At 74.7% G+C, this 56888-nt stretch carries 50 protein-coding genes (2 of these 50 only partly in view); 19 read left to right on the forward strand and 31 right to left on the reverse strand.

The genetic code is table 11. The features are described 5' to 3' along the window. From CLV34_RS00850 to mraZ, 6 genes are all read right to left on the reverse strand, one after another. Nucleotides 1-1218, reverse strand: partial view of a UDP-N-acetylmuramoyl-tripeptide--D-alanyl-D-alanine ligase gene (locus tag CLV34_RS00850; RefSeq protein ID WP_100348400.1) — the 5' portion only. The gene continues 189 nt to the left of window position 1, outside the view; only the first 1218 of its 1407 coding nucleotides appear in the window; its start codon is at nt 1216-1218; its stop codon lies off the left edge, out of view. After that, nucleotides 1215-2900 carry a UDP-N-acetylmuramoyl-L-alanyl-D-glutamate--2,6-diaminopimelate ligase gene (locus CLV34_RS00855; protein ID WP_100348401.1) on the reverse strand — a complete coding sequence of 562 codons (1686 nt, stop codon included), beginning with the start codon at nt 2898-2900 and terminating at the stop codon, nt 1215-1217. Before CLV34_RS00855 ends, CLV34_RS00850 begins: the two co-directional genes overlap by 4 nt. Before the next feature lie 8 nt (nt 2901-2908). Then, nucleotides 2909-4648, reverse strand: coding sequence for a peptidoglycan D,D-transpeptidase FtsI family protein (locus CLV34_RS00860; protein WP_245858858.1), 1740 nt, complete (start codon nt 4646-4648; stop codon nt 2909-2911). Nucleotides 4649-4920: 272 nt separating this feature from the next. Continuing rightward, entirely contained in the window at nt 4921-5361 is a 441-nt protein-coding gene (ftsL, locus tag CLV34_RS00865) for a cell division protein FtsL (protein WP_100348403.1), read from the reverse strand. Beyond that, nucleotides 5358-6434, reverse strand: a complete 1077-nt coding sequence (gene rsmH, locus CLV34_RS00870) for a 16S rRNA (cytosine(1402)-N(4))-methyltransferase RsmH (RefSeq protein WP_100348404.1) — start codon at nt 6432-6434, stop codon at nt 5358-5360. The genes ftsL and rsmH overlap by 4 nt, the downstream gene beginning before the upstream one ends. A 177-nt stretch (nt 6435-6611) precedes the next feature. Then, on the reverse strand, nt 6612-7046 hold the full coding sequence (gene mraZ, locus CLV34_RS00875; RefSeq protein ID WP_100349105.1) for a division/cell wall cluster transcriptional repressor MraZ: 435 nt from the start codon (nt 7044-7046) through the stop codon (nt 6612-6614). A gap of 286 nt (nt 7047-7332) precedes the next feature. On the opposite strand from mraZ, the gene CLV34_RS00880 reads away from it, so the two are divergent. Genes CLV34_RS00880 through CLV34_RS00890 form a run of 3 tightly spaced genes read left to right on the forward strand, consistent with a single transcriptional unit; the run spans nt 7333 to nt 11941 of the window. Beyond that, the gene (locus CLV34_RS00880) at nt 7333-8346 is read left to right on the forward strand and encodes an AAA family ATPase (protein WP_425436155.1); all 1014 of its coding nucleotides are present in this window, start codon (nt 7333-7335) and stop codon (nt 8344-8346) included. A gap of 11 nt (nt 8347-8357) precedes the next feature. After that, the gene (locus tag CLV34_RS00885) at nt 8358-9662 is read left to right on the forward strand and encodes a DUF58 domain-containing protein (protein WP_157803644.1); all 1305 of its coding nucleotides are present in this window, start codon (nt 8358-8360) and stop codon (nt 9660-9662) included. Continuing rightward, on the forward strand, nt 9659-11941 hold the full coding sequence (locus CLV34_RS00890) for a transglutaminase TgpA family protein (RefSeq protein ID WP_100348406.1): 2283 nt from the start codon (nt 9659-9661) through the stop codon (nt 11939-11941). Before CLV34_RS00885 ends, CLV34_RS00890 begins: the two co-directional genes overlap by 4 nt. On the opposite strand, the gene CLV34_RS00895 is transcribed toward CLV34_RS00890, so the two are convergent. The 3 genes from CLV34_RS00895 to CLV34_RS00905 are packed head-to-tail and all read right to left on the reverse strand — an operon-like array spanning nt 11886 to nt 14026. Then, complete coding sequence (locus CLV34_RS00895) at nt 11886-12284, reverse strand: DUF3040 domain-containing protein (RefSeq protein ID WP_100348407.1); 399 nt, start codon at nt 12282-12284, stop codon at nt 11886-11888. The two genes, CLV34_RS00890 and CLV34_RS00895, sit on opposite strands and share 56 nt — an antisense overlap. A 37-nt stretch (nt 12285-12321) precedes the next feature. Next, nucleotides 12322-13581, reverse strand: a complete 1260-nt coding sequence (gene dinB, locus CLV34_RS00900) for a DNA polymerase IV (protein ID WP_100348408.1) — start codon at nt 13579-13581, stop codon at nt 12322-12324. A 7-nt stretch (nt 13582-13588) separates the two neighbouring features. Beyond that, entirely contained in the window at nt 13589-14026 is a 438-nt protein-coding gene (locus CLV34_RS00905) for an SAV_6107 family HEPN domain-containing protein (RefSeq protein WP_170044541.1), read from the reverse strand. A gap of 77 nt (nt 14027-14103) precedes the next feature. On the opposite strand from CLV34_RS00905, the gene CLV34_RS00910 reads away from it, so the two are divergent. Continuing rightward, nucleotides 14104-15075, forward strand: a complete 972-nt coding sequence (locus CLV34_RS00910) for a spermidine synthase (protein ID WP_157803645.1) — start codon at nt 14104-14106, stop codon at nt 15073-15075. A gap of 122 nt (nt 15076-15197) precedes the next feature. Here CLV34_RS00910 and CLV34_RS00915 read toward each other — a convergent pair whose 3' ends face one another. Further along, nucleotides 15198-15401 carry a cold-shock protein gene (locus CLV34_RS00915; protein ID WP_100348411.1) on the reverse strand — a complete coding sequence of 68 codons (204 nt, stop codon included), beginning with the start codon at nt 15399-15401 and terminating at the stop codon, nt 15198-15200. A 253-nt stretch (nt 15402-15654) separates the two neighbouring features. Next, entirely contained in the window at nt 15655-16578 is a 924-nt protein-coding gene (locus CLV34_RS00920) for a proteasome assembly chaperone family protein (protein ID WP_100348412.1), read from the reverse strand. On the opposite strand from CLV34_RS00920, the gene CLV34_RS00925 reads away from it, so the two are divergent. From CLV34_RS00925 to CLV34_RS00935, 3 genes are all read left to right on the forward strand, one after another. Next, complete coding sequence (locus CLV34_RS00925) at nt 16577-18985, forward strand: HelD family protein (RefSeq protein ID WP_245858860.1); 2409 nt, start codon at nt 16577-16579, stop codon at nt 18983-18985. The genes CLV34_RS00920 and CLV34_RS00925 overlap by 2 nt on opposite strands. Nucleotides 18986-19056: 71 nt before the next feature. Next, the gene (gene serA / locus CLV34_RS00930) at nt 19057-20256 is read left to right on the forward strand and encodes a phosphoglycerate dehydrogenase (RefSeq protein ID WP_100348413.1); all 1200 of its coding nucleotides are present in this window, start codon (nt 19057-19059) and stop codon (nt 20254-20256) included. A gap of 106 nt (nt 20257-20362) precedes the next feature. Continuing rightward, nucleotides 20363-20773: a pyridoxamine 5'-phosphate oxidase family protein gene (locus CLV34_RS00935; RefSeq protein WP_100348414.1), complete on the forward strand. Its 411-nt coding sequence runs from the start codon at nt 20363-20365 to the stop codon at nt 20771-20773. Between the two features lie 73 nt (nt 20774-20846). Here CLV34_RS00935 and CLV34_RS00940 read toward each other — a convergent pair whose 3' ends face one another. From CLV34_RS00940 to CLV34_RS00950, 3 genes are all read right to left on the reverse strand, one after another. Continuing rightward, entirely contained in the window at nt 20847-21062 is a 216-nt protein-coding gene (locus tag CLV34_RS00940; protein WP_100348415.1) for a DUF5302 domain-containing protein, read from the reverse strand. A gap of 154 nt (nt 21063-21216) precedes the next feature. Beyond that, nucleotides 21217-21702, reverse strand: coding sequence for a transcriptional regulator NrdR (gene nrdR / locus CLV34_RS00945; RefSeq protein WP_100348416.1), 486 nt, complete (start codon nt 21700-21702; stop codon nt 21217-21219). Between the two features lie 112 nt (nt 21703-21814). Next, nucleotides 21815-22219, reverse strand: coding sequence for a LysM peptidoglycan-binding domain-containing protein (locus CLV34_RS00950; protein WP_100348417.1), 405 nt, complete (start codon nt 22217-22219; stop codon nt 21815-21817). 186 nt (nt 22220-22405) lie between these two features. On the opposite strand from CLV34_RS00950, the gene lexA reads away from it, so the two are divergent. After that, nucleotides 22406-23149 (forward strand): transcriptional repressor LexA, encoded by a 744-nt coding sequence (lexA, locus tag CLV34_RS00955; RefSeq protein WP_100348418.1) that lies wholly within the window; start codon nt 22406-22408, stop codon nt 23147-23149. Nucleotides 23150-23173: 24 nt separating this feature from the next. Here the strand turns inward: lexA and CLV34_RS00960 are convergent, their stop codons facing one another. From CLV34_RS00960 to hflX, 3 genes are read right to left on the reverse strand one after another with little or no spacing between them, the layout of a single operon-like run. Next, nucleotides 23174-24190: an L-lactate dehydrogenase gene (locus tag CLV34_RS00960; RefSeq protein WP_100348419.1), complete on the reverse strand. Its 1017-nt coding sequence runs from the start codon at nt 24188-24190 to the stop codon at nt 23174-23176. Nucleotides 24191-24244: 54 nt separating this feature from the next. Then, nucleotides 24245-26341, reverse strand: a complete 2097-nt coding sequence (locus CLV34_RS00965) for an ATP-dependent DNA helicase (protein WP_245858862.1) — start codon at nt 26339-26341, stop codon at nt 24245-24247. A gap of 9 nt (nt 26342-26350) precedes the next feature. Beyond that, entirely contained in the window at nt 26351-27970 is a 1620-nt protein-coding gene (hflX, locus tag CLV34_RS00970) for a GTPase HflX (RefSeq protein ID WP_100348420.1), read from the reverse strand. Between the two features lie 75 nt (nt 27971-28045). On the opposite strand from hflX, the gene CLV34_RS00975 reads away from it, so the two are divergent. Continuing rightward, nucleotides 28046-28669, forward strand: a complete 624-nt coding sequence (locus tag CLV34_RS00975) for a class I SAM-dependent methyltransferase (protein WP_100348421.1) — start codon at nt 28046-28048, stop codon at nt 28667-28669. Here CLV34_RS00975 and dapF read toward each other — a convergent pair. The 3 genes from dapF to CLV34_RS00990 are packed head-to-tail and all read right to left on the reverse strand — an operon-like array spanning nt 28632 to nt 31080. Continuing rightward, a complete protein-coding gene (dapF, locus tag CLV34_RS00980; RefSeq protein ID WP_100348422.1) occupies nt 28632-29600 on the reverse strand; it encodes a diaminopimelate epimerase in 969 nt (322 codons plus the stop codon). The genes CLV34_RS00975 and dapF overlap by 38 nt on opposite strands. Next, entirely contained in the window at nt 29597-30640 is a 1044-nt protein-coding gene (gene miaA / locus CLV34_RS00985) for a tRNA (adenosine(37)-N6)-dimethylallyltransferase MiaA (RefSeq protein ID WP_100348423.1), read from the reverse strand. Before miaA ends, dapF begins: the two co-directional genes overlap by 4 nt. Beyond that, nucleotides 30637-31080, reverse strand: coding sequence for a hypothetical protein (locus tag CLV34_RS00990; RefSeq protein ID WP_157803646.1), 444 nt, complete (start codon nt 31078-31080; stop codon nt 30637-30639). The genes miaA and CLV34_RS00990 overlap by 4 nt, the downstream gene beginning before the upstream one ends. A gap of 79 nt (nt 31081-31159) precedes the next feature. Here CLV34_RS00990 and CLV34_RS00995 point away from each other — a divergent pair, with 79 nt between their 5' ends. Together CLV34_RS00995 and CLV34_RS01000 are read left to right on the forward strand one after the other, a co-directional pair. After that, nucleotides 31160-31774 carry a type III secretion system chaperone family protein gene (locus CLV34_RS00995; protein ID WP_245858863.1) on the forward strand — a complete coding sequence of 205 codons (615 nt, stop codon included), beginning with the start codon at nt 31160-31162 and terminating at the stop codon, nt 31772-31774. Continuing rightward, a complete protein-coding gene (locus tag CLV34_RS01000) occupies nt 31771-32283 on the forward strand; it encodes a type III secretion system chaperone family protein (protein ID WP_100348425.1) in 513 nt (170 codons plus the stop codon). The genes CLV34_RS00995 and CLV34_RS01000 overlap by 4 nt, the downstream gene beginning before the upstream one ends. 21 nt (nt 32284-32304) lie before the next feature. Here the strand turns inward: CLV34_RS01000 and miaB are convergent, their stop codons facing one another. After that, nucleotides 32305-33912, reverse strand: coding sequence for a tRNA (N6-isopentenyl adenosine(37)-C2)-methylthiotransferase MiaB (gene miaB / locus CLV34_RS01005; RefSeq protein ID WP_245858866.1), 1608 nt, complete (start codon nt 33910-33912; stop codon nt 32305-32307). A 154-nt stretch (nt 33913-34066) separates the two neighbouring features. Between miaB and CLV34_RS01010 the strand changes: the two genes are divergently transcribed. The 4 genes from CLV34_RS01010 to CLV34_RS01025 all read left to right on the forward strand — a co-directional run bounded on the left by CLV34_RS01010 (nt 34067) and on the right by CLV34_RS01025 (nt 37439). Continuing rightward, complete coding sequence (locus tag CLV34_RS01010; RefSeq protein ID WP_100348427.1) at nt 34067-34828, forward strand: amino acid ABC transporter ATP-binding protein; 762 nt, start codon at nt 34067-34069, stop codon at nt 34826-34828. Nucleotides 34829-34919: 91 nt separating this feature from the next. Further along, nucleotides 34920-35750, forward strand: a complete 831-nt coding sequence (locus CLV34_RS01015) for a glutamate ABC transporter substrate-binding protein (protein WP_100348428.1) — start codon at nt 34920-34922, stop codon at nt 35748-35750. A gap of 106 nt (nt 35751-35856) precedes the next feature. Next, on the forward strand, nt 35857-36552 hold the full coding sequence (locus CLV34_RS01020) for an amino acid ABC transporter permease (protein WP_281255154.1): 696 nt from the start codon (nt 35857-35859) through the stop codon (nt 36550-36552). After that, on the forward strand, nt 36549-37439 hold the full coding sequence (locus CLV34_RS01025; RefSeq protein WP_100348429.1) for an amino acid ABC transporter permease: 891 nt from the start codon (nt 36549-36551) through the stop codon (nt 37437-37439). Before CLV34_RS01020 ends, CLV34_RS01025 begins: the two co-directional genes overlap by 4 nt. A gap of 34 nt (nt 37440-37473) precedes the next feature. Here CLV34_RS01025 and CLV34_RS01030 read toward each other — a convergent pair whose 3' ends face one another. The 5 genes from CLV34_RS01030 to CLV34_RS01050 form a co-directional block, all read right to left on the reverse strand. After that, nucleotides 37474-37995 (reverse strand): regulatory protein RecX, encoded by a 522-nt coding sequence (locus CLV34_RS01030; protein ID WP_157803647.1) that lies wholly within the window; start codon nt 37993-37995, stop codon nt 37474-37476. A gap of 80 nt (nt 37996-38075) precedes the next feature. Further along, nucleotides 38076-39152 (reverse strand): recombinase RecA, encoded by a 1077-nt coding sequence (recA, locus tag CLV34_RS01035; RefSeq protein ID WP_100348431.1) that lies wholly within the window; start codon nt 39150-39152, stop codon nt 38076-38078. Nucleotides 39153-39346: 194 nt separating this feature from the next. Further along, nucleotides 39347-40138 carry an MBL fold metallo-hydrolase gene (locus tag CLV34_RS01040; RefSeq protein WP_245858867.1) on the reverse strand — a complete coding sequence of 264 codons (792 nt, stop codon included), beginning with the start codon at nt 40136-40138 and terminating at the stop codon, nt 39347-39349. Then, entirely contained in the window at nt 40135-42357 is a 2223-nt protein-coding gene (locus CLV34_RS01045) for an alkaline phosphatase family protein (RefSeq protein ID WP_100349112.1), read from the reverse strand. The genes CLV34_RS01040 and CLV34_RS01045 overlap by 4 nt, the downstream gene beginning before the upstream one ends. A gap of 102 nt (nt 42358-42459) precedes the next feature. Then, complete coding sequence (locus CLV34_RS01050; protein ID WP_100348432.1) at nt 42460-42690, reverse strand: DUF3046 domain-containing protein; 231 nt, start codon at nt 42688-42690, stop codon at nt 42460-42462. A gap of 77 nt (nt 42691-42767) precedes the next feature. Here CLV34_RS01050 and CLV34_RS01055 point away from each other — a divergent pair, with 77 nt between their 5' ends. Continuing rightward, nucleotides 42768-47882, forward strand: coding sequence for an Lhr family helicase (locus CLV34_RS01055; RefSeq protein ID WP_100348433.1), 5115 nt, complete (start codon nt 42768-42770; stop codon nt 47880-47882). 4 nt (nt 47883-47886) lie between these two features. Further along, nucleotides 47887-48768, forward strand: coding sequence for a DNA-formamidopyrimidine glycosylase family protein (locus CLV34_RS01060; protein ID WP_100348434.1), 882 nt, complete (start codon nt 47887-47889; stop codon nt 48766-48768). Here the strand turns inward: CLV34_RS01060 and CLV34_RS01065 are convergent. The 3 genes from CLV34_RS01065 to pgsA all read right to left on the reverse strand — a co-directional run bounded on the left by CLV34_RS01065 (nt 48732) and on the right by pgsA (nt 50498). After that, nucleotides 48732-49121, reverse strand: coding sequence for a helix-turn-helix domain-containing protein (locus CLV34_RS01065; RefSeq protein ID WP_100349113.1), 390 nt, complete (start codon nt 49119-49121; stop codon nt 48732-48734). The two genes, CLV34_RS01060 and CLV34_RS01065, sit on opposite strands and share 37 nt — an antisense overlap. 245 nt (nt 49122-49366) lie before the next feature. Next, nucleotides 49367-49891 (reverse strand): CinA family protein, encoded by a 525-nt coding sequence (locus CLV34_RS01070; RefSeq protein ID WP_100348435.1) that lies wholly within the window; start codon nt 49889-49891, stop codon nt 49367-49369. A gap of 16 nt (nt 49892-49907) precedes the next feature. After that, nucleotides 49908-50498 carry a CDP-diacylglycerol--glycerol-3-phosphate 3-phosphatidyltransferase gene (gene pgsA / locus CLV34_RS01075; RefSeq protein WP_100348436.1) on the reverse strand — a complete coding sequence of 197 codons (591 nt, stop codon included), beginning with the start codon at nt 50496-50498 and terminating at the stop codon, nt 49908-49910. 87 nt (nt 50499-50585) lie between these two features. On the opposite strand from pgsA, the gene CLV34_RS01080 reads away from it, so the two are divergent. Continuing rightward, on the forward strand, nt 50586-51938 hold the full coding sequence (locus CLV34_RS01080; protein WP_245858869.1) for a CapA family protein: 1353 nt from the start codon (nt 50586-50588) through the stop codon (nt 51936-51938). 73 nt (nt 51939-52011) lie between these two features. On the opposite strand, the gene CLV34_RS01085 is transcribed toward CLV34_RS01080, so the two are convergent. Then, nucleotides 52012-54666 carry an FtsK/SpoIIIE family DNA translocase gene (locus CLV34_RS01085; protein WP_245858982.1) on the reverse strand — a complete coding sequence of 885 codons (2655 nt, stop codon included), beginning with the start codon at nt 54664-54666 and terminating at the stop codon, nt 52012-52014. 549 nt (nt 54667-55215) lie between these two features. On the opposite strand from CLV34_RS01085, the gene CLV34_RS16215 reads away from it, so the two are divergent. Next, the gene (locus CLV34_RS16215) at nt 55216-56025 is read left to right on the forward strand and encodes a 4'-phosphopantetheinyl transferase family protein (protein WP_157803648.1); all 810 of its coding nucleotides are present in this window, start codon (nt 55216-55218) and stop codon (nt 56023-56025) included. Here the strand turns inward: CLV34_RS16215 and CLV34_RS01095 are convergent. Continuing rightward, on the reverse strand, nt 55943-56888 hold the 3' portion of the coding sequence (locus tag CLV34_RS01095; RefSeq protein WP_100348439.1) for a ribonuclease J. Its footprint extends 740 nt past the window's final position; the window shows 946 of its 1686 coding nt (coding positions 741-1686); the start codon falls outside the window, past its right edge; it ends in the stop codon at nt 55943-55945. The genes CLV34_RS16215 and CLV34_RS01095 overlap by 83 nt on opposite strands.

Below are 56888 nucleotides of genomic sequence, written 5' to 3' on the forward strand. Positions count from 1 at the left end.
GCCGCCCGCTCCCGCTCCGACCACCACGAGCTTGCGGATGTTGAGCCGGACGACGAGCTCGCCGAGCTCGTCGTGCACCGCGCGCGAGTCGGGTCCGAGCTCCAGCATCTCGCCGAGGACGGCGACCGAGCGGCGACGCTGCGACGCCGCCATGACGGCCAGGGCGCGCAGCCCGGCTCGCATCGAGTCCGGGTTGGCGTTGTACGCGTCGTCGATGATGCGGATGCCGTCCGGTCGGTCGACGACGTGCATGCGGTGCGGGCTCGCGGCACCGGCCTGCGAGAGCCGCGCAGCCACGTCCACCGGTGCGACTCCGAGCTCGAGCGCACCGGCAGCGGCGGCGAGCGCGTTCGTCACGTGGTGCTCGCCGACGAGCCGCAGCGCCACGTCGTGGGTCTCGCCCGCGGCGTGCAGCACGAACGCGGCCCGGCCCTCGACGTCGATCCGCACGTCCGTCGCCCGGACGTCCGCGGAGGGGATCGTGCCGAAGCGCACGACCGGGCCGTCGGTCAGCGAGGCCATCGCGGCGACGCGCAGGTCGTCCGCGTTGAGCACGGCCGTGCCGCCCGGGCGCAGGCCCTGGACGAGCTCGCCCTTGGCGCGCGCCACGGCGTCCACGCTGCCGAAGTACCCGAGGTGCGCGCTGCCGACGACCAGCACGACGGCGACGTCGGGCGGCGCGATCCCGGTGAGGTAGGTGAGGTTGCCCTCGTGGTCCGCGCCCATCTCGAGGACGAGGAAGCGCGTCTCACGGTCCGCGGACAGCACGGTCAGCGGCAGCCCGATCTCGTTGTTGAACGAGCCCCGCGGGACGACCGTCGGCCCCTGCGGCGACACGAGCGCGCCCAGGAGGTCCTTCGTCGTGGTCTTGCCCACCGACCCGGTCATCGCGACGACCCGCACGTCGGCCTCGTCGCGCAGCGTCGCGAGCACGTGACGCGCGAGCGCGCCGAGCGCCGCCTGCACGTCGTCGACGACGACGCACGGGACGTCGAGCTCACGCTGTGCCAGCACCAGCGCGGCCCCCGCCGCGACCGCCCCCGCCGCGTAGTCGTGGCCGTCGACGTGCTCACCCGGCAGCGCGACGAACAGCGCCCCCGGCACGACCTGGCGCGAGTCCACGACGACGGGCCCGGTCACCCGGGTGTCGTCGGGGTGGGCGGCACGCACCGTGCCGCCCGTCGCTGCGGCGACCTGCGCCGCAGTCAGCTCGATCATGCGTCCTGCTCTCCCGTGTCCTTGGCCGCACGGTCCGCGAGGGCCGCGCGTGCTTCGACGCGATCATCCAGAGGATGGTTCACGCCGTCGATCTCCTGCCACACCTCGTGCCCGCGGCCCGCGACCAGGACGGTGTCGTCCGGGCCGGCGTCGAGCACCGCGTCACGGATGGCCCGCGCCCGTGGCGCCGCCTCGCGCACCACGGTGGCACGCCCCCCGGCGGCCTGCGCGGCCCGTGCCCCCTCGAGGACCTCCGCACGGACCTGACCTGCAGGTTCACCGTGCGGGTCGTCGTCGGTCACGATCACGACGTCCGCACGCTCGACCGCAACCCTACCCATGATGGGACGTTTGCCCCGATCACGTTCGCCGGTCGCGCCGAACACGACGACGAGGCGCCCTGCCGTGGTGGGGCGCAGCGCGTCGAGCGCCAGCGCGAGCGCGTCAGGGTTGTGCGCGAAGTCCACGACGGTGCGCGGCCGGTCGCCGACCGTCTCCATGCGGCCGGGCACGACCGGGCGCACGCCACCGGACCGCGTGAGTGCCGCCGCGAGGTCGTCGACGCCGACACCGGACTCGAGGACCATCACGACCGCGAGCGCGACGTTCGCGAGGTTGAAGCCGCCCGGGAGCGTCGTCGTCACGTCGAGCGACCGCCCGTCGGCGTGCACCAGCCGGAACTCCTGCTGGTGTGCCCCGGCCTCGACGTCCAGCACGGTCCACCCGTCCCGCTCGCCCCGGCCCGTGAGGTCGAGCGCGACGACCGGCACGGTGGCCTCGTCGAGCAGGCGCTGCGCCCAGGCCCGCCCCTCACCCCCACCGGGCAGGACGACCACGCCACGACGCGACCGGTCGGGGGCGAACAGCGTCGCCTTCGTCGAGAAGTAGGAGTCGAGGTCGCCGTGGAAGTCGAGGTGGTCCTGGCTGAGGTTCGTGAAGCCCGCGACGTCGTAGACCACGGCGTCCACCCGGTGCAGCGCCAGGGCGTGCGACGAGACCTCCATGGCGAGCGCGTCGACGCCGTCCTCGCGCATCGTGGCGAGCAGTGCCTGGAGGTCGCCCGCCTCGGGCGTCGTCAGGGCGCTCGGCACGGCCCGGCCCGCCGAGCGGGTCTCGACCGTGCCGACCAGGCCCGTGGTACGGCCCAGGGCTGCCAGCAGGGTGTCGAGGACGTACGTGGTCGTCGTCTTGCCGTTCGTACCCGTCACGCCGAACGTCGCGAGGGCTTCCGCAGGCCGGCCGTGCACCCGCGCGGCCACCTCGCCGAGCACGGCCCGCGGGTCGTCTGCGACCACGACCGGGACGTCCAGGCCGCCGCACTGCGCCGCGCCCGCGTCGTCGGTGAGCACCGCCACGGCACCGCGCGCGACCGCGTCGGCGGCGAACCGCGCCCCGTGCACGCGGGCGCCGGGGAGCGCGACGAAGAGGTCGTCGGGGAGCGCGGCACGGTTGTCGATGACGACCCCGGACACGGTCGGCAGCACGAACCCCCGGGTGCCCGCCGACGGCGTCCCGGCCGGCAGGACGACCCGCTGCGCGACGCCCTCGACGACCTCGTCCAGCGGGCGGGGCGTCGGCCGCGCGGGGCGCAGGCCGGCCGGGCCGGGGGCGGTCGTGGGTACGTGGCTCACAGGGGAAAACCTATCGTGCGGAGCACCACGAACCGGTCGTGGTTCGGTCATGGGGCGGGTCACCAGGTGGTCTTGTACGGGTCCGCCTTCGTACCGCTCGGCGCGACGCCGAGGTCGTCGAGAGAGAACCCCATCACCTTGCTGAACACGGGTGCCGCGGTCTCCCCGCCGAAGATCGACGACTTCGGGTCCTTGACGAAGACGCCCACCGTGAGCCGCGGGTCGTCCGCCGGGGCGAAACCGACGAACGACGCCACGATGGAGCTCAGCGAACCGTTCGCGCCCGCCGCCTCCGCCGTCCCTGTCTTGCCGGCCACGCGGTACCCCGGCACGGCAGCCTTCGCACCCGTGCCGTCCTCGCCGTCGACCACCGACTCCAGCATCCGGGTGAGCTGCGACGCCGTCTTCTGCGAGACGACGCGCGTGCTGCGGCCCGGGTCCTGCGCGTGGTACACCCCGTCGGGACCGGTGGTGCCCTGCACCAGGTGCGCCGGCGGGCGGACCCCGCCGTTCGCCACCGTCGAGAACACGTCCGCGACCTGCACCGCGTTCACCGTCAGGGCCTGACCGAACAGCACCGCGTACCGGGACCTGCCGTCCATCGCGGCAGGCTCCCGCACGAGCCCCGACGACTCGCCCGGCAGTCCGAGCCCCGTGGCCTGACCCAGGCCGAACTTGCGCATCATGTCGTACTGCGCCTGGCTCGACAGGGCCGACCCGGCCTGCACGGTGCCCGAGTTCGACGACTCCGCCAGGATGCCGGCGAGCGTCAGCTTCTCCGTCCCGTGCTCGTGGGAGTCGTGGAAGACCTCCCCGTTGTCCGCGGCGTACGTGTAGCCCACCGTGTACTTCGACGTGGGCTTCGCGACGCCGTGCTCGAGCAGGTTGGCCATCGTGATGACCTTGCCCGTCGAGCCGGGCTCGAAGGTCCACTGGACCGCCTGCGAGCCGCGCTGGTCGGCTGGCACGGACGGGTCGTTGGGATCCTTCGTGCCGGAGTCCGCGAGGGCCAGCACCGCCCCCGTGCGGGAGTCCTCGACGACCACGACCACCCAGGACGCCCCCGTCTTGGAGACAGCGGCGTCGGCCTCGGTCTGCGCCTTGTACTGGATGTCCTGGTCCACCGTCGTGGTCACGTCCGAGCCGGGCACGGCCGCCGTCCCGGTCTGGCCGGCGTCGGGGATCTTCTGCCCGCCGCGGCCCCGCTCGTACGTCTCGCTCCCGGGGGTCCCGGAGAGCGTGGCGTCGAGCTGGCGCTCGAGACCGCCCGCGCCCTGCTGCTCGGAGTTCACGTAGCCGAGGAGGTTGGCCGCCGTGGTCCCCGACGGGTAGACGCGCTGCTGCGTCGGGTCGGCCCCCAGCCCCGTGATGCCCATTCCCTGCAGGACGCGCCAGGTCGCGGGGAGCACGTCCCGCGCCACCACCTTGTACCGCTTGGTGCCGTTGAGCGCGGCGCCCAGCTCGGCCGCCGGGACGTCGAGCACAGGTGCCATGGCACGCGCCGCCGCGAGCGCGCCCGTGCCGTCCACGACGGGCGCGTCGGGGTCCTTCGCCGGGTCCCACGTCGCGACCAGGGTCTGGTCGACCCACACCGTGTAGCGCACCTCGCTCGTCGCGAGCACCACGCCGTTCGTGTCGAGGATGTCGCCGCGCTGCGCCGGGACGGTGGTGGTCGTCTCGCGCTCCATCCGGGCGTTCTCCGCGAGGCCGGGACCGTCCACGAGCTGGACCTCGACGAGCTTGGCGGCGAACCCGAGCAGCGCGACGAGCACCACGATCGCGATCCACCGCTGCCGCACCTCGGGACGTCCCGGGAGCGGTCGCCGACCGCGTCCCCCGCCGGGGCCCGGACCACCCGGTCCACCCGATCCCCCGGACCCCGCAGCGCGGACGCCCCGTGCAGCGGCATCACGCGCCGACGGGCTCGCCGGCCGAGCCGCCGCCGACGCCCCCGACGCCGGACGAGCCGACGACCCCGCCGCCACCGCGCGCGACGGGGGCGCCGCGCGCCGTGCGGTCGGGGTCCTGCTCGTCGTCGGGCTCATCGTCGCCGTCCGTCCTGGTGCGTCCGTCAGCCGTCGGCCGGCTTCGTCGCGCCGAGCACCTTGCCGTCCGCGAGCCGGAGGAACGCCTGCGAGCTGCGCGGCTGCATGCCGAGCTCGCGCGCGGACCGGGCGAGCTGCGCCGGCGAGGACGCCGCGTCGACCTGCGACTGGAGCTTCTGGGTGTCCTGTGCCGTACGGGCCAGGTCGACCTCGAGCTGCTGCGACACGAACGAGCCGTGCGCCATCTGCACGTTCAGCAGGAGCGCGAGGACGAGGGCGCCCAGGACGACCGCGCCGCAGAGCAGGGCGAAGGGCGCCCGGGACCGGTCCGCGCCCGGTGCGCGGACCACGCGCAGGCGCGGGCCGTTCGCGACGGCCGGCGACGCGCCCGCGGCGGACCGCTCCTGCCCTCCGGCGGGGTCGAACTGGCGCAGGACACGGGCGGTCGCGCCGTCAGTGGTGCTCATCGGCGGTTCTCCCTCGATCGGTGGGTCGGCTTGGCCCCGCGGGTGCCGCGGGCTGCCGGGGTGTCACGGTGACGCAGGTGGTCGGGGGTCTCCCGGACGCGCTCGGCGGCGCGGAGCCGCACGGACGCGGAGCGTGGGTTGTGCTCGAGCTCGCCGGCGTCCGCCTCCTCCGCGCCGCGGGTGAGCAGGCGCAGGTAGGGACGGTGGGTCTCCGGCTCGACGGGCAGGCCGGGCGGGGCGCTGGACTCGGCGCCCCGCGCGAGCTCGCGCTTGACGATGCGGTCCTCGAGCGAGTGGTACGCCTCGACGACCAGGCGCCCACCGACGGCCAGGACGTCGACCGCCGCCGGCACCGCGCGCTCCAGCACCGCGAGCTCCTGGTTCACCTCGATGCGCAGCGCCTGGAACGTCCGCTTGGCGGGGTTGCCGCCCGTCTGCCGTGCCGCTGCGGGGATCGCCGAGCGGACCACGTCGACGAGCTCGCCGCTGCGGTCCCACGCGCGCTGCTCACGGCGCCGGACGATCGCCCGGGCGACGCGCGGCGCGAACCGCTCCTCGCCGTACTCCCGCAGGATCCGCACGAGGTCGGCCTCCGGGTAGGTGTTGAGGACGTCCGCCGCCGTGTCGCCCGTGGTCGGGTCCATCCGCATGTCCAGCGGCGCGTCCTGGGAGTAGGCGAAGCCGCGGTCGGCCTCGTCGATCTGCAGCGACGACACCCCCAGGTCCATCAGGACGGCCTGGACCCGGTCGGTGCCCAGGCCGCGGACGACGTCCTGGATCTCGTCGTACACCGCGTGCACGGCCGTGAAGCGGTCGCCGAACGGGGCCAGACGCTGCGACGCGAGCCGGATCGCCTCGGGGTCACGGTCGATGCCCACCACGCGCGCCGTCGGCACCTGCCGCAGCACCGCCTCGGTGTGCCCGCCCATCCCGAGCGTGCAGTCCACGAGGACCGACCCGTCGGCGGCGAGCGCGGGCGCGAGGAGGTCGACGCAGCGCTGCAGCAGGACAGGGGCGTGCCGGTCGGCGGCCGCTCGTTCCTGCGGGGAGCCGGGCTCCTGGTCGTGCGCCATGGTGGTCCTCCTCTCGTCCTGCTCGTGGTGCTCGGTGTCCTGGGTGGACTACGGGGTGGAGTGTTGTGGAGGAGCCCGTCCGGTCAGGTCTCCCTCCGCGACTGTCTGACGCCGGGGAAGTGCGTCAGCAGGCGGGAGGAGGCCTCACCGTGCGGACCCGCGAGGGCCGCGCCGACCTCAGAGCCGGAGCCCGGGGACCACCTCCTCCGACGTCTGCGCGTACACGGCCTCCTGACGCTCCAGGTACTCCTGCCACGCCGGGAGGTCCCAGATCTCGACGCGGGTGCCGGCGCCGATCACGGCGACGTCCCGGTCGAGACCGGCGTACTGGCGCAGGTGCGCGGGCACCGACACGCGACCCTGCTTGTCCGGCGACTCGTCGGACGCCCCCGAGAGGAACACGCGCAGGTAGTCACGTGCCGCCTTGTTCGTGACGGGGGCGTCGCGCAGCTGCTCGTACATGCGGCGGAACTCGTCCATGGGGAAGAGGAAGAGGCACCGCTCCTGGCCACGCGTGAGCACGAGGCCCGGTGCGAGCTGGGGACGGAACTTGGCCGGGAGGATGAGGCGGCCCTTGTCGTCGAGACGCGGCGTGAAGGTCCCGAGCAGCAGGCTCGGCACCCCCGCGATCGACTCGAGCACTGTCCCCACCCCCTGACCTCTCCCATCGCCTCCACTTTACTCCACAGCCCCCCACCCGACGCTCGCCGAAAAGCCAGTTCACCCCGTCACCGCGCCGTCCGTGCAGGTCAGGGCCCGTGGTGGGCGGTGGAGGGCGCGCGAGCAGCCCGGCGGGTCGCGACGTGACCCGCGTCACGCACAGGGGCCGCGGTGAACTAGGCTCTGGGGTCACGAGGCAGGTGTCCGCGCCGCGGACAAGACCGACGGGGGACGTGCTTTGCTCATCGAGACCGGCAGCAGCAGCACGGGCACGGCGCCCGACCTCGCGGAGGTCGCCGAGACCGCCGGCCGCATCCGACTCGCCGTCGAGTCCGTCGTCACCGGCCGGCCCGACGCCGTCCGGGTCACGCTCGCCGTCCTGTTCGCCGGCGGCCACCTGCTGCTCGAGGACGTTCCGGGCGTCGGCAAGACCACCCTCGCCAAGGCGCTCGCCCGCGCCGTGGACGGCACCGTGGGGCGCATCCAGTTCACCCCCGACCTGCTGCCCACCGACCTGACCGGCGTCAACATCTACCGGAGCCACACGCACGAGTTCGAGTTCCGTCCCGGGCCCGTCTTCTCCAACGTCGTCATCGGCGACGAGATCAACCGCGCCTCGCCGAAGACCCAGTCGGCGCTCCTCGAGTGCATGGAGGAGGGCCAGACCACGCTCGACGGCGTGACCCACGCCATGCCCCGGCCGTTCTTCGTGGTCGCGACCCAGAACCCCGTCGAGATGGAGGGGACCTACCCCCTGCCGGAGGCGCAGCGCGACCGCTTCATGGCCCGCCTCTCCGTCGGCTACCCCGACCCGGCCGCCGAGCTCGTGCTCCTCGACCGGATGGAGAGCCGCGACCCGCTCGCGGACGTGCGCCCCGTCGTCGACGGACCGACCGTGGTCCGCCTGGTCGACACCGTCCGCGAGCTGCACGCCGCCGCCGCCGTCAAGCAGTACGTGCTCGACCTCGTGCTCGCGACCCGCACCCACCCCTCCCTGCGCCTCGGGGCGTCGCCTCGCGCCGGCATCCAGCTCCTGCGGGCCGCCAAGGCCGTCGCCGCCCTCGACGGACGCGACCACGTGCTGCCGGACGACGTCCAGGAGCTCGCCGTGCCCGTGCTCGCGCACCGGCTGCTGCTGACCACCGACGCCCGGCTCTCCGGGACGACGACGTCCGCGGTGATCGAGTCCCTGGTGGCACGCACGCCGGTCCCGGCGGGCGTGTCCGCCGGGAGCGACGCCGGCCTCCGCTGAAGCAGGCCGACGTGCCTGGCAGGACCCACGAGACCCACGTCAGGGTGACGCCGCGTGGTCGCGCCCTCGCGCTCGGCGGCGGTGTCGTCGCCCTCCTCGGCTTCGCCGTCGGGCTGACCGACCTGGTCGTGCTCGGGCTGGTGCTGCCCGTCGCGGTCGGCGTCGCCGCCGTGCACACAGGGCTGCACCGTCGCGAGCGACGGCGCAACGCGCTCACCACGACCCGGCGGGTCGCCCCCGACCCCGTCCTCGCCGGACAGGCGACGGACGTGGCGCTCGTCGTGTCGACCGTCGAGCACGAGAGCGCCGCGCGCGCCCGGCTCGCACGCATGCGGATCTCCGAGAACGTGTCGGCCGAGCTCGCCGGCACCCCGCCGCGCGGCCGGCAGGACGTCACGACCGACGAGATCCGCGTCCTGTACTCGCTGCGTCCCGAGCTCCGCGGCCGCTGGGAGCTCGGGCCCGCGACCGCGTCCGTCGAGGACGTGTTCGGGCTGGTGGAGGCGAGCCGGTCGTTCGGCGGCACCACCACGGTGACCGTGTGGCCCGCCGTCGAGGAGCTCCCCGCCCGCGCCCGCAGCAGCTTCCAGCACAGCAGCGACGCCGCCGCCGGGTCACGACGCTCCTCCCCCGACGACGCCGTGCTGCGCGAGTACGTGGTCGGCGACGACCTGCGCCGCGTGCACTGGGCCAGCGCCGCCCGGCGCGGGCGGATCATGGTCCGCGCCGACGAGAGCGCCGGGACGCCTCCCGCGACCGTGCTCTTCGACCGCGCGCTGCTCGTCGCCCCGCCCGGCCGCGCGAGCCTCACACGTCCGCCCGGCGAGTGGGCCGTCTCGTGCGCGGGCTCGTTCGCCGTCGCGCTCGTCGGCAGCGGGCACGCGACACGCGTCCTCGGCACGGCGCACGTCCCCGACGTCGCGGCCGTGCCGCACGCCTCGGGCGGGCGCGGCGAGGGCCGGGCGCACGTGCTCGACCAGTGCGTCGACCTGACCGCTCTCGAGGAGCCTGCGGGCGCGGTCCGCGCGGTGGTCGACACCTCGCGCGCCCTGCGCGGCCACCGGCGTCACGACGAGCTGGTGCTCGCCGTGATCGCCCCCCAGCCGCAGGAGGGCGCGGACGCGCTGGCGGGGCTCGCCGGCGACGCCTTCCACGGTGCGGTCGTCGTGCTGCCGCGCAACACCACCGCCGCGCTCGAGGAACGGGCGGCCGACACCGTGGCCGCCCTGAGGTCGGCCGGCTGGCGCGCCGTCACCGTGTTCGACGGCTCCCCCGTCGCGCGCGCCTGGTCGTCCCTCGCCACGGAGGTCGCATGACACCCGCCGCCCGCCTCCGGGACGTCGCGGCACTCGCCGTCGTGACGTCCGCCGTGAGCCTCAGCCTCTACGGCCTCACCACCGTCGTGTGGAACGGCGCGTGGATCGCTCGCCTCACGGCAGGTCTCGTGCTCGTCGCGCTGAGCGTGGGGATCGCACGCTGGTTCAGCGCCGGACGCACCGACCCGCGGGTCCCCGACCCGGCCCGCTGGGTCCCGACGCTCGTCGGGGCCGTCGTGGGCGTGGTCGTCTGGTTCGCGCTCGGGACGGCTGGCGACGCCGAGGCGGCGGTGCTCCGCCCCTCGGTCGTGGGCCGGACGCTCGGCTCCGCGACCGAGCTCTACCACCTCGCGCAGACGTCGGTCCCGCCCATCGAGGCGACCGCGCCCGTCACGACGGTGACGCTGGGCGCCGGAATCCTGACCCTGCTCGTGGCGGACGCCCTCGCGATCCCCCTGCGTCGTCCCGTGGCGGCCGCGGTGGTGACCGTCACGCTCAGCCTGCCCGCCCTCGTGATCGCCGGCCACGTCCCCCTGCCCACCCTCCTCGGGTGGTGCGCGACGCCGCTGCTGCTGCTCGCCGTCGACCGTGCGGCACCCGCGCCGGGCGCCGGGCGCCGCACCGCCGCGCCCGCCGGCGTGCGCCGCAGCCTGTCGGCGACGGCCTCGACGGCGGCGGTCACGGTCGTCGTCGTCGTCGCCGCGGTCGCGGTCGGATCCGCGGCCGGGTTCGTGCGCGACGGCTCGGACAGCCCGCTCAAGGGCCTCTTCGGCGGGACGTCCTCCACGGGGCGCCTCGGCAACGACCTCAACGTCCTGCAGGACCTCGGCGAGCGGCCCGAGACCGTCGTCATGTCGCTCACGACGCGTGGCTCGCTGGACGGCGTCGGTCCGATGCGCCTGTACACCCTGACGAGCTTCGACGGGTCGAGCTGGGTGCCCGAGCGGGACGACGCGACCTCGCTCCCGGCGCTGGACGACACCCAGGCCGTCGGCGCGCAGCCGGGCGGCCGCTCAGCCGGCCAGCAGGTCGTCGTCTCACCGCACCTGCTCCCCCACCAGCGCCTCGCCACGACCACCGAGCCGAGCACGGTGCGCAGCACCGACGGCACCTTGCGCTACGACGCCGACCGCGACGAGCTGTACCGCACGGCCGCGCAGGACGAGACGTCGCCGTACGCGCTGGTCGTCCGGCCTCGGAGCCTCGACGCGGACACGCTCGCCCAGGATGCCTTGGGCGTCCCCGACGACGTCCCGGACGTGATCAGAGCCGCGCTCGAGGTGCCCGACACGTCCCACCGCGACGACGTCACCGCGCTCGCCCGTCAGCTCACGCAGGGAGCGACGAACGACTACGAGCGCGCGGTGGTCCTCCAGGACTACCTGCGCGGCAGCGACTTCACGTACACCACCAAGGCTCCCCCGCCGAAGACGGGCGACGCGGTGTGGGACTTCCTGCAGGCGCGCACCGGCTACTGCGTCCAGTTCGCCACGTCCATGACCATGATGTTGCGCGACCTGGGCATCCCGGCGCGCGTCGGCGTCGGCTACCTCGTCCACCCCACGGCGGACGGCACGAGCGCCGACGTCCGCGGCGTGGACGCCCACGCCTGGCCGGAGGTGTGGTTCGAGGGGGCCGGCTGGGTCCGGTTCGAGCCGACCCCGGCCGTCCAGTCCGGCGCGCCGCCCCAGTGGGCGACCGTGAGCAGCGCCGCCGTCGCGCCGCGCCCCGAGGACATCCCCCCGCCGCGCGCCACCACGACCAGCACGTCGACCGCGACGTCGCAGGCCACGTCGCACGCGGAGGCTCCCGCGCACGCGGGCGCCGCCGCGGCGCAGAGCTCGCGCACGCACCGGTGGGTCGCACCGCTCGTCGGGCTCGTGCTGCTGGCCGCCGTCGGGACCGCGGTGTGGCTCCTGCGCCGACGCGCCGCACGGACCCCTCCTGCCGATCCGGAGGCCGCGTGGGCGACGACCGTGCGTCGCCTCGAGGCGCTGGGGGTGCACTGGCCGTCGTCGACCACGCCACGCCGCGCCGCCGGCGAGGTGGAGGATGCCGTGTTCGTGCTCAGCGGGCACCGGCTGGACCCGGACGCGTCAGCAGCACTGCGGACGCTGACGGGGCTGGTCGAGCAGGCTCGCTACGCGCGGGTCGTGCCCGACGTGGACGCGGCCACCCTGGCCGACCTCGTCGACCGGGTCGCCGCGGGAGCGCAGTCGACGGTCAGCGGCCGTCGCCGTTCCGACGCCGCTCCCAGCGCTCCTCGAGCCGGCTCATGAAGCCCTGACCGGACGGGGGCTGCGGGCGACGGGGCGCCGGACGAGGCGCCGCGGTGCCGCCCACCACGCCGATGGGGCCGCGCCGCTGACGCGGCCGCAGCACCGCGAGGACGACTCCGCCGAACATCAGCACGAAGCCGACGATGCCGACGATCCACTGTGAGGACGCCGCGCCGAGCACGAGCACGAGCAGACCCACCACGACCAGCGCTGCACCGACGACGTACCGCCACACGGGACGGCGCTCGGCCGACTGCAGGGTGTTGGCGAGCCGTGGATCGTCGGACGTCAGAGCCTGCTCCATCTGCTCCAGGACGCGCTGCTCGTACTCTGACAGAGGCATCAGGACCCCCGGGCGACTCGTGACGGTGTTATCCCCCTCAGGATAGGTCTCCCCCGCGCGTCGTGGTAGTCGAGCGGCCCACGGTGGACGCGCGACGCACCGCCGAGGCCCCGAAGCGTGCCCGCACGGCGTCCAGGGCCTCCTCTGCAGCCCGGGCCGTCACGGTGACCTCGGCGAAGGCGTCGTCGAGCGTGGGCTGGAGCGCGGCCGCCGCCCGGGGCTCCAGCCCCTCGACGCGCACCCCGACGAGGCGCACCGGGCGCCCACCGAGCTCGGCGGCCGCCAGCAGCTCGCGGGCGACCACCGCGATCTCGTGGGCCGTGTCGGCGGGCGACGCGAGCGACCGCGACCGGGTGAAGGTCCGGAAGTCGTCGGTGCGGACCTTCAGGCTCACGACGCGCCCCACCAGCCCGCCGGAGCGCAGACGCGCGGCGCACCGGTCGGCGAGCTCGAGCACCGTCAGGCCCACGCGGGACCGGTCGCGCTCATCCACCTCGTACGTGCGCTCGGCACCCACGGACCGCTCGGTGCGCTCGGTCTCGACCGCTCGGCCGTCGCGACCCCAGGCGAGGTCGTGCAGGTGCCGGCCGTGCGCCGCCCCGACCACGGACACGAGCCGTGCGAGGTCGGTCTCGGCGAGCTGGGCCACGGTGTCGATGCCGAGCGCCCGCAGCCGTTCCGCGGTGCGCTCCCCCACGCCCCACAGAGCGCCGACCGGCAGGGCGTGCAGGAACGGCACGGTCGCGTCGTGCGGGACGAGGAGCATGCCGTCCGGCTTGGCGTGCGTCGACGCGAGCTTGGCGACGTGCTTGGTCGACGCGATCCCGACCGAGCACGTGATGCCCTGCTCCCGCTGCACCCGGTCGCGCAGGCGGGCGCCGATCTCGGCCGGGCCGCCGAGCCGGCGACGCGCGCCCGAGACGTCGAGGAACGCCTCGTCGACGCTCACCTGCTCGACGACCGGTGTCACCTCACGGAAGAGGTCCATGACGGCCCGCGACACGTCCGTGTACGCGGCGCGTCCTGGCGGCACGACCACCGCCTGGGGGCACAGCGCCCGAGCGCGCGCCATGGGCATCGCGGACCGGACCCCGAACGCGCGTGCCTCGTACGTCGCCGACAGCACGACGGACCGCCCGGAACCGCCGACGATGACGGGCAGCCCGCGCAGCTCCGGGCGCCGCACGAGCTCGACCGACGCGAAGAACGCGTCCATGTCGACGTGGAGCACGTGGCACCCCGTGTCGTCGGTGCCCCAGGAGCGGCGGACCTCGGCAGAACGAGGAGCGTTGCTCATGCGCGGCTCACGACGCCTGCCGGGTCACGTGCACCCCGGCGAACGACGCGGCCGGGTCGACCAGCACCGCCACCTCGTCGCGGAAGTCCTCGGCGCACCGGACGAGCTCGTCGGCACGCGCCGGGTCGACCGCGTCGAAGCGTCCCGCGTCGACCGCGGCGCGCAGCCGGGCGCCGTCGGCGAAGTAGCTCGACCACGCCGCGAGGCCCGGCTCGGCGCGCTCGACCAGCACCCAGACCGACGCCGTCCGCCCGCGCGGTGCGGCGACGTTGCGCAGCGCCACGAGGGCCGCCGCCGCACGCAGAGCGGCGAGGTGGGCGTGCACGAAGCGCTCCGCGGGCTCCCCCGCCGCGTGGGCGGCGGCGAGCTCGGCATCGGCCCGCGCCAGGAGCAGCGTCACCGCCCGGGGCACCGCGACCGGGCCGGGAACCGTGCTGCGCACCATCTCGCCACCTCCGTCCTCAGGATCGAACACCTGTTCGACCGATGTCAAGCCGCGCCGTGTTCGGAGAGACTGTGACCATGAGCCGGAGCACGCGTCGCCGCACACCGGCACGACCAGGATCGCGCGGGGCACCGACACGGCGCGCCGCCGACCTCCCGACCGGACCGTTGCCGACCACGACGGGCACGGTCGAGCTCGTCCCCGACCCCGACCGCAACGCCGTGACCGTGCACGTCAACGGCGTGCCGAGCTCGTACGTCGACCTCGACGACCCGGGCCTGCTGACGTTCGAGTACATGCAGCAGATGGCGGCCGTGATCGACGGCTCGGCGCCGCCCGGGCCCCTGCGCGCCGTCCACCTCGGCGCGGCGGGGTGCTCGCTGCCGCGCTGGGTCGAGCACAGCCGACCGGGCTCGACCCAGACCGCCGTCGACCTCGACACGGAGCTGCTCGAGCGGGCCCGCGAGTGGTTCGACCTGCCGCGCGCACCCCGCCTGCGGCTGCGCCCGGGCGACGCCCGCGCGGTGCTCGCCACGCTCCGGGACGGGTCCGCCGACGTCGTGGTGCGGGACGTGTTCGCGGGCGACCGCACCCCGGACCACCTCACGACGACCGGCATGGCGCACGAGGTCTGGCGCGTCCTGACTCCGGACGGTCTCTACCTGGTGAACTGCGCCGACCGTCCCCCGCTCGCCCTGGCCCGCGCCGAGGTCGCGACGCTCCGGGCCGCCGGCGCGCGGGACGTCGTCATGATCGCCGAGCCCGCCGTCCTGCGCGGGCGGCGCTACGGCAACCTCGTCCTCGCCGCCCGGCCTCCGCGCCCTCCGGACGACGACGGGCAGCGGGCCGACGACGCACCGGTCCCCCTCGCCGACGACGCCGCCCTCGCACGCGCCCTGCGCACGCTCGCCGTCCCGGCCCGGGCGCTGGGCGGCGCCGAGCTCACGGCCTTCGCGGGAACGACACCCCCGCGGCACGACGAGCCCGCCGACCCGGCCACGCCCCCGCCGACGGAGGCCACCGCTGCCGCCGACACTGCGGCGCCCTGACGTACTGGGTCCGTCCGACGCACCAGGACCGCTGACGCACGAGGACCCCTGACGCACGGACGGCGCCGCACCCCCGACGGGATGCGGCGCCGTACGACGTCGACGGGCCGGTGCCCGACGGGTCAGACCGGTCGGACGTTCTCGGCCTGCGGGCCCTTCGGACCCTGCGTGATCTCGAACTCGACGCGCTGCGCCTCGTCCAGACTGCGGTACCCCTGGGTGTCGATCGCCGAGTAGTGGACGAAGACGTCGGAGCCGCCGCCGTCCTGGGCGATGAACCCGTAGCCCTTCTCCGCGTTGAACCACTTCACAGAACCCTGCGCCATGCTGCGTTCCTCTTGTCCTTCTGCCCTTCGAGGGACTTGCCGTGGGCCGGGCCCTTCACCCGACCACCGTGCCGCGCCGAGGAGCGGGCACGGTCGCGCTCGGGAGCCTCCGTCGGCTCGGTCGAGCGGCGGGTCCGGTCCAGCAACTCGCTGCAACCCGGACAGTGTGGCACGGAGCGGACCCTTCGGCCATCGGCACGACGAGCGGGCTTTTCCGACAGGTCGGCGCCGCCCTGGCCCACCCGCCGACCGGTCACTCGCCCCCGTGCTGCTGGGCCAGGAAGCGCTCGAGCTCGGCGCCCAGCTCGTCGGCCGACGGCAGCCGCTCCTCCTGCGCCAGGAGGCTGCGCGCCTCGCTCTGCGCGAACGCGTCGTACTGCCGCTCCAGCCCCTCGACGAGCGCCGTCAGCTCGTCGGAACCGGCGACCTGCCGCGCGACCTCCGCGAGCGCCTCCTGCGACTCCTCGCTCACCTCGCCGCTCCAGAGGTCGAGCCCGGTCGCGCCCTCGAGGAGCGTGAGCCCGTGCATCGCACCCGGCGCGTACGGCGTCTGGGCGGCGTAGTGGGGCACGTGCACGGCGTGCCCGATCGCGTCGTGGCCGGAGCGCCCGAGCCGGTACTCGAGCAGGGCGGACGCGCTCGCGGGCACCTCGGCGCGGCCGAACCACGCCGGCGCCGCGCCCACGAGGGCGTCGGACGTCCCGTGGACGGTCGCCGTCGCGGCGCGCGTGTGCGGGACGGCCATCGGGATCCCGTGGACCGTCGCCACGAGCGACACGCGCAGCTCGTCGACCACCTGCGTGACGGCCGCGACGAACCGCTCCCACTGCAGGTCGGGCTCCGCGCCGTGCAGGACGAGGAACGGCGACCCCTCGGCGTCGTGCAGGAGGTCGATCGCGAGCACGGGCTCGTCGTAGTCGGCCCAGCGCGACGCGTCGAAGGTCATGGTGGACCGCTTCGACCGGTAGTCGAGCAGCTGGTCGACGTCGAACGTGGCGACGCGGCGGCCACCGTGCTCCAGCAGGTGCTCGCGCACCCGGCGGCCGACCCCGCCCGCGTCGACGAAACCGTCGAGCAGGTGCACGAGCACGGGCCCGGTGCCCGGCGCGCGGCCGAGCTCCTCGGCCACCGTCGCACGGTCGATCTCGTAGATTCCTCGCGGGTCCAGTCCGGTCATGACCGTCACAACGCACGACGGCGCCGGACGCTTCCCGATCGCGGGATACTGGATGGCCGTTCCCACGACCGGACCCTGTCGTCCGGCCGGGCGGGCGGCAGCCGTCATCGCGACGGCAACCACGAAGAACAGGTCAGGACGAGCAGGTCAGGAGGACCGCGTGCCGGGCAGCAGGCAGCACGAGCTGGACCACGAGCAGGGCGTGGTGGACATCTTGTACGCCCGGCTCGACGCGCTCCGCGCCGCGGCTCACGCGAGGCTGCGCGCCGTGCGCCGCGAGGGTCCGTCCGGATCACCGCAGAACCGCAGCGAGCGCGACGCCTTCGCGACGCTGTACGAGGACCGCGTGGCGCAGCTCGACGGCGTCGAGGAGCGGCTCGTGTTCGGACGCCTCGACCTGCAGGACGGCACCACGCGGTACGTGGGCCGCATCGGGCTGACCGACGACGAGCACGTGTCGCTGCTCACCGACTGGCGCGCGCCCGCGGCGCAGTCCTTCTACCGGGCGACGGCAGCGCAGCCCGACGACGTGCGCCGGCGGCGCCATCTCGTGACCCGGGCGCGGACGGTGCGCTCGGTCGAGGACGAGGTCCTCGACCTGCGGAGCACCGACCACGAGACGGCAGGCCTGTCGGGCGAGGGCGCCCTTCTCGCGTCGCTGTCGGCGGGGCGGACCGCGCGCATGCACGACATCGTCGCGACGATCCAGCGCGAGCAGGACGAGATCATCCGCTCCCCGCTCGCGGGCGCCCTCGTCGTGCAGGGTGGGCCCGGGACGGGCAAGACGGCCGTCGCGCTGCACCGCACGGCCTACCTGCTGTACGCGCACCGCCGCCAGCTCGAGCGCTCCGGCGTCCTCGTCGTCGGCCCGAGCCGGTCCTTCCTGCGCTACATCGACCAGGTGCTCCCGTCGCTCGGCGAGACGGGTGTCGTGAGCTCGACGATCGGTGACCTGCTCCCGGGCGTCACGGCGACCGCCGTCGAGGACCCCGCGGTGACGGGGGTCAAGGGTCGCGCCGTCTGGAAGGACGTCGTGGCGCGCGCCGTGCGCGCCCGGCAGCGCGTGCCCGCGCAGGACGTCACCGTGCGGCTCGACGGGCACGTCCTGACGATCCGGCGGTCCGACGTCCGGGACGCGCAGGGGCGTGCCCGCCGCGCGCACCGGCCGCACAACGAGGCCCGTGGGGTGTTCGTCAAGGAGATGCTGCGGCGGCTCGCCGACCAGTACGCGGCCGCGGCGGGGCTCGAGCCGGGCGAGGTCGGGCACGACGTCCTCGAGGACCTGCGCGCCCACCGCGACGTGCGCGTGACGCTGAACCTCGCCTGGCTGCCCATCACCCCGCAGCGGCTCGTCGAGGACCTGTGGACCAAGCCGCACCGGCTCGCGGAGGCCGCGCCGGAGCTCACCGCGGCCGACCGCGCGCTGCTCGCGCGCCCCGCCGGTGCTCCCTGGACGGACGCCGACGTCCCGCTGCTCGACGAGGCCGCGGAGCTGCTCGGCGAGGACGACCAGCTCCGCCGGGCCGAGGAGCGTGCCGCGGCCGAGCAGCGCGCCGCCGACCTGGAGTACGCGCGCCAGGTCCTGACGTCCTCGGGTGCCGGCGGGGGCATGGTCGACGCCGAGACGCTCGTCGGCCGGTTCACGGACGGCGGCCCGCGGCTCACCACGGCGGAGCGCGCCGCGACGGACCGACGGTGGGCGTACGGGCACGTCGTCGTCGACGAGGCGCAGGAGCTGTCGGCCATGGCGTGGCGCATGCTGCTGCGCCGCTGCCCGACCCGGTCCTTCACGATCGTCGGCGACGTCGCGCAGACCTCGTCGCCGGCGGGCACCCGGTCGTGGGCCCGGACGCTGCGGCCCGTGTTCCGCGACGCGTGGCACGTCGCCGAGCTGACGGTGAACTACCGCACGCCGGCCGAGGTGGCGCGCGCCGGGCTGCGCGTCGCGCGGGCTGCAGGCCTGCCGACGTCGACGCTCGAGTCGGCGCGCGAGGTCGGTGGCTCGCTCGTCCTGCGCCACGTGGCCGCCGGGACGGTCGTGACGGCGGCCGCCTCGGCCGCGGACGAGCTCGCGCTCGAGCTCGTCGGGGACGAGGGAGGTCGCGTCGCCGTCGTCACGACGCGGGAGCGCGTCGGGGCGGTGCACGAGGCGGTCGTGGCGAGCCTCGCGCGCACCCGAGGTCCGGGCGTCGCCGACGCCCTGACGGGCGGGCCCGAGGCCCGCGTCGTCGTGCTCGACCCGGTCGCCGTGAAGGGGCTCGAGTTCGACGCCGTCGTGCTCGTCGAGCCGGACGAGATCCTCGCGGGGACCTCGGGGGCGTCCGACCTGTACGTCGCGATGACCCGCCCGACGCAGCGTCTCGTGGTCGTGCACGAGCGGGCCCTGCCGCCCGGGCTGTCCGACTGACCGTCCGGACGGACTGTCCGACTGACGAAACTCGTTTGGTCGCCAGGCGGGACAGGGCGCACCATGGACGCGTGCAGCGAGCCCTCCTCCTCGAGAACCTTCATCCTCACGCCCGGACGGCCCTCGAGGCGGCCGGCTTCGAGGTCGTGACCCGCACCGGCGCCATGGACGAGTCCGAGCTGATCGACGCCCTCCAGGGCGTCCAGCTGCTCGGCATCCGCTCCAAGACGAACGTGACCGAGCACGTCGTGCGCAACGCGCCCGACCTGGTCGCCGTCGGCGCGTTCTGCATCGGGACCAACCAGATCGACCTGCAGGCCGCAGCGTCCCTGGGCGTCGCGACGTTCAACGCGCCGTTCCAGAACACGCGGTCGGTCGTCGAGATCGCCCTCGCCGAGATCATCGCCCTGACCCGGCGCCTCACCGAGCGCGACAAGGCGCTCCACGCCGGGGTGTGGGACAAGTCGGCCGACGGCGCGCACGAGGTGCGCGGCCGCACGCTCGGCATCATCGGCTACGGCAACATCGGCACGCAGCTGTCCGTCGTCGCCGAGAGCCTCGGCATGGCCGTCGTGTTCTACGACACCGCCGAGAAGCTGGCCCTCGGCAACGCCCGGCGCATGGACAGCCTCGAGGAGCTCCTCGAGATCGCGGACGTCGTGACGCTCCACGTCGACGGCCGCGCCGGCAACGCCGGCCTCTTCGGCGAGAAGGAGCTCGCGCGGATGAAGCCCGGCGCGATCTTCCTCAACCTCTCGCGCGGGTTCGTCGTCGACACCGCGGCGCTCAAGGAGGCGATCACGTCCGGTCACCTCGGCGGGGCGGCCGTCGACGTCTTCCCACAGGAGCCGAAGCGACGCGGCGACGCGTTCGAGTCGGACCTGCGCGGCCTGCCGAACGTCATCCTCACCCCGCACATCGGCGGCTCGACCGAGGAGGCGCAGGAGGCGATCGGTCAGTTCGTCTCGGCGAAGCTGCGCGACTACGTCGCGACCGGCTCGACGACGCTCAGCGTCAACGTGCCGAACCTGGCGCTCGAGCACGGCACGGGCATGACGCGCATCGCGCACCTGCACCGCAACACCCCCGGCGTGCTCGCGGCCGTCAACAACACGCTCGCCTCGCACGGCGTCAACATCGAGGGCCAGCTCCTCGCGACGCGCGGCGAGCTCGGGTACGTGGTCACCGACGCCGGCGCCGCCCTCGGCCCGGACGTCGTGGCCGAGCTCGCAGCCATGGAGCAGACCGTCCGGCTGCGCGTCATCGGCTGACGGGCGACGCGATCCGACCCATCCCTGGGCCGGCCACCGGAACGCCACCGACACCCTGCCCCGCCCCGGCGCGCCCGCCGGGGCGGCCGGTGGCACGATCGGCAACATGACCGGATACACGACGGACTCCGTGACCGAGCTCGACGACCGGCAGTGCCGCGAGCTGCTCGCCGCACGCACCATCGCCCGGCTGGCGGTCAGCTTCCACGACGACATCGAGATCTACCCCGTCAACTACACCGCCGCGAACGACGCCATCTGGATCCGCACGGCGCCGGGCACCAAGCTCGCCACGCTGACCGTGCAGCACCGCGTGGCGATCGAGATCGACGGCTCCGACGCCGACGGCATGTGGAGCGTCGTCGTCAAGGGCGACGCCGAGGTGGTCGAGGACGAGGCCGTCCTGGCCTGGGCCGACGAGGGCGGGCCGAAGCCCTACGTCGCCGAGGGCAAGGACGTGGTCGTCCGGATCGGCATCGGGCGCATCACCGGCCGCAAGCTGGTCCGTCCGGTCTGACACCGCGGTCCACCCTGAGCTCGGGCGCGCTCCGGTGCGGTGCCGCCGCACCGCACCGCCGGATCGCGCCGGCTCAGCCGGACTTGCGGCGGAAGTCGCGCCGGGCGGGCCCCTGGTTCTCCGACCCGTGGACGGCGCCGGTGTTCACCGCCGACGACGCCGACGCGTGGTGTGCCGCGTTCTTCCGGTCGAGCGCCTCCTTGAACCGTGCCTTCACGTCGTCCGCCGCTGCGGGTTCGACAGCATCCTGGTCCGGCGTCTCGTCGCGGCCCTTCGTCGTGTCGCTCATGTCGCGGCTCCGTCCTTCTCGTCGCGGTTCCCTGTCGTCGGCGCCGTCCGGCACCGACCTCCACCCTGCCCGTTCGCCCGGGTCGCCGCACCCTGCCGCACCGTGACGGTGCGGCAGGAGCGGACGCACCCGGACGCCCGGGCAAGAAGTCTCCTCAGTCGTCCGCGGTCTCCGTGACCGGCTCGCCGCGCCGCTCGCGGTCGCCCCGCAGCGACTCGATCGCGGACTCGAAGTCCTCGAGCGACTCGAACGCCTGGTACACGGACGCGTACCGCAGGTACGCCACCTCGTCGAGCTCGCGCAACGGGCCGAGGATCGCCAGGCCGATGTCATAGGCGTCGAGCTCAGCGGTGCCCGACGCCCGCAGGGTCTCCTCGACCCGCTGCGCCAGCAGTGCGAGGTCGTCCCCCGACACCGGGCGGCCCTGGCACGCCTTGCGCACGCCCGCCACGACCTTGTCCCGGCTGAAAGGCTCTGTCGCCCCTGAACGCTTCACGACCGAGAGGCTCGCCGTCTCGATCGTCGTGAACCGCCGGCCGCACTCGGGGCACTGACGACGGCGCCTGATGGACGCACCGTCGTCGGACGTCCGTGAGTCCACCACCCGCGAGTCGGGGTGGCGGCAGAACGGGCAGTGCATGACGGCTCCTCGGAAGTGGCGCGGGGACGCCCTCAACCTAGGTGCGCGTCAAGGCCGCTCGCAACCAGGCGCACCGCCTCGTGCGGACGCGACCGCGCGCCCGTGCACGCGATCAGCCGCGGTGGGCGGGGACCAGGAGCACCTGCCCGACGGTGAGGTCACCGGACTCGAGGCGGTTGATCCGCATGAGCTCGGCGACGACGTCGCGAGGGTCCTCGCCCGGGCGGGCGACCGATCGCGCGACGGCCCAGAGCGTGTCACCCGGGACGACCGCGTGACGCACCACCTCGATGCCCGCGTGCGGACGCTCGGCGGTCGCGGTGCTCGTGACCCAGGCGCCACCGAGCCCGAGGGCGAGCACGAGAGCGAACAGCACGCCCCGGCCGCGGCGCGTGAGGCGCAGCTCCGGCGCGACGCCTCGGGCACCCGGTCGCCGCACCGCGCAGGCGGACTGCGCGGCGGGCTGTGCGATGAGCGACGGACGAGCCGGGTGGTGCTGCAGTGCCAGGGTGCTCATGATGATCTCCCAGTTGGCTCGGGCGGACCGAAGTCGAACAGGTGTTCGTCGAACGTCTGTACGATTTCTAGCACGAGGCGCCGACACGCGTCCAGCATCTGTCGAACAGATGTTTGAAACAGCACGTCAGGTGGCCTACGGTGGACCCAGCGACGGCGGGCGTCGCGGCGGACGGGGAGGCACTCGATGGGCACCGGCACGGACGGCACGCAGAGCGGCAGCGGGAGCGACGGGCTGGCCACGGTGAGCCGGCTCGGGGACGCCCCCGTCGGCACCGACGGGCTCACCACGCGACAGCGCCTCGTGCTCGAGACGGTGCGTGCGTCGGTCGAGGAGCGCGGGTACCCGCCGAGCATGCGCGAGATCGGCGAGGCGGTCGGCCTGACGAGCCCGTCCAGCGTGAAGCACCAGCTCACCGCGCTCGAACGCAAGGGCTACCTGCGACGCGACCCCAACCGTCCCCGGGCCATCGAGGTCGTCCAGCCCGACGACTCCCGGCGCACCGGCGTCCTCGGCGCCCCCCTGCCGGGCGGCGACGACGCCGAGAGGGCGGGCGCGCCCGCCTACGTCCCGGTCGTGGGCCGCATCGCGGCGGGCGGCCCGATCCTCGCCGAGCAGGTCGTGGAGGACGTCTTCCCGCTCCCCCGCCAGCTCGTCGGCGAGGGCGAGCTCTTCCTGCTCAAGGTGGTCGGCGACTCGATGATCGACGCGGCGATCTGCGACGGCGACTGGGTCGTCGTCCGCCGTCAGCCGGTCGCCGAGAACGGTGAGATCGTCGCCGCCATGATCGACGGCGAGGCCACCGTCAAGACCTTCAAGCGGTCGGACGGCCACGTCTGGCTCATGCCGCACAACCCTGCGTACACCCCGATCCCCGGGGACGACTCGCAGGTGCTCGGCAGGGTCGTGAGCGTCCTGCGCAGCATCTGACCTCTCGGCCGACCTCGTGGCGCGTCAGAACCCGAACTGGCGCGCCACCTCCCGGAGCGACGTCGCCGAGGACCGCAGGCCACCCAGCTCGTCCTCAGACATCGGCGTGCTGACCGTCTCGCGGACGCCTTCGCGGTCCACCAGCGACGGCACCGAGAGGCACACGTCGCTGATGCCGTAGTAGTCGTCGAGGAGCGACGACACCGGCAGGATCGCGTGCTGGTCGTCGAGCACCGCCTCGACGATGCGCGCCCCCGCCAGGCCGATCGCGTAGTTGGTCGCGCCCTTGCCCGCGATGATCCGGTACGCCGAGTTGACGACCTCGTGGTGGATCTCCTCGCGGTCCTGCGCGCTCAGCGGGGCGCGGCCCCGCACGCCCGGCCAGTCGAGCAGGGGCACGCCGCCGATGGTGGCCGAGCTCCACAGGGGGATCTCCGTGTCGCCGTGCTCGCCCGCGATGTACGCGTGGACGTTCTGCACGGCAACACCGGCCCGGTCGGCGAGCAGGAAGCGCATGCGCGACGAGTCGAGCACGGTTCCCGACCCGAAGAGCCGGTGGGAGGGCAGCCCGGTGATCTTGAGCGACGCGTAGGTCACGACGTCGACCGGGTTGGTGACCATGACGTAGACGGCGTCGGGCGCGACGTCGACCAGCCCGGGCAGCACCTTGCGCATGAGCCCGATCGTGTCGCCCGCGAGGTCGATGCGGCTCTGCCCGGGCTTCTGCTTGGCCCCCGCCGTCACGACGATCACGTCGGAACCCGCGCACACCGACACGTCGTCGGACCCCTCGACGCGCGCCTGCGGCATGAACTGGATGCCGTGCTGCAGGTCGAGCACCTCGGCCTCGACCTTCGCGGCGTTGATGTCCATGAGGGCGACGGTGCGCGCCGCGCCGCGCATCAGCGCGGCGTACGCCATGGTCGCGCCGACGGCTCCCGCGCCGACGATCGAGAGCTTGCTGGGCCGACCTGACGACGGCGCCGTGGCCGCCGCCAGCTCAGGGTGCCCGCCGGTGATTCCTTCTGCTGCCGATGCCATGGCCTCGTCCTCGTGTCGTGGGTCGCGTCCTCGGTCGTCGCGTCGGTCGCCAGCCTATTTGCGCAGGCGCTCGAGCGCAGCCGAGGCGACCGCCGGGTCACGCGTCAGCCAGAACGGCGGGAGCGACCGCTGCAGGAACCCGCCGTAGCGCGCGTTCGCGAGCCGCGAGTCGAGGACCGCCACGACGCCCCGGTCGTCGACCGACCGGATCAGGCGGCCCGCGCCCTGGGCGAGCAGGAGGGCAGCGTGCGTCGCGGAGACCTGGAGGAACCCGTTGCCGCCCGCCGCGTCGACGGCCTGCGCGCGCGCCGCCCGCACCGGGTCGTCCGGGCGCGGGAAGGGGATGCGGTCGATCGTGACGAGCCGCAGGCTCGGCCCCGGCACGTCGACACCCTGCCAGAGCGAGAGCGTGCCGAACAGGCACGTCTCCTCGTCGGCGGCGAACTCCCGCACGAGGGTCGGGAGCTGGTCGTCGCCCTGGCACAGCACCGGCACGTCCAGGCGATCACGCATCGCCTCGGCCGCGAGCTGTGCGGCGCGGCGCGACGAGAACAGGCCGAGCGTGCGCCCGCCGGCCGCGCTCACGAGCCGCTCGAGCTCGGCGAGCTGCGGCTCGCCGAGGTCCCGCCCGGGCGGCGGGAGCCGGGAGGCGAGGTACAGGATCCCTTGGCGCGGGTAGTCGAACGGGCTCCCGACGTCGATGCCCTGCCAGGCCGCGTCGCCGCCCAGCCCGAGGGTGCGGGCCGCCGGGTCGAACGACGCACCGAGCTCGAGCGTCGCCGACGTGAACACCCCGACGCGCTCGGCGAGGAGCTGCGTGCGCACCAGGCCGGCCACGTCGAGCGGCGCGGCGTGCAGGGCGGACACCGACGTCCCGCCGGCACCGCCGACCCCGCCGCCCGCCGGGCCGTCTCCGGGGCGCGAGCACCAGACGACGTCGCGACCGTCGGCGTCGCCCGCCATGCGTTCCGCGACCTCGAACGCGGCGAGGACCGCGGACTGCGCGACCTTGATCCCCGTGCCGGACTCCGGCTTCTTCGGGTCGGGCTTGAGCGCGCTCGACACCTCGCGCAACGCGTCGCGCACCCCCGCGACCGCGAGCCGCGCGTCGTCGGGCAGCCCGTGGGGGAACCGCTCTGCCGGGAGCTGGGCGACGAGCGCGCCGAACGACTGCGTCGCCGTGTCGAGCGCCGCGGTCTGCACGCCCCCGTGCCGGCGCGCGAGCCGCGCGGCGTGCTCGATGCTGACGACGGACAGCTCGGCCGTGGCCTGCGCGGTCACCCGGTCGGTGAGCTCGTGCGCCTCGTCGACGACCAGGACGGCGTGCTCGGGCAGCGCCCCGGGCGAGCCGGACGCCGCCACCCCGAGCATCGCATGGTTCGTGACCACGACGTCGGCCTCCCGCGACGCCGCACGTGCCCGCTCCGGAAAGCAGTCCTCGATGAGCGGGCAGCGCTGGCCCAGGCACTCGAGCGCGGTGACCGACACCTGGCGCCACGCCCGCTCGCTCACGCCCGGGACGAGCTCGTCACGGTCGCCCGTCGTGGTGTCGGCGACCCACTCCGTCGCCGCACGGACCTCGTCCGCGAACGCCCGACGGGCCCGAGCACCGCCGTCGCGCCCGGAGCCGGCCGCCCGGCGCGCCGTGCCGGGACCGTCGGCGGTGTCGTCGGTGGCGGGGTGCTCCGCCGCGCCCGCCGGCTCGGCGGCGGACAGCTCGAAGAGCGTGCCCGGCTCGTCGGGCGGGTAGCCGCCCGACACCTTGTGCCGGCACGCGTAGTTGTGCCATCCCTTGAGCAGCGCGATGGTCGGACGTCGCGGCAGGTGCGGCTCGAGGGCGTCCGCGACGAGCGGGAGGTCACGCGTGATGACCTGCCGCTGGAGCGCCAGGGTGGCCGTGCTCACGACGACGCGCTCACCCGTCGTGACGGCGTGGTGGACGGCCGGCACGAGGTAGCCGAGCGACTTGCCCGTCCCCGTGCCCGCCTGCACGAGCAGGTGCTCACCCGACGCGACGGCGTCCACGATGGCCTGCGCCATGCGGTGCTGCCCCTCGCGGCGCGCTCCTCCGAGCGCGTCGACGGCGACGTCGAGGAGCGTGTGGACGGGTCCGTCCGGGATCTCGGGCGGGGACGCGGGGACGGACGGCACCGGCCGAGTCTACGAGTGCCCGCCCACGACGGCGTCCGTCCGGTCGTCGTTGTGGACGGCACTGCCGGCCGCGACGAGCTCGGCCGCGAGGTGGTCGTCGACCCGGGCCCGCAGGCTGGTGCCGTCCGCCGTGTGCTCCTCGCGCTCGATCTCGCCGGTCGCGTGGACCCTGCTGAGCAGGTCTCCGCGGTCGTACGGGAGCAGCACGTCGACCGTCCTGCCCGGCCGCGGCAGCGCGGCAGCGACGCGCTCGAGCAGGTGCTCGATGCCCAGCCCGGTGTGCGCGGAGACGAGGACGGCGTCCTTCTCGCGGCGGCGCACCGTGTCGACCGTGTCGGGGTCGGCGCGGTCCGCCTTGTTGAGGACGACGATCTCCGGGACGTCCATGGCGCCCGGCACGTCGGCCAGGACGGCACGGACGGCGGCGATCTGCCCGTCGGGGTCGGGGTGGCCGGCGTCCACGACGTGCAGCAACAGGTCGGCGTCCCCCGCCTCCTCCAGCGTCGAGCGGAACGCCTCGACGAGCTGGTGCGGCAGGTTACGGACGAAGCCCACCGTGTCGGCGAGCGTGTACGTGCGGCCGTCGGGCGTGCGCGTGCGGCGGATCGTCGGGTCGAGCGTCGCGAACAGCGCGTTCTCGACCAGCACGCCCGCGCCGGTGAGCGCGTTGAGCAGGGACGACTTGCCGGCGTTGGTGTAGCCGACGATCGCGACCGACGGGACGGCGTGCCGCTTGCGCGACGCGCGCTTGGTCTCGCGGGCCGGGGCCATCGCCGCGATCTCGCGACGCAGCTTGGCCATCCGGCCGCGGATGCGCCGGCGGTCGAGCTCGATCTTGGTCTCACCGGGACCGCGGGAGCCCATGCCGGCACCGGCCGAGCCGACCTGGCCGCCCGCCTGGCGCGACATCGAGTCGCCCCAGCCGCGCAGACGCGGCAGGAGGTACTCGAGCTGCGCGAGCTCGACCTGCGCCTTGCCCTCCTTGGACTTCGCGTGCTGCGCGAAGATGTCGAGGATCAGCGCGGTCCGGTCGACGACCTTGACCTTGACGATGTCCTCGAGCGCCCGGCGCTGGGACGGGGCGAGCTCGCCGTCCACGACGACCGTGTCGGCGCCCGTCTCCTGGACGACGGCCGCGAGCTGGGCCGCCTTGCCCTGGCCGAGGTAGGTGCCCGGGTCGGGCGTCTGACGGCGCTGCAGCACCCCGTCGAGCACCTGCGACCCCGCGGTCTCGGCGAGCGCCGCGAGCTCCCGGAGGCTGATCTCCGCGTCGGCGGCGTCCCGGGACCACAGCCCGACCAGCACGACGCGCTCGAGGCGCAGCTGCCGGTACTCGACCTCGGTGACGTCCTCGAGCTCCGTCGACAGACCCGCGACACGGCGCAGGGCCGACCGTTCCTGCAGGTCGAGCTGCTGGCCGTCGGCGGCCGTGTGCCGGGTGCCGCCCGCGTCGACCGCGGTGCCGGCACGCGCCAGGACGCGTGCCACCACGTCGCGCGCCGTCGCGTCGGCGTCCCGACCCGGACCTGAGCCGTCGGTGCCGTCACCGGAGCGCCGGGTCTCGGGGGGCTGCGCGGCGCCGTCCGCAGGGGACTGCTCGGGCTCGCGCTCGTCGGGGGTGGGGGTCATGGTCGCCTCTCGTCGGGACCTCCATCGTCCCACGTCCTCGGGCACCGACCCCAGCCGTTTGTAGACTGCTTCGCTGTGAGCGAGCAGCAGGACCACTACTTCACCGCGCGGCCCGCGTCGGCCGACGAGCGCCGGACCATCAGCGTGCGCCTCGCCGGGCGCGACGTGGACGTCGAGACGGCCGGCGGGATCTTCTCGCCCGGGCGGCTCGACCTCGGCACCCAGGTGCTGCTGCGCTCGGTGCCCGACCTCCCGGCCCACGCGGCCGACGTGCTCGACCTGGGCTGCGGCTGGGGGCCGGTGGCCCTCACTGCCGCGCTCGAGCGGCCGGACGCACGGGTGTGGGCGGTCGACGTCAACGAACGGTCGCTGGACCTCACGGGACGCAACGCCCGCCGGCTCGGGCTGACCGGCGTGGTGCCGAGCACGCCCGACGCCGTCCCGGACGACGTCCTGTTCGACGCGATCTGGTCGAACCCGCCGATCCGCGTCGGCAAGCACGTGCTGCACGGGATGCTCGACCAGTGGCTGCCGCGGCTGCGGCCGGGCGCGAGCGCCTACCTGGTGGTCCAGCGCAACCTCGGCGCGGACTCCTTGCAGACCTGGCTCGCGGACCGGTTCCCGGCCGAGGAGGTCACGCGGCTCGCGTCAGCGAAGGGCTTCAGGGTGCTGCAGGTGCGGACGCCGCCCGAGGGCTGATCGCCGCGACGCCTCGTGCGTCGCCCACGACCCCGCCGGCGGGGTCGAACGTGCCCGCGAACACCAGCTCGGCCGGCCCTGCGAGCTCGACCCTCCCGCCGCGCAGCGCACGCACCCGGACGGTCCCGCCCGGGACGTCGACGAGCCACGTGTCGGGGGCGCCCGACCCCGCCCACGCGCGGACGGCGAGCGCCGCGGCGCACGTCCCCGTGCCGCAGGACCGGGTCTCCCCCACGCCGCGCTCGTGGACGCGCATGCGCAGCCGGCCGACCGTCCCGTGCTCGGTCACGGCCTCGCCGAGCGGCACGACCAGCTCGACGTTCGTCCCCGCGGCCGGCTCGGGCCGGACCGCGGGTGCCGCCGTGAGATCGAGGGCGTCGAGCTCGGCCTCGTCCGCGAGCGCGACGACGGTGTGCGGGTTGCCCAGGTCGACGCTCAGCGCGGGGCGCGGCGCCGTCCAGCCGGCGACGGCGACCTCGGCGTCGTACCCGCGCCCGACCGCGTCGTCGCCGCCGGGGAAGCGCCACTCCCCCATGTCGACGACGTACCAGCCGCCCGGCTCGCGCGTGATCCGCTTGACGCCGGCGCGCGTGCCGACCGCGAGCTCCCCGCCCTGGCCCAGGTCGGCCAGGCCGAGGTGCTCGACGAACGCGCCGAACACGCGCACGCCGTTGCCGCACATCTCCGCGACCGAGCCGTCGGCGTTGCGGTAGTCCATGAACCACTCGGCGTACGGGGCCTCGGCCAGCACCGCGGCGCCCTCGGGCAGGTGGCGCGAGGCGACCAGCCGGATGACGCCGTCCGCGCCGACGCCGCGGCGCCGGTCGCACAGGTCGCGCACGAGGTCGGGCGTGAGGTCGAGGGCGTCGTCGGGGTCGGCGACCAGGACGAAGTCGTTCTCGGTCCCGTGACCCTTGACGAAGGCGATCATGAGCCCAGACTACGGCGCACGGGAGCGGCGTCGGCACCGTGCCCGCCGTCGGACGCCCCGCCGTGGGCACCCGCGAGCGGACCGCCGGGGACAGGGGCCCTCCGGGCGTCGTCGAGGACCGCGAGGGCGCGGTCCGCGAGGTCGGGGGCCTGGGCGTCGAGCCAGGTCACGCGGGGGTCGCGGCCGAACCAGCCCATCTGCTTGCGCGCCAGCCGGCGCGTGTTGGCCACGATCGCCTCCCGAGCCTGGTCCGGCGTGCACCGGCCCGCGAACGCGTCCAGCACCTCGGCGTACCCGACGGCGCGGGACGCGGTGCGGCCCAGGCGCGGCGCGAGCCGCTCCACCTCGGCGAGCAGGCCACCGTCCCACATGCGCGCGACGCGTCCCGCGACCCGGGCGTCGAGGACCTCGCGGTCGCAGTCGAGCCCGAGCTGCACCGCGGGCCGCACGTACTCCTGCCGCGGGAGGTTCGCCGTGTACGGGCGGCCCGTGATCTCCACGACCTCGAGCGCGCGCACGATCCGGCGCGTGTTGTGCGGGCCGATGGCGTCGGCGGCCTGCGGGTCGAGACGCGCGAGCTCGGCGTGCAGCGCGAGGCGGCCCTCCCGCTCGGCGCGCTCCTCCAGAGCGGCCCGGACCGCCGCGTCGGTGCCGGGGAAGTCCATGACGTCGAGCAGCGCGCGCACGTAGAGACCCGAGCCCCCGACGACGACCGCGACCGCACCCCGCGACGCGATCGCGTCGAGGTCCGCGCGCGCGTCCTCCTGGTAGCGCGCGACGGACGCGTCGTCCTCGGGGTCGACCACGTCGAGCTGGTGGTGCACGATGCCGCGGCGCTCGTCCACGGGGACCTTCGCGGTGCCGACGTCCATGCCGCGGTAGAGCTGGAACGCGTCGGCGTTGACGATCTCGGCGCCGCCCGGGGCGTCGTGTCCGAGCCGCTCGGCGAGGTCGAGCGCGAGGTCCGACTTGCCGGTCGCGGTGGGTCCGACGACCGCCACGACGAACGGCGGCGGGCCTGCCGCCCGCGACCCGCTCACGGTGCCTCCTGCGCGCCGGCGCGGGCGACGTCCCGGACCACGACCCGGACGACCACGTCCCCGGGCCGTCCGCCGTCGTGCCCGGGGTGCGGCACGACGACGTCGACGGGACCGTCCCACCCCGCGGCCCCGAGCGCGAGCAGCGCGACGCTCGTCGGCACGTCCGCGCGACCGCTCGCGGTCGCGTCGTTGCCGTGGAAGGACCACCGGGCCCAGCGGGCGGCGACGCCCACCGGGCCGAGGTCCGGCACCGGACGACCGGCCGACCCCGCGGCGGCGAGGACCGTCACCGGGGCGGGGTGCGCGGGCGGGGCGCCGCCCAGCGCCCGCCGAAGGGCCGCGAGCACCTCCCGCCGCTCGCCCACCAGGACGTCGGCTCGGCCGGCGACACCGGGGACCAGCAGCGCGGTGCCCGGCACGCGGACGTCGACCCAAGGCATGCACCGAGGGTACGGGAGGGTGCGCGAGGGTACGGGGACGTCACGTCGCGTCGTGGGCGCCCGCGGGTACCGTAGTCGCGTGACCCTGTTCGACAGGTGGCGGCACGACCCGCACCGTGACCCCCACCGTGACGACCACCGCGCGGACGCCACCGCCCGGCGCCCGCGGCGGATGCGGCGCGAGCCGCTCGACGACGCGACCGCCGCCGAGCTCGGCCTCGACGCGGGGCGCGGCACCGTCCGGCAGGTCCTCGCCGACCTCGCCCCCCGCCCGCTCGACAGGGCTCGGGTCGTCGACTGGCTCGGCAGCGAGGGGTACTCGTACTTCGTCGACTCGGAGGGCGATCTCGGCGGCATCTGGCAGGGGCGGCTGTTCTACTTCCTCCTGTTCGGGGAGAACGACGAGATCGTGCAGGTCCGCGGGCAGTGGCACCGCGACCTGACGATCGAGCGCCTCGAGGAGATCCTCGAGGTCTGCAACGAGTGGAACGCGGACCGCATCTGGCCCAAGGCCTACACGCGGGTGCGCGACAACGGGATGGTGCAGGTCTACACGGAGGTCACCGTCGACCTGGAGTTCGGGGCGAACGACGAGCAGCTCGCCGACGTCCTGCAGTGCGGGCTCAGCACGGCGTCGCTGTTCTTCGACACGCTCGACGACACCTACCCCGACCCGCTGCGGAGCACGCCGTGAGGCCGCAGACAGGGTGGCTCGGTCGCCTGCTCCGCAACGCCACCAAGGGCCCCGCCGAGGCACCTCACGAGAGCGACGTGCCCACGCCCGTGACCACCGAGCGCATCGCCGCGTTCCTCACGCGTCGGGGATACCGGTTCCGGATCGACGACGACGGTGACATCACCGGCACCTGGGAAGGGCACCGGTTCTGGTTCCTGCTGCTCGGCCCCCACGGCACGCTGCTACAGGTCCGTGGCCGGTGGGCGCGGACCGTCGGCGGGGACGAACGGCTCGGCGTGCTCCAGGCCGCGAACGACTGGAACCGCGACCGCATCTGGCCGAAGGTCTACCTGCGCGAGGAGGACGGCGGACTCGGCGTGTACGGCGAGGTGTCCGTCGACCTGGAGCACGGCGCGACCGACGACCAGCTCGGCCAGGTCGTGTCGTGCGGTCTCGGGACAGGCGTCCAGCTGTTCTCCGCGCTCAGCGCGCTGCTGCCCGGGCAGGAGGACCTCCCGGAGGAGTGACGCCGTCGGCGGTGTCGCGGCTCAGCGCCGCGCGAGCGACGGCATGCCGAGCAGCACCGCGCCGCCCGCCGTCTGCTCCGCGCCGTGCGCGTGGTCGTCGCCGCCGATGCCGCACGCGGCGCGCTCGCGGCCCGCCCAGGCGTCACCCGCACGCGTGCGACGGACCGTGAAGGTGCCGCCGGTGAGCGCCGAGTCCGCGATGAGGTGGTGGGGCGCGCCGTGCGTCACGTCGACACGGACCATGTCGCCGGGGCGCGGCAGGTCGGCGGGGAGATCGGCCGCCAGGCGGGGGTCGTCGGCGCCGCCGGTCAGCCCTGCGGTCGACGCGCCGGGCGCCGGGGTCTCGGGCGCAGGAAGCGCGAAGTGGACCAGGCGGTTGTCCGCGGCGCGGCCCGTGAGCCGGTGCGTCTCGCCGTCCTTGCGACCGGACCCCTCGGTGACGAGCACCTCGAGCGTGCGTCCCACCTGACGGGCCGACTCCTGGGCGCTGATGCGCTCCTGGAGCGCGAGCAGCCGCTCGAACCGCTCCTGCACCACCGCCTTCGGCAGCTCGGGCAGGTCGGCCGCCGGCGTGCCCGGGCGGGTCGAGTACTGGAACGCGAACGCGGACGAGAACCGCGACGCCTCGACGACCCGCAGGGTCTCCTCGAAGTCCGCGTCCGTCTCGGTCGGGAAGCCGACGATGAGGTCCGTCGTGATCGCCGCGTCCGGCATGGCGGCGCGCACGCGGTCGAGGATCCCGAGGAACTTCTCGGAGCGGTACGAGCGGCGCATCGCTCGCAGCACGGCGTCCGAACCGGACTGCAGCGGCATGTGGAGCTGGGGCATGACGTTCGGCGTCTCGGCCATCGCGGCGATGACGTCGTCGGTGAACGCCGCCGGGTGCGGCGAGGTGAAGCGGACACGCTCCAGCCCGTCGATCGTCCCGCAGGCGCGCAGCAGCTTCGCGAACGCCGCGCGGTCGCCGAACTCGACGCCGTAGCTGTTGACGTTCTGGCCGAGCAGCGTGACCTCGACCGCGCCCGCCGCGACGAGCGCCTCGACCTCCGCGAGGATCTCGCCGGGCCGGCGGTCGCGCTCCCTGCCGCGCAGGTGCGGCACGATGCAGAAGGTGCACGTGTTGTTGCAGCCGACGCTGATGGACACCCAGCCCGCGTACACGGACTCGCGACGCGTCGGCAGGGTCGACGGGAACACCTGCAGCGACTCGTGGATCTCGACCTGCGCGGCCTCGTTGTGCCGGGCCCGCTCGAGCAGCACCGGGAGGGCGTCCAGGTTGTGGGTGCCGAACACGACGTCCACCCACGGCGCCTTCTCGACGATCGTGCCGCGGTCCTTCTGCGCGAGGCAGCCGCCCACGGCGATCTGCATGCCCGGCCGCCGCGCCTTGACCGACGCGAGCTGGCCGAGGTTCCCGTAGAGACGGGTCGCGGCGTTCTCGCGCACCGCGCACGTGTTGATGACCACGATGTCGACGTCGCCGTCCACCTCGGCCGCAGCGGACGCCTTGGTGTAACCGGCGTCTTCGAGCAGGCCGGCCATGTGCTCGGAGTCGTGGACGTTCATCTGACAGCCGAGCGTGCGCACGGCGTAGGTGCGCGGCTGCGTGGGAGTGGCTTGCGTGGACATCCTCACCAGGGTAACGGGCGCGTCGGCGTGCGACGGATGCATGACCTTCCCGTCGCGTGCTGCGGTGCTCCGCAGCCGCGGGGGTCACAGGATCGTGTCGAGAGCGTTATCTGTCGGACATGTGCTGGCTGAGGCTTTCGTCTAGGGTCGACAGATGGCAGAGGTGACGCACAGCACATCCACACCGGTCGTCGAGCTGGTCGGCGTGAACAAGCACTTCGGCGAGCTTCACGTGCTGCGCGACATCGACCTGACCGTCAGCAAGGGCGAGGTCCTGGTCGTCGTCGGACCGTCCGGATCGGGCAAGTCCACGATGTGCCGAGCGATCAACCGGCTCGAGCCCATCGACTCGGGCACGATCCGCGTCGACGGCGTCCCCCTCCCCGAGGAGGGCCGACCCCTCGCCCGGCTGCGGTCCGACGTCGGCATGGTCTTCCAGTCGTTCAACCTCTTCGCGCACAGGTCCGTGCTCGACAACGTCACGCTCGGGCCCGTCAAGGTCCGCAAGGTCAAGAAGGCCGAGGCCAAGGACGAGGCCATGGAGCTCCTGTCGCGCGTCGGCGTGCAGGACCAGGCCGACAAGCTCCCCGCGCAGCTCTCGGGCGGGCAGCAGCAGCGCGTCGCCATCGCCCGGGCTCTCGCCATGCACCCCAAGGTCATGCTCTTCGACGAGCCGACGTCCGCGCTCGACCCCGAGATGGTCGGCGAGGTGCTCGACGTCATGGTCTCCCTCGCCCGCGACGGCATGACGATGGTCGTCGTCACCCACGAGATGGGGTTCGCCCGCAAGGCCGGCGACCGTGTCGTCTTCATGGCCGACGGCCAGCTCGTCGAGCAGGCCACCCCGGACGAGTTCTTCACCCACCCGCAGAGCACCCGCGCCCAGGACTTCCTGTCCAAGATCCTCAGCCACTGACCCGCGCCGGGCCACCGCGCGCGCACCCGTACCCGCACCCACCGACGAATCTCCCGAACCCACCGAACCAGGAACCGACGAAAGGGACACCATGCGCACACGACTCCTCAGCGCGGTGGCACTCGCCGCCGCTGCGACGCTCGCACTCTCCGCCTGCGGCAGCGGCAGCGGCGGTGACGACAAGAAGATCACCATCGGCATCAAGTTCGACCAGCCCGGCCTGGGATTCCAGGCCGGCAGCACGTACAGCGGCTTCGACGTCGACGTCGCGACCTACATCGCGAAGAAGCTCGGGTACGACGCGGACCAGATCACGTGGAAGGAGTCGCCGTCCGCGCAGCGTGAGTCGCTCCTGAGCAGCCACCAGGTCGACATGGTGGTCGCGACCTACTCGATCACGGACGAGCGCAAGAAGACCGTCGCGTTCGCCGGGCCGTACTTCGTCGCCGGCCAGGACCTCCTCGTCGCGAACGACAACAGCGACATCACCGGGCCCGACGCGCTCGCGGGCAAGAAGCTCTGCTCGGTGACCGGCTCGACGTCGGCACAGAAGATCAAGGACACGTACGCCGACACCGTCCAGCTGGTCGAGTACCCCGGGTACGCCGAGTGCGTCACCGCGCTGACCAGCGGTGCCGTGGACGCCGTGACCACCGACGACATCATCCTCGCGGGCCTCGCGGCACAGCCGCAGAACAAGGGCAAGGTCAAGCTCGTCGGGAGCCCCTTCTCGGAGGAGAGCTACGGCGTCGGCATCCCGCAGGACTCGACGCAGTGCCAGGCGATCAGCGACGCCATCACGTCGATGATCTCCGACGGCTCGTGGCAGAAGTTCCTCGACAAGAACACCGACGGCACGGGCTACAAGCCCGACGCGGACAAGAACCCGCCGACGGTGGCGCCCTGCGGCGCCTCCAGCTGACGTGACGGCCGGGGACGACGGCTCGCACCGTCGTCCCCGGCCGTGACCGTGCACGGCAGGCGGCGCGTCCGGCTCGGACGCCCGCACAGGATCGACGGGAGGGACGGTGAGGACGCTGGGCAGCGACTCGGGGTTCGGCGAGCTCTTCAAGCAGTACGACGTGCTCGGGGCGTTCTGGGTGAACATCCAGCTGACCCTGTGGTCGGCACTGTTCGCCCTGGTGATCGGGACGGTCCTCGCGCTGTTCCGCATCTCGCCGGTGGGCTCGCTGCGGTGGGCCGGGACGGCGTACGTCACCGTCTTCCGCAACACCCCGCTGACGATCATCATGGTGTTCCTCACCCTCGGGGTGTGGGCGCAGCTCCACGTGACGCTGTCGGACGACCTGCAGAAGAACTTCTTCCGGCTCGCCATCGTCGGCCTCTCGGTCTACACGGCCTCGTTCGTGTGCGAGGCGATCCGATCGGGCGTCAACACGGTGCCGGTCGGGCAGGCGGAGGCGGCGCGCGCGATCGGGCTGACGTTCCTGCCCGCCGCGCGGATCGTGATCCTCCCCCAGGCGTTCCGTGGATCCGTCGCACCGCTCGGGAGCACCCTCATCGCGCTCACCAAGAACTCGACCGTCGCGTCCGTCGTCGGGGTCTCGACCGAGACGTCGAGCCTCATGAAGAACATGCTCGAGTTCAACTCGAGCCTGCTCGTGGCGATCTTCCTGACGTTCGCGATCGGCTACGTGATCCTCGTGATCCCGGTCGGCTTCGCGACGACCGCGCTCTCGCGCAGGCTGGCGGTGCAACGATGACCGACTCGACCGTGCTGTTCGACGCCCCCGGACCGAGGGGCCGACGCCTCATCGCGATCGGCAACGTCGTGGGCGTGCTCGTCGTGGTCGGCGGTCTCGCCGTGGTGGTCCGCGCGTTCGCCGAGAACGGCCAGCTCGACGGCGCCCTCTGGTCGCCCCTGCTCACCGCCGACGCGTGGAAGAACTTCTACCTGCCGGGCCTGGTGTCGACGCTCGAGGCCGCCGCCGCGTCGATCGCGCTCGCGCTGCTGTTCGGGCTCGTGTTCGGGCTCGGGCGGCTCGCGTCGAGCCGCTGGGTGCGGGCCGCGAGCGGGACGGTCGTGGAGTTCTTCCGTGCGGTGCCCGTGCTGCTCATGATGATCTTCTTCTCGCTGTTCTTCGCGTACAACGGGGTGTTCCAGTCGCAGTACATCCCCTTCTTCGCGGTCGTGGTGTCGTTGATGCTCTACAACGGCTCCGTCATCGCGGAGCTCGTCCGGTCGGGGGTGCACAACCTGCCGCGCGGGCAGCGGGAGGCGGGGCTCGCGATCGGGCTCACGACGGGGCAGTCGCTGCGCACGGTCGAGGTGCCGCAGGCCCTGTCCGCGATGCTCCCCGCACTGCTCAGCCAGCTCGTCGTGGCGCTCAAGGACTCCGCGCTCGGCTACGCGATCGGGTACACCGAGCTGCTGCAGCAGTCCCGTCGGCTCGGTGCCGCGCACGGAAACATCTTGCAGTCGCTCTTGGTGGCCGCGGTGATCTTCGTGATCGTGAACTACACGCTCACCACGCTCGCGCAGCGCGTCCGCCGACGCCGTCGGCACCACCACGCGGACGGCGGCGAGCCCGGTGCCGCGGGCGGCATCGTGGGAGCCACTCCCCCGCCGATCCCCGCTCCCGCGCGCTGAGCGCGGCCCGGGAAGGCCGCCGACATTCTCACCGTCAGGCGTCGTCGAGATCCGACGCATCGGCGAGCTCGTCGCGCTCGACGCCGAGCTCTTCGCTGACCACGCGCAGCGCGAGCCCGGGCGAGTACCCCTTGCGGGCGAGGGTGCCGACGGCGCGCCGGACGCGGACGTCACGGTCCAGCCCCACGGTGCGCCGCAGGCGGGCGCGTGCCACGGTGCGCGCGGCCTCGAGCTCGGTGTCGTCGTCGACCTGTTCGAGGGCACCGGCGATGTCGTCGTCACCGATGCCGCGGCGGCGCAGGTCGGCGGCGATGCCCCGACGCGACAGTCCGCGCTCGGCGAGCCGGCTGCGGGTGACCATGCCGGCGAGCGCGGCGTCGTCGAGGAGGCCGACATCGACGTACCGCTCGACGATCTCCTCGACGACGTCGTCGGCGTGGCCCCTCTGGCGCAGCGAGTCACCGAGCTGCTTGGCGCTGCGGGGTGCGCCGGAGAGGATCCGGAGCGCAACCGCGCGGGCCGCCTCGAGCTGGTCCTCGCGCGACCCGGTCGGCACGGCCGACACCTCGTCATCGGTACGGCGGGCTCGGGGCGACCGCGGCGGCCGCCCCGAGCCCGACCGGCCCGACGTGCCCGTCAGAACGGCGACTCCGCGCCGGCCTTCCCCTTGGCGGCGGGAGCCGCTGCGGGCGCATCCTCGGCCGGGACGTCGACCTGCGGGCCGACGCCGAGCTTCTCCTTGATCTTCTTCTCGAGCTCGTTGGCGAGGTCGGGGTTGTCACGGAGGAACGACCGCGCGTTCTCCTTGCCCTGCCCGAGCTGGTCGCCGTCGTAGGTGAACCACGAGCCCGACTTGCGCACGAACCCGTGCTCCACGCCCATGTCGATGAGGCCGCCCTCGCGGGAGATGCCGACTCCGTACAGGATGTCGAACTCGGCCTGCTTGAACGGCGGTGCCATCTTGTTCTTGACGACCTTGACGCGCGTGCGGTTACCGACCGCGTCGGTGCCCTCCTTGAGGGTCTCGATGCGGCGGATGTCCAGGCGGACCGACGCGTAGAACTTCAACGCCTTGCCACCGGTCGTCGTCTCAGGCGAGCCGAAGAAGACTCCGATCTTCTCGCGGAGCTGGTTGATGAAGATCGCGGTGGTGCCCGACGCACTGAGCGCGCCCGTGATCTTGCGCAGCGCCTGCGACATGAGTCGCGCCTGCAGACCGACGTGGCTGTCGCCCATCTCGCCCTCGATCTCGGCCTTGGGCACGAGGGCCGCGACCGAGTCGATGACGATGATGTCGAGCGCGCCGGAGCGGATCAGCATGTCCGCGATCTCGAGCGCCTGCTCCCCCGTGTCGGGCTGCGACACGAGGAGGGCGTCGGTGTCGACGCCGAGCTTCTTGGCGTACTCGGGGTCGAGGGCGTGCTCGGCGTCGATGAAGGCCGCGATACCGCCAGCCCGCTGCGCGCTGGCGACCGCGTGCAGGGCCACCGTCGTCTTGCCGGAGGACTCGGGGCCGTAGACCTCGACGACGCGGCCGCGCGGCAGGCCGCCGATGCCGAGCGCGATGTCGAGCGCGATGGAGCCCGTGGGGATGACGTCGACGGGGGCGCGACCCTCCTCGCCGAGGCGCATCACGGATCCCTTGCCGAAGTTTCGGTCGATCTGGGCGAGGGCGGCCTCGAGCGCCTTCTCGCGGTCTGCTGGTGCGGGCATCTGGGCCACCTTCGGGCTGTTCGCGCCTCCGCGGCGCGTGGCTGCTGGACTCATCGGGGACGACGCTACGGGGAGCCACCGACAACGTCGGCGTGCCACCCGCGAGCTGTGCACACCGCCTCGGACTCCCGGGGCTGTGCACCACGATAACCGAACAGGTGTTCGATCCGCCGCGACACGCCCGGACCGGCGCGTCAGGCCGCCGCGACCTCGTCCGACCCGCCCGGGCGCAGCACGAGCACCCGTGTCGTCGGGGCCACGCGTGCCACCTCGACCGCGAACAGCTCGCCCGGTCGATCCATCCAGCCGGGGGGCAGGTAGCGGCCGCCCGGCGCGTGCAGCGTCCCCCAGTGGACGGGCACCGCGGCCCGGGCGCCCACCAGCGCGCACAGCTCCGCGGCCTGCAGCGGGCCCATGTGGCCGCCGGACAGGCGCGGTCCCCAGCCCGAGACGGGCACCAGCACCACGTCCGGCGGCCCTCCCGCGAGCTCTGGCACCGCGGCGAGGCCGCCGAACAGCTCGGTGTCCCCGACCGCCCAGACGGTCAGCGCCCCTCTGCCGTCGGCGCCCGCGAACCGGACCAGGTGCCCGTTCGCCGCGTTCGGGCGGTGCGGCATCGGCCGGTGACCGTGCACCGCCGGCGTCAGCCGCACCGAGACGCCCGGGGCCACGTCGAACCACTCGTCCGGCCTGAGCCCCGTGCCGCCCGCGATGCCCCGCGACCGCAGCCACCGTGCGTTCGCCGGAGCCGTGAGCACCGGGACGTCGCCGAGCAGCCGCAACGACGACAGCTCCGCGTGGTCGTGGTGCAGGTGCGACACGACCGCGGCAGCCGCCCCCTGCCACACCCGCTCCGGGCGCGGCCCCCGGCGCCGCAGGACGCCGGCGTGCCGGCCGAGCAACGGGTCCGTCACGACCCGCACGCCGGCCCGTTCGAGCACGACGGTCGAGTGGCCCAGCCACGTCATGCGGACGGCGTCCGTCACGGGCGCACCCGGTCCTCGCTCGGGGCCTTGCGCGGGGCGTCGCTCACGGTGTCACCACCGGCGTCGTCAGCACCGTCGGCAGGCGCCCGCTCACCGTGCTCCTCGAGCCACGCGACGAGCTGGCGGTGGACTGCGTCGGCGCCCACGAGCATCCGGGCGCCGCCGACGTCGGACCGCAGCGCGTCGTCCACCTGCCACGCCGTGGGATGCAGCAGGACCGCGTGGTTCTGCTCGCCCCCGAGCCCGCCGTGCGACCCGACGAGCCCCTCGAAGGGGTGGACCATCCCGGCGTCGTCCACGGACGACACCACGAGCACGTCGGGCGACCCGGGCAGCCGTGCCGCACGCGCGAGGTCGGCGGCGGCCTGGGGGCCGTACCGGGCCACGGGGTCGTGTGCGCCGTCGGCGACGGGAGCCGGCGCACCGGGTCGGTCCGGGTCCGGCACGAGCCGGCGCACCCCGGTCTCGTCCACCGCGACGGCCACGCCGTCCTCGTCACGCACGACGACGACGCCCACGCCGCGGTGCGCAGCGAGGCCCGGCACGAGGTCGGGCCAGCGCTCGACGAGCCGCCCGAGACGGACCGGGCCGGCAGGGTCGGCCAGCCAGACGCCCGCGAAGTTGCCGGATGCCGCGACGACGACGTCGGCGGCCGCCGCCTGCGCGTCCGGCTCGGGCCCGATGGGGTCCTCCTCGCGGGGCGTGCCACCGAGGGCGCGCAGCGCGACCGCGACCTGGCGCCAGTCCTCCCGGCGCGCGCGACGCTCCGACGCGCCGTGCGCGTCCGGCCGCCCGACCGCCGCCGACTCCGGGGCCATGAGACCGGTCACGACGTCGGAGAGCGTCACGCCGAACGCCTGCGCGAACGGCTCGCCCAGCGACTGCCCGTGGTCCGACAGCACGACGACCTCGTAGGGCCGCGCCGTCTCGCGCCCGAGGCTCGCGAGCAGCCCGACCACGCGGTCGAGCCCTTCGAGCGAGCGCAGCGACTCCGGGCGCAGCGGCCCGGCGTGGTGCGCCACCTCGTCGTAGTCCACGAAGTCCACGAAGACGACCGGGGCGCCGTCCACCATCGCCTCCGCGACGAGCGACGTGTTGAGGTCGCGCAGCAGCACGTTCGTGATCGCCCGCAGGACGGGGTAGGCACCGAGGCGCGAGACGCGCGGCTCGACGCGCCGCACCGTCTGCTGCCACCCCTGGTACAGCTCCTTGAGGAGCTCACCGACGGTCAGGAGCGCGGCACGCGCCAGGACGAACGGGCTCGAGAAGAACTGGACGAACGTCGCCCCCGGGCCCAGGCCCGCCCGCGCGCGGCTGACGACGAGCAGGCTCGACGCCGCGTCGCCCGAGAACATCGTCGACACGGCGACGCCGCCGCCGGCGAGGAGACCGCGCCCGTCCGAGAGGCGTTCCTCGAGGACGGCCGCGTCGGCCGGGTGGTTGGTGACCAGGAGGCGGCCGAGGTCGCGGTCCCACCAGCGGAACGCGGGCACGTGGTCGGCCGCGCCGTGCAGCAGCCCGGCCTGGCTCGCGGGCGTCGTCGACGGCACCTGCGCCCACCACGTCTCGGCGCGGTGCGTCCCGGCGCGCAGCCACGACGCGAGGTTCGGCGCGAGGCCCGCACGGACCGCGTGCTCGAGCGTCGGGGCGGCGAGTCCGTCGAGCTGGACGACGAGCAGGCCGGGCGTGGTGGTCGGCCGGGCCGGCGCCGGCCCGCCGCCCGCGTCCCGGCGCGCGGCGCGGCGGGCCCCGCGACGCGCCCGCCGCCGCAGGTCCCCGAGCGCGTAGTCGTTGTCGCGCAGCCCGATGAGCCAGCGCCCCACGACCATGACGACCGCCGAGAGCAGCAGCACCGCGACCGCGTCCCACACCGACTCGGCGCTCACGCCCGGCAGGAGGTTCAGGGCGGCCCACGCGACCGCGAGCTGCGCGAGGAGGCCCAGCAGCAGCGCCCCGCCAGGCCCGAACCGTCGCGCGAGGACCCGCAGCGGCGCGCGCAGCAGGGCGTCCCCGAGCGTCACGACGAGCGCCACGAGCAGCACGGACCACCACGACGACACGTGGACGTCCGGCACGACCACCAGCGCGACGCCCAGCCCGAGCGTCGTCGCCACGAGCGACCACACCGAGTTCCACAGGTCGGTCGCGAACGCCCCCGCGCGCCGGTCCGCGAGGTCGGCCCCGTCCTCCGGCCGGAGGTCGTGCCCCGAAGTCGTCATGGTCCGCCCTCTCTCGCGTCGGGTGCTCGTGCCGTCGGGTGCGCCTCCCGGCGGCTCAGCGCCGTCGGGCGGCCGCCGTCGTTCGTCGACGCCCTGCGCCACTCATCGTGGCGGTGCCTGACGGTACCGGTCGCTGCCCCAGCGCGCGCTGTCGGGGACGTCCATGGCGTCGCACAGCGCGTGCCAGACGGTCCGCGGCTCGACGCCGGCGTCGAGGGCGGCCTGCGCGGTGCGCGAGCCGAGCTCCGTCAGGACCTGCGTGCCGACCAGGGTGCGGCCGTAACCCTCCCCGTACACGTCGTCGACCAGGGACCAGAACTCGCTGTAGCGCACGGGTCCAGCCTGCCACGACCTGCACGGCGACCGTCGTCCCGCCTGCCGGTGTCGGCGGCCCCGGACACAATGGGCGCATGGCCGCCCCGGACCCGAACCCTCTCGCAGGCTTCGGCGCTCCGACGCGCGACTGGTTCGCCGGGGCGTTCGAGGCGCCCACCGCGGCGCAGGCGGGTGCCTGGGAGGCTGTCGGCTCGGGTCGCCACGCGCTCGTCGTCGCGCCCACCGGCTCGGGCAAGACCCTCGCTGCGTTCCTCTGGTCGATCGACCGGCTCGTGCGCCCCGACGCGGAGCCGGCGGTCCCGGCCGAACGCTGCCGCGTGCTGTACGTCTCGCCGCTCAAGGCGCTCGCCGCGGACGTCGAGCGGAACCTGCGCTCCCCCCTGACCGGCATCCGGCAGGCGGCCGCCCGGCGGAACGAGCCCGTGCGCGACGTCGAGGTCGGCCTGCGCACGGGCGACACGCCCGCCCGCGAGCGCCGCGCGTTCCCCACCGCTCCCCCGGACGTGCTGGTGACGACGCCCGAGTCACTGTTCCTCGTGCTGACGTCGGGGGCGCGGGCGGGGCTCGCGGGCGTGCAGACGGTGATCGTCGACGAGATCCACGCGCTCGCGGGCACGAAGCGCGGCGCGCACCTCGCGGTGTCGCTCGAGCGGCTCGACGCGATGCTCCCCGCCCCGGCGCAGCGGATCGGGCTGTCGGCGACGGTCCGTCCGGTCGACGCCGTCGCCCGGTTCCTGGGTGGTGCCCGGACGGTGCCGGACGGGGGTCGCGAGGTCGTGGTCGTGCAGCCGCCGTCCCGCAAGGAGCTGCGCATCGACGTGGAGGTGCCGGTCCCGGACCTCTCCGACCTGGCCGCGACGCCGGCACGCGACCGCGGCGCGCCCGGGCGGGGCGCGGAGGACGGGCTCCCGCCCCTGCCGCCGGGCGAGCCGGACCTCACGGGCGCCGCCGCGATGCCGCTGCCGGGCGACCCCGGCGTGCCCGCGGTCGGCGGGGCTCCCGGCGCGGGCGCGGCGACCGACGGCGCGGCACGACCCGGGAACCGGTCGTCGGTGTGGCCGCACGTCGAGGAGCGCATCGTGGACCTCGTCGCGCAGGACACGGGCGCGGCGCCCGGGGCGGGCGGGCGGGTGAACCGGTCGACGCTGGTGTTCACCAACTCGCGCCGCGGGGCCGAGCGCCTCACGGCACGGCTCAACGAGCTGTGGGCGGAGCGGCAGGGCGAGGAGGTCCTCGACCCGGGGACGGTGCGGGCGGCGCAGGTGCAGGCCCAGTCGGGTGCGAGCGCGGGCGTCGAACCGGTCGTGGCGCGCGCCCACCACGGCTCGATGAGCCGGGCCGAGCGCACGCGCACCGAGACCGAGCTCAAGGAGGGCCGCCTGCCGGCCGTGGTCGCGACGAGCTCCCTCGAGCTCGGGATCGACATGGGGGCGATCGACCTGGTCGTCCAGGTCGGGTCGCCGCCGTCCGTCGCGAGCGGCCTGCAGCGCCTCGGGCGTGCGGGCCACCAGGTGGGAGCGGTGTCGCACGGCGTGGTGCTGCCGACGTTCCGGGGCGACCTGGTGCCGTCGACGGTCATCGCGCGGCGCATGCGCGCGGGCGAGATCGAGGCGGTGCACGTGCTGCGCAACCCGCTCGACGTGCTCGCGCAGCAGGTCGTCGCGATGGTCGCGCACGACACGTGGGCGGTCGACGACCTGGCGACGGTGGTGCGCCGGGCGGCGCCGTTCGAGGGCCTGACCGACGGCGCGCTGACGGCCGTCCTCGACATGCTCGCCGGGCGGTACCCGAGCGAGGACTTCGGCGAGCTGCGGGCGCGGGTGGTGTGGGACCGGGCGGCGGGGACGCTCGCCGGCCGGCCGGGCGCGGCGCGGCTCGCGGTGACGAGCGGCGGCACGATCCCGGACCGCGGGCTGTACGGGGTGTTCCTCGTCGGCGCGGACGACGCCACCGTCGACGGGACGGCGAGCGCCGGAGGGGACGCCGACGCGGGCGTGGCGCGCGGCCGGCAGGCGCGCCGCGTCGGCGAGCTCGACGAGGAGATGGTGTACGAGTCGCGCGTGGGCGACACGTTCACGCTGGGTTCGAGCACGTGGCGGATCGAGGAGATCACGCCGGACCGGGTGCTGGTCTCGCCCGCGCCCGGGCTGCCGGGGCGCCTGCCGTTCTGGAAGGGTGACTCCCCCGGTCGGCCGGCCGAGCTCGGGCGGGCCGTCGGCGCGTGGGTGCGCGAGACGTCGGCCGCGGCGACGGCCGACCCGTCCGCCGCGCACGCGACGCTGCGCGCCGACGGGCTCGACGACTGGGCGGCCGACAACCTGCTCGCGTACCTCGCGGAGCAGCGGGCCGCGACCGGATCGGTGCCCGACGACCGCACCGTGGTCGTCGAGCGGTTCCGCGACGAGCTGGGCGACTGGCGCGTCGTCGTCCACTCGCCCTACGGTGCGCGCGTGCACGCGCCGTGGGCGCTCGTGGTGGCGCGCCGGCTGCGCGAGCGGCTCGGCGTGGACGTCTCCGCGCTCCACTCGGACGACGGCATCGTGCTGCGCGTGCCCGACGCGGAGGACGTGCTCGGCGGCTGGGACGACGCGTCCGGCCCGGACGCTCCGGGCGCCGCCGGCGGGGTCGGGACGGGCGGGGTCGGGCTCGACGACCTGCTCATCGAGCCGGACGAGGTCGTCGAGCAGGTCCGGGACGCCCTCGGCGGCTCGGTGCTCTTCGGCGCGCGCTTCCGCGAGGCCGCGGCGCGGGCCCTGCTGCTGCCCCGCCGGCGCCCGGACCGGCGGCAGCCGCTGTGGCAGCAGCGTCAGCGCTCCGCCCAGCTCCTCGCGGTCGCGTCCCAGTTCCCGCAGTTCCCGATCGTGCTCGAGGCGGCGCGCGAGTGCCTCCAGGACGACTTCGACACGGCCGCCCTCACGACGCTCATGGACGAGGTGCGCTCGCGCCGCGTGCGGGTGGTCGAGGTGACGACTCCCAGCCCGTCGCCCTTCGCCCAGTCCCTCCTGTTCGGGTACACCGCCCAGTTCCTCTACGACGGTGACGCCCCGCTCGCGGAGCGGCGCGCCGCAGCCCTCGTGCTCGACCCGACGCTCCTGTCCGAGCTCCTGGGGGCCGAGGGGGCCGGCGACCTCGCGGACCTCCTCGACCCGGACCAGGTCGTCCGCACGGAGGACGAGCTGCAGCACCTCGCCCCGGACCGCCGGGCGAAGGACGCCGAGGCGCTCTGGGACGTGCTGCGCCGGGTGGGACCGCTGCCGGGGCGGGAGGTCGTCCGGCGCGTGCGGGACGAGTCCGCGGACGACGTCCCGCGCTGGCTCGCCGGTCTCGAGGCGGCGCGCCGGGTGGTGCGGGTCCGCGTCGCGGGCGCGCCCGCCGACGACGTCGAGCAGTGGGCCGTGGCCGAGGACGCGGGCCGGCTGCGCGACGCGCTCGGCGTCGCTCTGCCGGTCGGTCTGCCGGAGGCGCTGCTCGAGCCGGTCCCGGACGCGCTGGGCGACCTGGTGCGCCGCCACGCGCGCACGCACGGACCGTTCCCCGCGGCGGACGTCGCGCACCGGTTCGGGCTGGGGAGGGCGGTCGTCGCGGACGTCGTGGCGCGGCTGGTCGCGAGCGGGGTCCTGGTGCGGGGACGGCTGCGGCCCCCAGCGCTCGGCGGGACCGGCGACGAGGTCTGCGACGCGGAGGTGCTGCGCCGGCTGCGTCGCCGGTCGCTCGCCGCCCTGCGCGCCGAGGTGGAGCCGGTCCCCCCGGAGACGCTCGGCGTGTTCCTGCCGCAGTGGCAGAACGTCACGGACGGTTCGTCGCACGGTGCCCCGCCGCTGAGCGGCGCCGACGGCCTGCTGCGGGTCGTCGAGCAGCTCTCCGGGGCGGCCGTGCCGGCGAGCGCGCTCGAGTCGCTCGTCCTGCCCTCCCGGGTGCGCGGCTACACGCCCGCGCTGCTCGACGAGCTCACCACCTCAGGCGAGGTGCTGTGGTGCGGGCACGCCGCGATCGCCGGCTCGGGCGGCGGCGACGGGCTCGTGAGCCTCCATCTCGCCGACACCGCGCACCTCACCCTGCCCGACGTCCCCGCGCTCGACGACGTCGGCGCGGGCACCGACCTGCACCGTGCCGTGCTCGACGTGCTCGACCGGTCGGGCGGCGTGTTCGTCGGACGGCTGGCCGAGCTGGTCGAGGCATCACCCGTCGCGGTGCTGGAGTCCCTGTGGGACCTGGTGTGGGCGGGCCGCGTCACCAACGACGGGCTGGCCGCCCTGCGGAGCCGGCTCGGGACGGCGGGCGGCGCGCACCGGGCCCCGCGCGCGCCCGCACGGGCGCGGCCGATGACGCGGCGCGCGGGCTTCGGCCTGGGTGTCGGACGCACGGCCCGGGACGACCTGCGCGGCGGGACCGGGCGGTGGGCCGCGCTGCCCGGGCGCGAGCCCGACGCCACGCGCCGGACGCACGCGCTGACGTCCGTGCTGCTCGACCGGTACGGCGTCCTGACGCGCGGGGTCGCCGCCGCAGAGGACGTCACCGGGTACTTCCGGGGCGTCTACCGGGTGCTCGCGGAAGAGGAGTCGCTGGGACGGGTGCGGCGCGGGTACTTCGTCGAGCACCTCGGAGGGTCCCAGTTCGCGCTGCCCGGCGCGGTCGACGTGCTGCGCGCGCACGCCCAGGACCTCGAGCTGGCCCGGCAGTCCGACACCGGCCCGGGTGGCGCCGGCTCGGGTGGCGCCGAGGCGCGTGGCGCCGGACGGGCGATGCTGCTCGCCGCGACCGACCCCGCCAACCCGTACGGCGCGGCGCTGGCCTGGCCGGTCGCGGCGCCGCCGGTCGCCGGCACGCGCGCCCGGCCGGGTCGCAAGGCCGGGGCCGTCGTCCTGCTCTGCGCCGGCGAGCTCGTCGCGTACGTCGAGCGGGGCGGCCGCTCCGTGCTCACGTTCACGCCCGACGAGCGCGCACTGCGGGCGGCCGCGGACCGGCTGGTCGGTGCGGTGCGGGCGGGCACGCTCGGGCGGCTGACGGTGCAGCGCGTCGACGGCGCGCCGACGCTCGACGGCGTGCAGGGCGGGCGCGGCACGACGCCTGCGACGCGTGCGCTGCTCGCCGCGGGCTTCACCGTCGCGCCGAGCGGCCTGCGTGTCGCGCCCGGTACGACACCGACGGGCACGACACCGACGGGCACGACACGCCCCGGGGCGAGGTGAGGAGGTGCCCGAGGGGGACGTCGTCCTGCTGACGGCCCGGCGGCTGCACGCGGCGCTCGCCGGACGACCGCTCGTCCGCGCGGAGCTGCGCTGGCCCACGGTGGCCGAGGCCGGGCTCGCCGGGTGCACCGTCCGGGAGGTCGTCGCGTACGGCAAGCACCTGCTCGTGCGCCTCGACGACGGGCGCACCCTGCACACGCACCTGCGGATGGACGGGTACTGGCGCATCGCCCGGACCGGCACGCCCGAGGCGCGCGGCGCGTCGCCCGGCGTCCGTGCCGCGCTCGCGAACGACCTGTGGACCTGCCTCGGGCACCGCCTCGGGATGCTCGACGTCGTCGCGACGCGCGACGAGCACCGGCTCCTGTCCCACCTCGGGCCGGACCTGCTCGCGGACGACTTCCCGGACCGCGTGGACGAGGCCGTCGGTCGCCTGGTCGCCGCGGACGCGGTCGGCGGGTTCCACCACGAGCGCCCGCCCGCGGTGGGTCTGCCCGTGGGCGATGCGCTGCTCAGCCAGCAGGGCGTCGCCGGGATCGGGACGATCTACGCGTCCGAGTCGCTCGCGGCGGAGCGAGTCCACCCGTGGGCCGCGGTCCGCGACCTGGGGCTGCCGTCGGGAGGCGCCCGCGACGCCGTGCTGCGCCGCGTCCTGCTCACGGCCCGCCGGCTCGAGCAGGAGGCGCTGGTCGCCCGCGGCGGCCCGGCGGACGTCCCCCGGGCGGTCTACGGACGCGAAGGACGGCCGTGCCGACGATGTGGCACGGCCGTCCTGCGGGGGGTCGTGAACCTGCCGCCCTACGAGCGACAGCTGTACTGGTGCCCGGCCTGCCAGCCGGGACCGGGGCCTCAGCCCACGGGGGCCAGGTCGTCGGGGGCGCGGTAGCCGCGGGACGGCTCGCGCAGGAGCTCGCGGACGAGCTCGTCACGGGAGTCCCCCACGGGCGGCGCCGCGAGCGCCGACATGGTGAGGTCGGCCGGGACGGTGTCGGGGATCGAGAAGCCCTCTGCGACCGCGACCCGGTCGGAGACCTCGCGGAGCACGAGCCACAGGGGCACGTCGAGCGCCTCGCAGATCGAGCCGAGCAGCTCCGAGGACGCCTCCTTCTGGCCGCGCTCCACCTCGCTGAGATACCCGAGGGAGACGCGGGCCGCTGACGACACCTCACGCAGGGTCCTGCCCTGGCGCTGCCGCACGTCGCGCAGCACGTCCCCGATCTCGCGTCGAAGAACGATCATGTGGCGACCCCCTCCCGTCGTCATGGCTGCTGGTTCGTCGACCACCTTGCGGTGCAGCGCGTGGTGCGGTGCGGTGCGTCCCGTGGTGCTGCGTCCCATCGGCCTGTTGGCTATCACGCCAATCTAACAGCACGGGCTCCGCCGTTGTTCCGTGGGAGCGGTGCCGCGCGGCGTTTCGCCCGGACCGGTACACGACCGTCACCTCGTCGAGACCGGTCCGTCACGCGCGGACCGGTCACGCGGGGTCACGCGCCGTCGGCGGCGCCGTCGTGCCCGGCGGCAGGGCCCGGCAGGCGTGCCCACCGCAGCGCGAGCGCGAGCGCGGCCTCGACGGCAGCGCCGCGGACGGCCGACCGGTCGCCCCGCAGGTCGAGACGTCTCGTCGTCACGCCGTCGGGCGTGGCGACCGCGACGTGCACGCGCCCGGGCTCCTTGCCCTCCTGCAGGTCGGGACCCGCGACGCCCGTCGTCGCGAGCCCGACGTCGGCTCCCGCGACGCGTCGCACGCCCTGCGCCATCGCGGCGGCGGTCTCGTCGGACACGGCGCCCGCGCGGGCGAGCAGGTCGGGGTCGACGCCGAGAAGGGTCGCCTTGAGGTCCGTCGCGTACGCGACGACGCCACCGCGCAGGACGGCCGACGCCCCTGGCACGGCGACGAGCGCGCTCGTCAGCGCGCCGCCCGTGAGCGACTCGGCGGCGGCGAGCGTCCACCCGAGGTCCGCGCAGTGCCGCAGCAGCCGGGCAGCCGTGTCCGTCGGCTGGTCCGTCACACCGTCTCCCGCCCGGTCACGCGGCGCGGCTCTCGCGCCGCAGCCGCCGCATCCCGACGAGGTAGTCGACGCCCGTGACGACCGTGAGGACCACGGCCAGCAGCATGAAGCCCCAGGCGATCCAGGTGACCGGGTCCGGCAGGGTGTCCAGCGGCGCGACGAACAGGCCGATCGCGACGGTCTGCACGACCGTCTTGAGCTTGCCGCCGCGCGACGCCGGGATGACGGCCTGGTCGATCACGACGAACCGCATGACGGTGATGCCCACCTCGCGCACCAGGATCACGATCGTGACCCACCAGGGCAGGTCGCCCAGCGCCGACAGGGCGACCAGGGCCGCGCCCATGAGGGCCTTGTCGGCGATCGGGTCGAGCAGCTTGCCGAGATCGGTCACGAGCCCGCGGGACCGCGCCAGCCACCCGTCGAGCCGGTCCGTGGACGCCGCCAGGCCGAACAGCACGAACGCGGCCCAGCGCCACCCGGTCGAGTGGCCGCCGTCCTGCAGCAGGAGCACCAGGAACACCGGGACGAGGACGATGCGCGCGACCGTCACCGCGTTGGCGACGTTCCACTGCGCACGCCACCCCAGGCGGTCCGGTCTGCTCATCCCGCCAGCCTAGGGGGTCTGCGAGCAGCGCGGACGCCCACCCGGCGGGCACACGGGAGGACCCCCGTCTACCGGTAGGCTCCTCGGGTGCCACGTCATGCCCGCCTGCCCCAGTCGCGCGCCGGGCAGCGCTTCCTCGCCGGCTCCGTCGTCGCAGCCCTGGTCGTCGTGATGATCGTGCTCAGCATCAACGCCTCGAGCGGCAAGCACCCCGACCCCACCCCGATCGGTATCGGCACACGGTCGGCCACGCCCACCGCGACGCCCACCCCGACCCCCACGCCGACGCCGGCCGAGCCCGCGGTCTTCACGATCGTCGCGGCCGGCGACGTCCTGCCGCACTCGTCGGTGATCGAGGACGCGAAGACGGCGTCGGGCGGCTACGACTTCTCGACGGAGCTGTCGGGGCTCGACGACTGGGTCGGCGGCGCGGACCTCGCGCTCTGCCACATGGAGGTGCCGTACGTCCCCCAGGGCGAGAAGATCTCCACCTACCCCGTGTTCGGGGTCCCGTCGCACGTCGCCACCGACCTCGCGGAGCAGGGCTGGGACGGCTGCTCCAACGCGTCGAACCACGCGGTCGACCGCGGCTTCGCCGGCATCTCGACGACGCTCGACGCGTTCGACGCCGTCGGCCTCGGGCACGCCGGCACCGGGCGGACCGCCGCCGAGGCCGCGAGCCCGCAGCTCTACCGGCTCGAGCGCGAGGGCCAGACGATCACGGTCGCGCACATCTCCGCGACGTACGGCCTCAACGGCCTGCCCCTCCCGGCCCAGGAGCCGTGGTCCGTCGAGCTCATCGACACCAAGAAGATCGTGGCCCAGGCCAAGGCGGCCCGGAAGAACGGCGCCGACCTCGTCGTCGTGAGCATCCACGACGGCGTCGAGTACACGGCCACCCCGACCACCGACCAGAAGTCGGTCATGAAGGCGCTCGCGAGGTCCGGCGAGGTCGACCTCGTCATCGGGGCGCACGCGCACGTGCCGCAGCCCGTCGCCCACCTGAAGGGCGGCGTCGACGGCCGCGGCATGTGGGTCGCCTACGGCGTCGGCAACATGCTGTCCAACCAGGACGCCGCGTGCTGCGTCGCGCAGACCGCCAGCGGCCTCCTCATCACCGCCACGATCACCAAGCCCGCCGACGGGCCCGCCGAGGTCACCGGGTTCGAGTGGACGCCGCTGACCGTCGACCGCACGGGCGGGCACCGCGTCTACGCGATCCCGGACGTCATCGACGACCCGAAGGGCGTCGGCCACCTGTCGCACGCGGAGCTCGAGGCGCGGCTGGGGCGGGTCGAGGACGTCGTCGGCACGGCGGCTCCCGAGCGGACCGCGCCGCCGACGAGCACCGGGCCCGCACCCGACGTCGTGCCGCACGAGCACGGCAACCCGAAGCTCACGGCGACCGCGACAGCGACGCCAACGCCCACCGCAGGCTGAGCGACGCCACGACGGGTGAGCGTCCGGCCACCCCGGGCCAGCCTCGGGCCCGAGCCGGGTGGGCGACCGGCCCTCAGCGACGGTCGGTGAGGTTCCAGGCGTCGTCGGAGTCGGAGCCCGGCTCGTCCGCGCCGTCCGCCCAGTCGGTCGCCGCGTCGGGCAGCGAGTCCGCGACGACGTCGCCCGACCCACCCACGGACGCGCCTGAGTCGGCGGGCACGTCGTCTCCGCGCAGCATCGCGAGCGTGCCCGGCAGGTCGTCGGGCTGCACGAGCACCTCGCGCGCCTTCGACCCCTCGGACGGGCCGACGATCTCGCGCGACTCGAGCAGGTCCATGAGCCGCCCCGCCTTCGCGAAACCGACCCGGAGCTTGCGCTGCAGCATCGACGTCGAGCCGAACTGGGTGGTCACGACGAGCTCGGCCGCCTGCAGCAGCAGGTCGAGGTCGTCGCCGATGTCCTCGTCGACCTGCTTCTTGGCGCCGGCGGCCGCGGCGACGTCCTGCCGGTAGATCGGCTTGAGCTGCTTCTTGACGTGCTCGACGACCTGGTGGATCTCCGACTCGCCGACCCACGCCCCCTGGACACGCATCGGCTTGGCCGCGCCCATGGGCAGGAACAGCGCGTCACCCTGGCCGATGAGCTTCTCGGCACCGGGCTGGTCGAGCACGACCCGCGAGTCCGCGAGCGACGACGTCGCGAACGCGAGCCGCGACGGCACGTTCGCCTTGATGAGACCCGTGACGACGTCCACGGACGGGCGCTGCGTCGCGAGGACCAGGTGGATCCCTGCCGCGCGCGCGAGCTGCGTGATGCGCTGGATCGACGCCTCGACGTCACGGGGCGCGACCATCATGAGGTCGGCCAGCTCGTCCACCACGACGAGCAGGTACGGGTACGGCGCGATCTTGCGCTCCGAGCCCGGGATCGGCTTGACCTTGCCGGACCGGACTGCCGCGTTGAAGTCGTCGATGTGCTTGTAGCCGAACATCGCGAGGTCGTCGTAGCGCGCGTCCATCTCGCGCACGACCCACTCGAGCGCCTCCGCTGCCTTCTTCGGGCTGGTGATGATGGGCGTGATGAGGTGCGGGATGCCCTCGTAGATCGTCAGCTCGACCCGCTTCGGGTCGACGAGGACCAGACGGATCTGGTCGGGCGTGGACCGCATGAGGATCGACGTGATCATCGAGTTGATGAAGCTCGACTTGCCCGCGCCGGTGGCGCCCGCGACGAGGATGTGGGGCATCTTCGCGAGGTTCGCGACCACGTAACCGCCCTCGACGTCCTTGCCCACGCCGATGACCATGGGGTGCTCGGTGCGTCGCGCCGCGCTCGAGCGCAGCACGTCGCCGAGCACGACCGTCTCGCGGTCGGTGTTCGGGATCTCGATGCCGATCGCCGACTTGCCCGGGATCGGCGCGAGGATGCGCACGTCCGCGCTCGCCACCGCGTAGGCGATGTTGTTGGACAGCGACGTGATGCGCTCGACCTTGACCTTCTGACCGACCTCGACCTCGTAGCGCGTGACCGTCGGGCCACGCGTGAAGCCTGTGACCTGGGCATCGACGTCGAACTGCTCGAACACGCCGGTGAGCGCCTCGACGACCCGGTCGTTCGCGGCCGAGCGGACCTTGTGCGGGGCGCCCTTGACGAGGAGGTCTTCGTCCGGGAGGAGGTAGAGGGTCTCTCCGTCGAGCATCGGCTGCTCGCCGCGCGGCAGCGGCGCGGGGTCGACCGGCGCCGGTCCGCCGAGCGCCACCCCGGCACCGACCGTCGTGACGGGGGCCGGAGCGGGCGGCGGGGGCGGCACCGCGCCGGTCGCCTGCGGCACCGCCTGGGTGGGGGCCGTCCGGACGTCCGCGGCCGACGGGACGTCCGCACCCGTGTCCGCCGTGCGCGCGGTCGCACCGGCAGCACGACCTGCCGGACCGACGCGACGGCTGCGCTCGGGCGCCGCCTCGACCTCGGCGGCGCGCTCGAACGCCTCGTCACCGCTGAAGTCCTGCGGCTCGCCGTCGACGCCCGCCGGCTGCTCGCCCCGCTTGCGGCGGCGCTTGCGCACGGGGGCCGGCGCGGGTTCGGTGCCGTCGTGCCGGGACACGCCGTCGGCGAGCTGGAGCGCGTCGTCGTCCGCACCGAACAGCCCGTCGGCGGTGTCCTCGTGGTGCCCCGTGAGCGTGCGGTACAGGCCGCCGAGGCGGCTCGGGATCGCGTGCACGGGCGTCGCCGTGACGACGAGCACGCCGAACAGCCCCACGAGCACGAAGATCGCCACGGCGATGCCCGGCGTGAGCGCCGCGGCGACCGGCGTCGACAGCAGGTAGCCGACCATGCCCCCGGCCCGGCGGACGTCGTCGAAGCTGTCGGTCGGGCTCGGGCGCCCGTGCCGGATCGCGACGAGCGCGCACACGGACGCGGCGATGAACGCCAGCCCGATCGCCACGCGGCCGTTCGCCTCGACGCGCTCGGGGTGCCGCATGAGCCGCACCGCGAGGTAGACCAGCAGGACGGGGACCGCGAGCGCCACCACCCCGAACGTCCCGGCGACGACGGAGTGCACGCTGTCACCGAAGCTGCCCGCCACGGCCCACCACTCGCGCGCGGCGACGACGATCGCGAGCCCGAGCAAGAAGAAGGCGAGACCGTCTCGGCGGTGGGCCGGGTCGAGGTCCTTGGCGCCCTGGCTCACGGCCCGGGTCGACGACCCGATCGCGTGGGCGAAGCCCATCCAGACCCCGCGCACGGCCCGCACGGGCCAGGCGGGCCGGCGGGCGGCCGGCTTGCGGGCCGGGGCGCGCCGGGTGGCCGCGGTGGGCTTGCGGGCGCTGGTCCCGGACGTCTTGCGCGCGGGCGCCTTCGCGCCGGTGGCGCGCGCTGTTCCGGTCGACGCGGTGCCGGTCGCGCGGGTGGTGCTCGTCGTGCGGGCCGTGCTCGTCGCGCGAGGGGCGCGGGTGGTCGCGGTGGGACGGGGGCGCGGGGCACCGCCGGCGGGCGGGGTGGTGCGTCCCGACGCGGCCGGTCGTCCGGAGGAGGGCGTTCGTGCAGCCATGATGCGCTCCACGCTACCGGCGACCTGCGACGACGCCGGGGCGGCGCGCCGTGCGGGTCGTCCGCATGCTGGGCCGGACCGTGGGCGAGGGAGAGCTGGGGCCCGTGGTGCACGTACGCTGCCGTCAAGTGGTCGCACCCGAGCCGCCGACCCGGCACGAGCTCAGCGTGCGGGTCCTGCCGCCCCTGCGGCATCGACCCCGACGACGGCAGCACGACAGGAGGCTCCGTGGCTCCCGACCTGGACCCGGTCGTCCAGGGACGCGTGGCGTCCGTCGAGGAGGCAGCGCGGGGCGTGCGCCCGAGCGACGTCGAGCACGTCGCGCTGGTCGTGCCCGTCGGGTCCGTCGCGGCGACCCCGGGCTGGCTCACCGCGGCGGAGCGGGCCCGCCGCGACGCGCTGCGCGACCCGCGCGACCGCGCCGCCTACCTCGCGGCGCACGCGCTCGTGCGCAGCTGCGCCGCCCGGCTCCTCGGGGCGTCGGCCTCGGGCCTGCGGATCGTGCAGGAGTGCCCGACGTGCGGCTCGGGCACGCACGGACGTCCCGCGGTCGACGGCCACGAGGTGGTGGCCGTCAGCCTGTCGCACACCCGCACGCACGTCGCGGCGGTCGCCGCCCGCCTGGCCACGGTCGCGGCCGGCGCGGCCGGCGTCCTCGAGGTGGGGGTCGACGTCGAGGACGTCCAGCCGGTGCCCGACAGCGCGTTCAGCGACCGCGAGCTCCGTTGGCTCGCGCAGCAGCCAGACCGCGCGCGCGCCGCGACCACGCTGTGGGCGCGCAAGGAGGCGCTGGTCAAGGTCGGGGTGGTCGACCTCGGGCGGGTCGGGTCGCTGGACGTCCTCGACGCGGCGGCCCACGCCCCGGGCGACCGCGTGGACGACTGTGCCGTGCTCCCGCTGGAGGTCTCGCCTCCAGCGGGGCACGGCACGGTCGTCGCGGCGTGGGCGTGGCGGGTCAGGCCTCCACGACCACCGGCACGATCATCGGACGACGACGCAGCTTCGTGGCGACGAACCGACCGACGACCCGGCGCATGATCTGCTGGAGCTGGTAGGTGTCGGTGGCACCCCCGGCGATGGCGTCCTCGAGGGCGCGTGCCACCTGGGGCTGCACGTCCGCGAACACCTTGTCGTCCTCGGCGAGTCCGCGGGCGAGGATCTGGGGGCCGGCGATGACCTTGCCGGTCGCGGAGTCGACGACGGCGAAGACGGACACGAAGCCCTCCTCGCCGAGCGTGAGGCGGTCCTTGAGCTCGGCCTCGGTGATCTCGCCGACGCTCGAACCGTCCACGTACACGTAGCGGCACGGCACAGCGCCGACGACGGACGCCTTGCCGTCCACGAGGTCGATGACGACGCCGTCCTCGGCGAGCACGACCCGCTCCGGCGGCACGCCGGTCTTGACCGCGAGCGCGCCGTTGGCGACGAGGTGGCGGACCTCGCCGTGCACGGGCATGACGTTCTTCGGCTTGACGATGTTGTAGCAGTACAGGAGCTCGCCGGCGCCCGAGTGCCCGGAGACGTGCACCTTGGCGTTGCCGGAGTGCACGACGCGGGCGCCGAGGCGGGTCAGGCCGTTGATGACGCGGAACACGGCGTTCTCGTTGCCCGGGATGAGCGAGCTCGCGAGGATCACGGTGTCGCCGGGACCCACGGTGACCTTGTGGTCGTGGTTGGCGATGCGGGACAGCGCGGCCATGGGCTCGCCCTGCGAGCCGGTGCACATGAGGACGATCTCGTCGTCGCGCAGCGAGTCGACCTTGCGGAGGTCGATGAGCACGCCGTCCGGGACCTTGAGGTAGCCGAGGTCGGCGGCGATGCCCATGTTGCGGACCATGGACCGGCCGACGAGCGCGACACGGCGGCCGTGCGCGTAGGCGGCGTCGAGCACCTGCTGGACG

The sequence above is a fragment of the Luteimicrobium subarcticum genome, assembly GCF_002798015.1.
Classification (GTDB): Bacteria; Actinomycetota; Actinomycetes; order Actinomycetales; family Cellulomonadaceae; genus Luteimicrobium; species Luteimicrobium subarcticum.

Excerpts from the sequence above, each read along its gene's own strand:
- CLV34_RS00910 (WP_157803645.1), top strand. The coding sequence starts at position 14,104 with ATGAGCCGGAGCACGCGTCGCCGCACACCGGCACGACCAGGATCGCGC.
- CLV34_RS00915 (WP_100348411.1), bottom strand. The coding sequence starts at position 15,401 with ATGGCGCAGGGTTCTGTGAAGTGGTTCAACGCGGAGAAGGGCTACGGG.
- CLV34_RS01085 (WP_245858982.1), bottom strand. The coding sequence starts at position 54,666 with ATGGGCTTCGCCCACGCGATCGGGTCGTCGACCCGGGCCGTGAGCCAG.
- CLV34_RS00855 (WP_100348401.1), bottom strand. The coding sequence starts at position 2,900 with ATGACCGAACCACGACCGGTTCGTGGTGCTCCGCACGATAGGTTTTCC.
- miaB (WP_245858866.1), bottom strand. The coding sequence starts at position 33,912 with ATGTCCACGCAAGCCACTCCCACGCAGCCGCGCACCTACGCCGTGCGC.
- CLV34_RS00905 (WP_170044541.1), bottom strand. The coding sequence starts at position 14,026 with ATGGTGCGCAGCACGGTTCCCGGCCCGGTCGCGGTGCCCCGGGCGGTG.
- dapF (WP_100348422.1), bottom strand. The coding sequence starts at position 29,600 with ATGATCGCCTTCGTCAAGGGTCACGGGACCGAGAACGACTTCGTCCTG.
- rsmH (WP_100348404.1), bottom strand. The coding sequence starts at position 6,434 with ATGGCGCACGACCAGGAGCCCGGCTCCCCGCAGGAACGAGCGGCCGCC.
- CLV34_RS00925 (WP_245858860.1), top strand. The coding sequence starts at position 16,577 with ATGACCGTCACAACGCACGACGGCGCCGGACGCTTCCCGATCGCGGGA.
- CLV34_RS00940 (WP_100348415.1), bottom strand. The coding sequence starts at position 21,062 with ATGAGCGACACGACGAAGGGCCGCGACGAGACGCCGGACCAGGATGCT.
- CLV34_RS00890 (WP_100348406.1), top strand. The coding sequence starts at position 9,659 with ATGACACCCGCCGCCCGCCTCCGGGACGTCGCGGCACTCGCCGTCGTG.
- pgsA (WP_100348436.1), bottom strand. The coding sequence starts at position 50,498 with ATGAGCAGACCGGACCGCCTGGGGTGGCGTGCGCAGTGGAACGTCGCC.
- CLV34_RS01045 (WP_100349112.1), bottom strand. The coding sequence starts at position 42,357 with ATGACGACTTCGGGGCACGACCTCCGGCCGGAGGACGGGGCCGACCTC.
- CLV34_RS01065 (WP_100349113.1), bottom strand. The coding sequence starts at position 49,121 with ATGATCGTTCTTCGACGCGAGATCGGGGACGTGCTGCGCGACGTGCGG.
- CLV34_RS01025 (WP_100348429.1), top strand. The coding sequence starts at position 36,549 with ATGACCGACTCGACCGTGCTGTTCGACGCCCCCGGACCGAGGGGCCGA.
- lexA (WP_100348418.1), top strand. The coding sequence starts at position 22,406 with ATGGGCACCGGCACGGACGGCACGCAGAGCGGCAGCGGGAGCGACGGG.
- CLV34_RS01010 (WP_100348427.1), top strand. The coding sequence starts at position 34,067 with ATGGCAGAGGTGACGCACAGCACATCCACACCGGTCGTCGAGCTGGTC.
- CLV34_RS00960 (WP_100348419.1), bottom strand. The coding sequence starts at position 24,190 with ATGGCATCGGCAGCAGAAGGAATCACCGGCGGGCACCCTGAGCTGGCG.
- CLV34_RS01015 (WP_100348428.1), top strand. The coding sequence starts at position 34,920 with ATGCGCACACGACTCCTCAGCGCGGTGGCACTCGCCGCCGCTGCGACG.
- CLV34_RS00895 (WP_100348407.1), bottom strand. The coding sequence starts at position 12,284 with ATGCCTCTGTCAGAGTACGAGCAGCGCGTCCTGGAGCAGATGGAGCAG.
- dinB (WP_100348408.1), bottom strand. The coding sequence starts at position 13,581 with ATGAGCAACGCTCCTCGTTCTGCCGAGGTCCGCCGCTCCTGGGGCACC.
- hflX (WP_100348420.1), bottom strand. The coding sequence starts at position 27,970 with ATGACCCCCACCCCCGACGAGCGCGAGCCCGAGCAGTCCCCTGCGGAC.
- CLV34_RS00935 (WP_100348414.1), top strand. The coding sequence starts at position 20,363 with ATGACCGGATACACGACGGACTCCGTGACCGAGCTCGACGACCGGCAG.
- recA (WP_100348431.1), bottom strand. The coding sequence starts at position 39,152 with ATGCCCGCACCAGCAGACCGCGAGAAGGCGCTCGAGGCCGCCCTCGCC.
- CLV34_RS01055 (WP_100348433.1), top strand. The coding sequence starts at position 42,768 with ATGGCCGCCCCGGACCCGAACCCTCTCGCAGGCTTCGGCGCTCCGACG.
- nrdR (WP_100348416.1), bottom strand. The coding sequence starts at position 21,702 with ATGCACTGCCCGTTCTGCCGCCACCCCGACTCGCGGGTGGTGGACTCA.
- CLV34_RS00990 (WP_157803646.1), bottom strand. The coding sequence starts at position 31,080 with ATGCCTTGGGTCGACGTCCGCGTGCCGGGCACCGCGCTGCTGGTCCCC.
- ftsL (WP_100348403.1), bottom strand. The coding sequence starts at position 5,361 with ATGAGCACCACTGACGGCGCGACCGCCCGTGTCCTGCGCCAGTTCGAC.
- CLV34_RS00950 (WP_100348417.1), bottom strand. The coding sequence starts at position 22,219 with ATGAGCACCCTGGCACTGCAGCACCACCCGGCTCGTCCGTCGCTCATC.
- CLV34_RS00920 (WP_100348412.1), bottom strand. The coding sequence starts at position 16,578 with ATGACCGGACTGGACCCGCGAGGAATCTACGAGATCGACCGTGCGACG.